This window comes from Nocardioides sp. zg-1308 (assembly GCF_013155375.1).
Lineage (GTDB): Bacteria > Actinomycetota > Actinomycetes > Propionibacteriales > Nocardioidaceae > Nocardioides > Nocardioides renjunii.
The window spans coordinates 2586752-2642161 of the sequence record NZ_JABJQY010000002.1 but is presented as its reverse complement, the minus strand read 5'-3'; the positions used below and the strand labels follow the sequence as shown (position 1 = coordinate 2642161).

56 protein-coding genes and 1 tRNA gene (1 of these 57 running past the window's edge) are annotated in these 55410 nt (G+C 72.9%); 22 read left to right on the top strand and 35 right to left on the bottom strand.

Annotation, left to right across the window (positions count from 1 at the left end; translation table 11 throughout):
• The first annotated feature begins 39 nt into the window (after positions 1-39).
• Positions 40-1026, top strand: coding sequence for a Gmad2 immunoglobulin-like domain-containing protein (locus HN031_RS14515; RefSeq protein WP_172270992.1), 987 nt, complete (start codon positions 40-42; stop codon positions 1024-1026).
• A gap of 161 nt (positions 1027-1187) precedes the next feature.
• Here the strand turns inward: HN031_RS14515 and HN031_RS14510 are convergent, their stop codons facing one another.
• The 3 genes from HN031_RS14510 to hrcA are packed head-to-tail and all read right to left on the bottom strand — an operon-like array spanning position 1188 to position 4129.
• On the bottom strand, positions 1188-1928 hold the full coding sequence (locus HN031_RS14510; RefSeq protein WP_172270990.1) for a 16S rRNA (uracil(1498)-N(3))-methyltransferase: 741 nt from the start codon (positions 1926-1928) through the stop codon (positions 1188-1190).
• A gap of 15 nt (positions 1929-1943) precedes the next feature.
• The gene (gene dnaJ / locus HN031_RS14505) at positions 1944-3110 is read right to left on the bottom strand and encodes a molecular chaperone DnaJ (RefSeq protein WP_172270988.1); all 1167 of its coding nucleotides are present in this window, start codon (positions 3108-3110) and stop codon (positions 1944-1946) included.
• Positions 3107-4129: a heat-inducible transcriptional repressor HrcA gene (hrcA, locus tag HN031_RS14500; RefSeq protein WP_172270986.1), complete on the bottom strand. Its 1023-nt coding sequence runs from the start codon at positions 4127-4129 to the stop codon at positions 3107-3109. The genes dnaJ and hrcA overlap by 4 nt, the downstream gene beginning before the upstream one ends.
• Positions 4130-4236: 107 nt before the next feature.
• Between hrcA and HN031_RS14495 the strand changes: the two genes are divergently transcribed.
• From HN031_RS14495 to HN031_RS14485, 3 genes are read left to right on the top strand one after another with little or no spacing between them, the layout of a single operon-like run.
• The gene (locus HN031_RS14495; protein ID WP_172270984.1) at positions 4237-5100 is read left to right on the top strand and encodes an MBL fold metallo-hydrolase; all 864 of its coding nucleotides are present in this window, start codon (positions 4237-4239) and stop codon (positions 5098-5100) included.
• Between the two features lie 48 nt (positions 5101-5148).
• The gene (locus tag HN031_RS14490) at positions 5149-5832 is read left to right on the top strand and encodes a DUF2470 domain-containing protein (protein WP_172270983.1); all 684 of its coding nucleotides are present in this window, start codon (positions 5149-5151) and stop codon (positions 5830-5832) included.
• 56 nt (positions 5833-5888) lie between these two features.
• Complete coding sequence (locus HN031_RS14485) at positions 5889-6305, top strand: hypothetical protein (protein WP_172270982.1); 417 nt, start codon at positions 5889-5891, stop codon at positions 6303-6305.
• 22 nt (positions 6306-6327) lie between these two features.
• Here the strand turns inward: HN031_RS14485 and HN031_RS14480 are convergent, their stop codons facing one another.
• Positions 6328-6636, bottom strand: a complete 309-nt coding sequence (locus HN031_RS14480) for a hypothetical protein (RefSeq protein ID WP_172270981.1) — start codon at positions 6634-6636, stop codon at positions 6328-6330.
• Positions 6637-6682: 46 nt separating this feature from the next.
• Between HN031_RS14480 and HN031_RS14475 the strand changes: the two genes are divergently transcribed.
• Positions 6683-7531, top strand: coding sequence for a DUF3097 domain-containing protein (locus HN031_RS14475; RefSeq protein ID WP_172270980.1), 849 nt, complete (start codon positions 6683-6685; stop codon positions 7529-7531).
• Between the two features lie 154 nt (positions 7532-7685).
• Here HN031_RS14475 and hemW read toward each other — a convergent pair whose 3' ends face one another.
• The 3 genes from hemW to HN031_RS14460 all read right to left on the bottom strand — a co-directional run bounded on the left by hemW (position 7686) and on the right by HN031_RS14460 (position 11849).
• Positions 7686-8903 carry a radical SAM family heme chaperone HemW gene (gene hemW / locus HN031_RS14470; protein ID WP_172270979.1) on the bottom strand — a complete coding sequence of 406 codons (1218 nt, stop codon included), beginning with the start codon at positions 8901-8903 and terminating at the stop codon, positions 7686-7688.
• A 47-nt stretch (positions 8904-8950) separates the two neighbouring features.
• The gene (locus HN031_RS14465; RefSeq protein WP_172270978.1) at positions 8951-10771 is read right to left on the bottom strand and encodes a long-chain fatty acid--CoA ligase; all 1821 of its coding nucleotides are present in this window, start codon (positions 10769-10771) and stop codon (positions 8951-8953) included.
• A gap of 145 nt (positions 10772-10916) precedes the next feature.
• Positions 10917-11849 (bottom strand): aminoglycoside phosphotransferase family protein, encoded by a 933-nt coding sequence (locus HN031_RS14460; protein ID WP_172270977.1) that lies wholly within the window; start codon positions 11847-11849, stop codon positions 10917-10919.
• A gap of 23 nt (positions 11850-11872) precedes the next feature.
• On the opposite strand from HN031_RS14460, the gene HN031_RS14455 reads away from it, so the two are divergent.
• The gene (locus HN031_RS14455) at positions 11873-12325 is read left to right on the top strand and encodes an XdhC family protein (protein WP_172270976.1); all 453 of its coding nucleotides are present in this window, start codon (positions 11873-11875) and stop codon (positions 12323-12325) included.
• A gap of 3 nt (positions 12326-12328) precedes the next feature.
• Entirely contained in the window at positions 12329-13444 is a 1116-nt protein-coding gene (locus HN031_RS14450) for a winged helix DNA-binding domain-containing protein (RefSeq protein ID WP_172270975.1), read from the top strand.
• 67 nt (positions 13445-13511) lie between these two features.
• Here HN031_RS14450 and HN031_RS14445 read toward each other — a convergent pair whose 3' ends face one another.
• Genes HN031_RS14445 through HN031_RS14435 form a run of 3 tightly spaced genes read right to left on the bottom strand, consistent with a single transcriptional unit; the run spans position 13512 to position 15307 of the window.
• Entirely contained in the window at positions 13512-14087 is a 576-nt protein-coding gene (locus tag HN031_RS14445) for a hypothetical protein (protein WP_172270973.1), read from the bottom strand.
• Entirely contained in the window at positions 14080-14424 is a 345-nt protein-coding gene (locus HN031_RS14440) for a hypothetical protein (RefSeq protein WP_172270971.1), read from the bottom strand. Before HN031_RS14440 ends, HN031_RS14445 begins: the two co-directional genes overlap by 8 nt.
• A 37-nt stretch (positions 14425-14461) precedes the next feature.
• Positions 14462-15307 carry an AraC family transcriptional regulator gene (locus tag HN031_RS14435; RefSeq protein ID WP_172270969.1) on the bottom strand — a complete coding sequence of 282 codons (846 nt, stop codon included), beginning with the start codon at positions 15305-15307 and terminating at the stop codon, positions 14462-14464.
• Between the two features lie 51 nt (positions 15308-15358).
• On the opposite strand from HN031_RS14435, the gene HN031_RS14430 reads away from it, so the two are divergent.
• Positions 15359-15925 carry a TIGR03086 family metal-binding protein gene (locus HN031_RS14430; protein ID WP_172270967.1) on the top strand — a complete coding sequence of 189 codons (567 nt, stop codon included), beginning with the start codon at positions 15359-15361 and terminating at the stop codon, positions 15923-15925.
• On the opposite strand, the gene HN031_RS14425 is transcribed toward HN031_RS14430, so the two are convergent.
• Together HN031_RS14425 and lepA are read right to left on the bottom strand one after the other, a co-directional pair.
• Positions 15918-16424, bottom strand: a complete 507-nt coding sequence (locus tag HN031_RS14425) for a HutD family protein (protein WP_172270965.1) — start codon at positions 16422-16424, stop codon at positions 15918-15920. The two genes, HN031_RS14430 and HN031_RS14425, sit on opposite strands and share 8 nt — an antisense overlap.
• A 2-nt stretch (positions 16425-16426) precedes the next feature.
• Positions 16427-18301 (bottom strand): translation elongation factor 4, encoded by a 1875-nt coding sequence (gene lepA, locus HN031_RS14420; protein WP_172270963.1) that lies wholly within the window; start codon positions 18299-18301, stop codon positions 16427-16429.
• Positions 18302-18450: 149 nt separating this feature from the next.
• Here lepA and HN031_RS14415 point away from each other — a divergent pair, with 149 nt between their 5' ends.
• Positions 18451-19353 (top strand): DMT family transporter, encoded by a 903-nt coding sequence (locus tag HN031_RS14415; RefSeq protein WP_172270961.1) that lies wholly within the window; start codon positions 18451-18453, stop codon positions 19351-19353.
• Positions 19354-19407: 54 nt separating this feature from the next.
• On the opposite strand, the gene HN031_RS14410 is transcribed toward HN031_RS14415, so the two are convergent.
• The gene (locus HN031_RS14410; protein WP_172270959.1) at positions 19408-19935 is read right to left on the bottom strand and encodes a GNAT family N-acetyltransferase; all 528 of its coding nucleotides are present in this window, start codon (positions 19933-19935) and stop codon (positions 19408-19410) included.
• Positions 19936-20019: 84 nt separating this feature from the next.
• On the opposite strand from HN031_RS14410, the gene HN031_RS14405 reads away from it, so the two are divergent.
• The 3 genes from HN031_RS14405 to rpsT all read left to right on the top strand — a co-directional run bounded on the left by HN031_RS14405 (position 20020) and on the right by rpsT (position 22326).
• Positions 20020-20970, top strand: coding sequence for a phosphotransferase (locus HN031_RS14405; protein ID WP_172270957.1), 951 nt, complete (start codon positions 20020-20022; stop codon positions 20968-20970).
• A complete protein-coding gene (locus tag HN031_RS14400) occupies positions 20967-21911 on the top strand; it encodes a hypothetical protein (RefSeq protein ID WP_172270955.1) in 945 nt (314 codons plus the stop codon). Before HN031_RS14405 ends, HN031_RS14400 begins: the two co-directional genes overlap by 4 nt.
• Positions 21912-22065: 154 nt before the next feature.
• Positions 22066-22326: a 30S ribosomal protein S20 gene (gene rpsT, locus HN031_RS14395; RefSeq protein WP_172270953.1), complete on the top strand. Its 261-nt coding sequence runs from the start codon at positions 22066-22068 to the stop codon at positions 22324-22326.
• Positions 22327-22386: 60 nt separating this feature from the next.
• On the opposite strand, the gene holA is transcribed toward rpsT, so the two are convergent.
• The 6 genes from holA to leuS all read right to left on the bottom strand — a co-directional run bounded on the left by holA (position 22387) and on the right by leuS (position 31883).
• Positions 22387-23373, bottom strand: a complete 987-nt coding sequence (gene holA, locus HN031_RS14390; RefSeq protein WP_172270951.1) for a DNA polymerase III subunit delta — start codon at positions 23371-23373, stop codon at positions 22387-22389.
• A 12-nt stretch (positions 23374-23385) separates the two neighbouring features.
• Positions 23386-25653 carry a ComEC/Rec2 family competence protein gene (locus HN031_RS14385; protein ID WP_172270949.1) on the bottom strand — a complete coding sequence of 756 codons (2268 nt, stop codon included), beginning with the start codon at positions 25651-25653 and terminating at the stop codon, positions 23386-23388.
• Positions 25654-25656: 3 nt separating this feature from the next.
• The gene (locus tag HN031_RS14380) at positions 25657-26517 is read right to left on the bottom strand and encodes a ComEA family DNA-binding protein (protein WP_172270947.1); all 861 of its coding nucleotides are present in this window, start codon (positions 26515-26517) and stop codon (positions 25657-25659) included.
• 144 nt (positions 26518-26661) lie between these two features.
• Positions 26662-28278, bottom strand: a complete 1617-nt coding sequence (locus HN031_RS14375; protein ID WP_172270945.1) for an RDD family protein — start codon at positions 28276-28278, stop codon at positions 26662-26664.
• 177 nt (positions 28279-28455) lie between these two features.
• Positions 28456-29355, bottom strand: a complete 900-nt coding sequence (locus tag HN031_RS14370; protein ID WP_172270943.1) for a DegV family protein — start codon at positions 29353-29355, stop codon at positions 28456-28458.
• Positions 29356-29384: 29 nt separating this feature from the next.
• Entirely contained in the window at positions 29385-31883 is a 2499-nt protein-coding gene (gene leuS / locus HN031_RS14365; protein WP_172270941.1) for a leucine--tRNA ligase, read from the bottom strand.
• A gap of 154 nt (positions 31884-32037) precedes the next feature.
• On the opposite strand from leuS, the gene HN031_RS14360 reads away from it, so the two are divergent.
• On the top strand, positions 32038-32802 hold the full coding sequence (locus HN031_RS14360) for a hypothetical protein (RefSeq protein ID WP_172270939.1): 765 nt from the start codon (positions 32038-32040) through the stop codon (positions 32800-32802).
• On the opposite strand, the gene HN031_RS14355 is transcribed toward HN031_RS14360, so the two are convergent.
• On the bottom strand, positions 32795-33313 hold the full coding sequence (locus HN031_RS14355) for a DUF4870 domain-containing protein (RefSeq protein WP_216652141.1): 519 nt from the start codon (positions 33311-33313) through the stop codon (positions 32795-32797). The genes HN031_RS14360 and HN031_RS14355 overlap by 8 nt on opposite strands.
• 228 nt (positions 33314-33541) lie before the next feature.
• Here HN031_RS14355 and HN031_RS14350 point away from each other — a divergent pair, with 228 nt between their 5' ends.
• The 4 genes from HN031_RS14350 to HN031_RS14335 are packed head-to-tail and all read left to right on the top strand — an operon-like array spanning position 33542 to position 36497.
• Complete coding sequence (locus HN031_RS14350; protein WP_172270937.1) at positions 33542-34120, top strand: transcriptional regulator; 579 nt, start codon at positions 33542-33544, stop codon at positions 34118-34120.
• Positions 34117-35367 (top strand): MFS transporter, encoded by a 1251-nt coding sequence (locus HN031_RS14345; protein WP_172270935.1) that lies wholly within the window; start codon positions 34117-34119, stop codon positions 35365-35367. The genes HN031_RS14350 and HN031_RS14345 overlap by 4 nt, the downstream gene beginning before the upstream one ends.
• 9 nt (positions 35368-35376) lie before the next feature.
• Complete coding sequence (locus HN031_RS14340; protein WP_172270933.1) at positions 35377-36138, top strand: SDR family NAD(P)-dependent oxidoreductase; 762 nt, start codon at positions 35377-35379, stop codon at positions 36136-36138.
• Positions 36139-36143: 5 nt separating this feature from the next.
• Positions 36144-36497 (top strand): hypothetical protein, encoded by a 354-nt coding sequence (locus tag HN031_RS14335; RefSeq protein ID WP_172270931.1) that lies wholly within the window; start codon positions 36144-36146, stop codon positions 36495-36497.
• Between the two features lie 25 nt (positions 36498-36522).
• Here HN031_RS14335 and rocD read toward each other — a convergent pair whose 3' ends face one another.
• The 8 genes from rocD to HN031_RS14295 form a co-directional block, all read right to left on the bottom strand.
• Positions 36523-37758, bottom strand: coding sequence for an ornithine--oxo-acid transaminase (gene rocD, locus HN031_RS14330; RefSeq protein WP_172270929.1), 1236 nt, complete (start codon positions 37756-37758; stop codon positions 36523-36525).
• 12 nt (positions 37759-37770) lie between these two features.
• Entirely contained in the window at positions 37771-38409 is a 639-nt protein-coding gene (locus HN031_RS14325; RefSeq protein WP_216652140.1) for a maleylpyruvate isomerase family mycothiol-dependent enzyme, read from the bottom strand.
• A gap of 81 nt (positions 38410-38490) precedes the next feature.
• Positions 38491-38563, bottom strand: a tRNA-Ala gene (locus HN031_RS14320).
• A 91-nt stretch (positions 38564-38654) separates the two neighbouring features.
• Positions 38655-39284 carry a histidine phosphatase family protein gene (locus HN031_RS14315; protein ID WP_172270927.1) on the bottom strand — a complete coding sequence of 210 codons (630 nt, stop codon included), beginning with the start codon at positions 39282-39284 and terminating at the stop codon, positions 38655-38657.
• On the bottom strand, positions 39281-39640 hold the full coding sequence (gene rsfS / locus HN031_RS14310) for a ribosome silencing factor (RefSeq protein ID WP_172270925.1): 360 nt from the start codon (positions 39638-39640) through the stop codon (positions 39281-39283). Before rsfS ends, HN031_RS14315 begins: the two co-directional genes overlap by 4 nt.
• Complete coding sequence (nadD, locus tag HN031_RS14305; RefSeq protein WP_322424530.1) at positions 39637-40293, bottom strand: nicotinate-nucleotide adenylyltransferase; 657 nt, start codon at positions 40291-40293, stop codon at positions 39637-39639. Before nadD ends, rsfS begins: the two co-directional genes overlap by 4 nt.
• Positions 40294-40307: 14 nt before the next feature.
• Complete coding sequence (locus HN031_RS14300) at positions 40308-40460, bottom strand: hypothetical protein (protein ID WP_172265519.1); 153 nt, start codon at positions 40458-40460, stop codon at positions 40308-40310.
• A gap of 19 nt (positions 40461-40479) precedes the next feature.
• Positions 40480-41730 (bottom strand): glutamate-5-semialdehyde dehydrogenase, encoded by a 1251-nt coding sequence (locus HN031_RS14295; RefSeq protein WP_172270923.1) that lies wholly within the window; start codon positions 41728-41730, stop codon positions 40480-40482.
• A gap of 38 nt (positions 41731-41768) precedes the next feature.
• Between HN031_RS14295 and HN031_RS14290 the strand changes: the two genes are divergently transcribed.
• Complete coding sequence (locus tag HN031_RS14290; RefSeq protein ID WP_172270921.1) at positions 41769-43322, top strand: hypothetical protein; 1554 nt, start codon at positions 41769-41771, stop codon at positions 43320-43322.
• 61 nt (positions 43323-43383) lie between these two features.
• Here HN031_RS14290 and HN031_RS14285 read toward each other — a convergent pair whose 3' ends face one another.
• The 4 genes from HN031_RS14285 to HN031_RS14270 form a co-directional block, all read right to left on the bottom strand.
• Positions 43384-44361, bottom strand: a complete 978-nt coding sequence (locus HN031_RS14285) for an electron transfer flavoprotein subunit alpha/FixB family protein (protein WP_172270919.1) — start codon at positions 44359-44361, stop codon at positions 43384-43386.
• A 33-nt stretch (positions 44362-44394) separates the two neighbouring features.
• Positions 44395-45198, bottom strand: a complete 804-nt coding sequence (locus HN031_RS14280) for an electron transfer flavoprotein subunit beta/FixA family protein (protein WP_172270917.1) — start codon at positions 45196-45198, stop codon at positions 44395-44397.
• Positions 45199-45366: 168 nt separating this feature from the next.
• On the bottom strand, positions 45367-45669 hold the full coding sequence (locus tag HN031_RS14275; protein ID WP_172270915.1) for a hypothetical protein: 303 nt from the start codon (positions 45667-45669) through the stop codon (positions 45367-45369).
• A gap of 69 nt (positions 45670-45738) precedes the next feature.
• Positions 45739-46515: an enoyl-CoA hydratase/isomerase family protein gene (locus HN031_RS14270; RefSeq protein WP_172270913.1), complete on the bottom strand. Its 777-nt coding sequence runs from the start codon at positions 46513-46515 to the stop codon at positions 45739-45741.
• Positions 46516-46608: 93 nt separating this feature from the next.
• Here HN031_RS14270 and glgX point away from each other — a divergent pair, with 93 nt between their 5' ends.
• A complete protein-coding gene (glgX, locus tag HN031_RS14265) occupies positions 46609-48783 on the top strand; it encodes a glycogen debranching protein GlgX (RefSeq protein ID WP_367650768.1) in 2175 nt (724 codons plus the stop codon).
• Between the two features lie 6 nt (positions 48784-48789).
• On the opposite strand, the gene HN031_RS14260 is transcribed toward glgX, so the two are convergent.
• Entirely contained in the window at positions 48790-49698 is a 909-nt protein-coding gene (locus HN031_RS14260) for a helix-turn-helix transcriptional regulator (protein WP_172270909.1), read from the bottom strand.
• A 98-nt stretch (positions 49699-49796) separates the two neighbouring features.
• Here HN031_RS14260 and HN031_RS14255 point away from each other — a divergent pair, with 98 nt between their 5' ends.
• Complete coding sequence (locus HN031_RS14255; RefSeq protein WP_172270907.1) at positions 49797-50165, top strand: hypothetical protein; 369 nt, start codon at positions 49797-49799, stop codon at positions 50163-50165.
• Positions 50166-50185: 20 nt separating this feature from the next.
• Here HN031_RS14255 and HN031_RS14250 read toward each other — a convergent pair whose 3' ends face one another.
• The gene (locus HN031_RS14250; RefSeq protein ID WP_172270905.1) at positions 50186-50530 is read right to left on the bottom strand and encodes a hypothetical protein; all 345 of its coding nucleotides are present in this window, start codon (positions 50528-50530) and stop codon (positions 50186-50188) included.
• A 56-nt stretch (positions 50531-50586) separates the two neighbouring features.
• The gene (gene glgP / locus HN031_RS14245; RefSeq protein ID WP_172270903.1) at positions 50587-53178 is read right to left on the bottom strand and encodes an alpha-glucan family phosphorylase; all 2592 of its coding nucleotides are present in this window, start codon (positions 53176-53178) and stop codon (positions 50587-50589) included.
• Positions 53179-53300: 122 nt separating this feature from the next.
• Between glgP and HN031_RS14240 the strand changes: the two genes are divergently transcribed.
• Positions 53301-55295: an alpha-1,4-glucan--maltose-1-phosphate maltosyltransferase gene (locus tag HN031_RS14240; protein WP_172270901.1), complete on the top strand. Its 1995-nt coding sequence runs from the start codon at positions 53301-53303 to the stop codon at positions 55293-55295.
• 23 nt (positions 55296-55318) lie between these two features.
• Positions 55319-55410 carry the 5' portion of a maltose alpha-D-glucosyltransferase gene (treS, locus tag HN031_RS14235; protein WP_172271730.1) on the top strand. 1639 nt of this gene lie beyond the right edge of the window, so 92 of the gene's 1731 nt are visible here — the first part of the coding sequence; its start codon is at positions 55319-55321; its stop codon lies off the right edge, out of view.

The window sequence follows — 55410 nt, the reverse complement described above, 5'->3', positions numbered from 1 at the left end:
GCGGATCGGCGGGCGCCGAGGCGCCGTACCGTGACGACCATGACCCCCACCACGTCCCGAGCGGTTCTCGCCCGCGCCGTACGACGCCGCGCGGGCGCCGCGGTCGTCGTCGTGGCGACCAGCCTGGTCCTCGTCGCCTGCGGCGAGGACCCGAGGCCCGTCTCCGACTCGACCAGCGAGCCGACGGCGAGCGACGGGGCGCAGCAGTCGGAGTCCCCCTCGCCCTCGCCGGTCGAGTCCTCCACCGGGACGCCGACCGAGTCGCCCACCGAGTCCACCTCGGAGGCACCGTCCGAGTCCGGCACCGCCGTCCCGGTCTACTTCGCCGGCGACGGCCCGGGCGGCAGGACCGCCCTGTTCCGCGAGTTCCACCGGGTGCAGGGCGACCCGCTGACCGAGGCGGCCCGCCTCGTCGCGGGCGGCGGCCAGCCCGACGACCCGGACTACCGCACGCTGTGGCCGCAGATGGAGGTCGCCTCGGTCACCGCCACCGACGGCGTCCTCCTCGTGCAGCTCCCCTCCGACGCCTTCACCGAGGCGCCCGACGGGATGAGCAGGCGCGACGCCCGCCTCGCCCTGCAGCAGCTCGTGCTCACCCTCCAGGGCGTCCAGCAGGAGCGGGTGCCGGTGGTCGTCCAGCGCGACGCCCCGGGCCTCGACCTCTTCGGTCGACCCACCGGCACGCCGGTCTCGGCGGCCAGCGCGCTGCGTACCCTCAACCTGGTCAACATCACCTCGCCCGCCGAGGGCGACACGGTCTCCGGCGACACGGTCACGGTCACCGGCGTGGCGAACTCCTTCGAGGCGTCGGGCCCCTGCCGGCTCCTGCAGGGCGGCCAGGAGGTCGCGCTCGAGGGCTACCAGTCCGACGGGTGGATGGAGGACCGGCTCTTCCCGTTCGAGGTCGAGCTGCCGCTCGGCGGCGTCACCGGCGAGGTGGTCGTCCAGTGCGAGACCGACGACCCCAGCGGTGGGGCCGAGGGCAACGGGCCGTCGGTCGACACGAAGACGATCACCGTCCGGTAGGCGCGTCGCGGCGTGTCGTACGCCGTCGGCCGTCGGCCGAGACCGCGGAAGATCCGAGTCATCCGGTGACTCGGATCTTCCGCGTTGTCGCGGGAGTCCCCGGATATCCGGTGACCGCCGAGCCGGAGCCAGCCGACCGACCAGCCCGCCCCCTCGCGCCGTCAGCCCCAGCGAGCGGTGCGGGCCAGCAGCGCCGCGACCGCGACGACGCCCGCGGTCGAGGTGCGGAGCACCTCGTCGCCGAGCCGGACGGCCTGGGCGCCGGCCTCGGCGAAGGCGGTGAGCTCCTCGGGGGCGATGCCGCCCTCGGGCCCGACGATCACCACGATCCGCCCGGAGGCGGGTACGTCGACCGCGCTGAGCGGAGCGGCGGCGTCCTCGTGCAGCACGACGGCGAGGTCGGCCGCCGCGACGATGCGCCCGACCTCCGCGGTCGAGGCGAGCGGGGCCACGGTGGGCAGCCACGAGCGGCGGGACTGCTTGGCGGCCTCGCGGGCGGTGGCCTGCCACCTGGCGTGCGACTTCGCGGCCCGCTCGCCCTTCCACACCGCGACGGATCGCGACGCGGCCCACGGGACGACGGTGTCGACCCCGACCTCGGTCAGCACCTCGACGGCGAGCTCGCCGCGGTCGCCCTTGGGCAGTGCCTGGACCACGGTGACGGCCGGGTCGGGGCGGGTGGTGCGCTCGAGCGAGCCCACCGTCACGGTGAACAGCCGCTTGCCGGTGGCGGCCACCTCGCCGGTGACCGACGTGCCGCGGCCGTCGGTCAGCACGACCTGCTCGCCCTCGCGCAGCCGGCGTACGGCGACGGCGTGGTGCGCCTCGTCACCGGTCACCTCGACCAGGGACCCGACCGTCGCGTCGGCCAGCGACTCGACGAGGTGGACCGGCAGCGACACGGCGCGGCGCCCGACTCAGCCCTGGAAGGCGTCGCGCAGGCGGCCGAACATCGACTTGTGCGGGGCCTCGACCTGCCCGTCGGGCGTCTCCTCGCCGCGGATCGCCGCCAGCTCGCGCAGCAGCTCCTCCTGGCGCGGGTCGAGCCGCGTGGGGGTGTCGACGACGACGCTGACGACCAGGTCGCCACGACCGCCGCGCAGGCTCGGCACGCCGAAGCCACGGATGACCTGCTCGCTGCCGGACTGGGTGCCCGGGCTGATCTCGAGCTCGAAGGTCGTCTCCGTCCCGGACTCCGAGTCGGCGCTCGCCACGTCGGCCTCGAGCAGCGGCAGGGTGAGGTGCGTGCCGAGGGCGGCCGCCGTCATCGGCAGCGACACCGTGGTGTGCAGGTCGTTGCCGTTGCGATTGAAGGTCGGGTGCGGCTCGACGTGGATCTCGACGTAGAGGTCGCCGGACGGTCCGCCGCCGGGGCCGACCTCGCCCTGCCCGGTGAGCTGGACGCGGGTGCCGTGGTCGACGCCGGCGGGGATCTTCACGGTCAGCGTGCGGCGCGAGCGGACCCGGCCGTCGCCGGAGCACTCCCGGCAGGGGTCGGGGATGATCGAGCCGTAGCCGCGGCACGCCGCGCACGGGCGCAGGGTGCGGATCTCGCCGAGGAACGAGCGCTGCACGACGGCGACCTCGCCCTGGCCGTGGCACGTCTCGCAGGTCGTCGGCGAGGTGCCGGGCGCCGTGCCCTGCCCCTCGCACGCCTCGCAGCGCAGGGCGGTGTCGACCTTGAGCTCGCGGGTCACGCCGAAGGCGGCCTCCGCCAGCGTCACGTCGAGGCGGATCAGCGCGTCCTGGCCACGGCGGGCCCGCGAGCGCGGGCCGCGGGTCTGGCCGCCGCCGGGAGCCCCGCCGCCGAAGAACGCGTCCATGATGTCGGTGAACGAGAAGCCCTGGCCGGCACCGCCGAAGCCCTGACTGAAGGCGTCACCGCCGCGGTCGTACGCCGCCCGCTTGCCGGGGTCGCTCAGCACCTCGTAGGCGCGGGTGACGTCCTTGAACCGGTCCTGGGTCTCCGGGTCCGGGTTCACGTCGGGGTGCAGCTGCCGGGCGAGCTTGCGGTAGGCCTTCTTGATCTCGTCGGCACCGGCGTCTCGGGAGACGCCGAGGATCTCGTAGGGGTCCTGGGTCACTGGTTTCCTTCATCGAGGATCCGGGAGACGTAGCGCGCGACCGCGCGCACGGCTGCCATGGACCCGGGGTAGTCCATGCGGGTCGGACCGACCACGCCGAGGGAGCCGAGGTGGAACTCCTGCGGGCCGTAGCCGGTGGCCACCACGCTGGTGGCCGCGAGCTCGGAGTAGGGGCCTTCGTGCCCGATGCGGACGGTGAGCGCATCGACGCCCGACTCGCCGAGCAGCTTGAGCAGCACGACGTGCTCCTCGAGCGCCTCGAGCAGGGGCCGCACGGCCGTCTCGAAATCGCCGTAGCGGGCCAGGTTGGACGTGCCGCTCACCGCGACGCGCTCGTCGCTGCGGTGGTCGGACATCGCCTCGGCGAGCACGCTGACGATCGCGCGCGTCGACTCGGCCTGCTCCGGGCGGACCGCGTCGGGCAGCTCGCCCAGGGCGGCGGCCGCGGCAGCGATCTGCACCCCCGCGCTCGCCTGGTTGACCGCGACCCGCACCTCCGCGAGGTCGGTGTCGACGACGGCCTCGTCGAGCTCGACGAGGCGCTGCTCGACCCGGCCGGTGCTGAGGATGAGGATCACCATGATCCGGGTCGGGGTGAGCGAGACGAGCTCGATGTGGCGCACCGTCGAGCGGGACAGGGTGGGGTACTGCACGATCGCGACCTGGCGGGTGAGCTGGCTCAGCAGCCGCACCGACTTCTGCACGACGTCGTCGAGATCGACGGCGCCGTCCAGCAGCGTCGAGATGGCCCGGCGCTCCGCCGCGCTCATCGGCTTGAGGGTGGCGAGCTTGTCGACGAATAGCCGGTAGCCCTTGTCGGTCGGCACCCGGCCGGCGCTGGTGTGCGGCTGGTGGATGTAGCCCTCGTCCTCGAGGGCGGCCATGTCGTTGCGCACCGTCGCCGGTGACACGCCTAGGCCGTGGCGCTCGACGAGGGCCTTCGAGCCCACCGGCTCCTCGGTGGCGACGTAGTCCTCCACGATCGCGCGCAGCACGTCCAGCTTGCGGTCGTCGACCATGGGATCCCTCCTCGCTCGCGGGGCGGCGCACCCGGTGCCATCCGGCACGGGCTGGCACTCGTTCGTCCTGAGTGCCAAGACTACTAGCCAACCGTAGGCTCGCGAGCATGGCCGACCACACCCCCCGCTTCACCGAGGTCGCCCCGCGGGTCTGGGTGGCGCACTACGACTGGATGCACGTCAACATCACGCTCGTCGGCGGGTCCGACGGCCTGCTGATGGTCGACACGCACGGCTCGGCCGCCCAGGCGCGCGCCGTTGCCGACGACGTACGACGCCTCGGCGCGGGGCCGCTGACCGGGATCGTCAACACCCACGAGCACTGGGACCACCACTTCGGCAACGCCACCGTGGTCGAGCAGCTCGGCGAGGTGCCCATCCACGCGACCGACTGGGCGGCCGAGCACATGGTCGAGTCCGCGGAGCGCACCTTCGCGAAGTACGAGGACGCGGCGGGCGACCCGCACCGCGACGAGATCCTCGCCACGGCGCTCCGACCGCCCACCCACACGTTCTCGTCGGTGGTCCAGCTCGACCTGGGCGACCGGGCGGTCGAGCTCGTGCACCCCGGCCGCGGCCACACCGCCGGCGACCTCGTGGTCCGCGTCCCCGACGCCGACGTGCTGCTCGGGGGCGACCTGGTCGAGGAGTCCGACCCGCCATTCATCGGCGACGACTCCTGGCCGCTCGAGTGGCCGCTGACGCTCGACCTCGTCCTCGAGCTGATGACCGACGCGACCGTGGTCGTCCCCGGCCACGGCCGGGTGGTCGACAAGGCGTTCGTCCAGGACCAGCGCGTCGATCTCGGCGTGGTCGCCGAGACGATCCGCGACCTGGCGTCGCGCGGCGTGCCGCAGTCCGAGGCCCTGGCCCAGGGCGAATGGCCGTGGGACCCGGCACTCCTCGTCAGCGCCGTGCGCCTGGGCTACGAGCACCTGCCCCGCAGCCAGAAGCGGCTCCCTCTGGTGTGATCACCCTCCAGCCAGTTAGGCTTGCCTTACCTAATTGCCGGAGGACCGATGACACCGACCGAAGCAGCAGTGCTGGCCCGCAGCGTGCTGTCGTGCCCCGACGCGATCACCCTCCGGGTGAGCGAGGACCGCGAGACCAGCCTCGACGAGGACTACGACGTCACCTGCGACGTGCACGGCGCGCCGGTCTTCAGCGCCTGCGAGGACTCCGCGCTGGTCACTGCCGCCCGTGGCGGCGCGGGCGGCGTGGTCGAGGTGTCCAGCGGGTTGAGCCACCCGGCGACGGGCGGTCGTCGGATCGACCTGTTCCTCCTGGGCCGACTCGCCGAGCGCGGCTCCGGCTGCGCGTGCTGCGGTGGGTCACGCTCCCTCGTGGCGCTCGACCCCACGCGGGTGACGCTGTTCTGCGACGACCGGCCGGTGCCGGTGGACCTCGACCGGTTCCGCGACCGCCGCCACGTCCTCAACCCCGGCTACCTCCAGCGCACCGCCGAGCACGCCAACGAGGCGCACGAGAGCGAGCTGCGCACGGCGATGGCCTCGACCTTCGGGATCCCGGCGCGGACCCTCCTCGCGGCCAGCCTGCTGCGGGTCGACCCGTCGGGCGTCGACGTGTCGTGGCTCGACTCGGCCGGGGCCCACACCGAGCGCCTCAACTTCCTGCGCACGGTGTCCTCGCCGCAGGAGCTCGGCGAGGCGCTGCGCTCACAGCTGCACGCCGGCCTCTGCTGAGACGCCACACCCCCATGGGGCTGGACGCGACCGGCTCGAGTCGGTTGCATGAGGACATGACCGAGAACACCGAGTCCCAGCCCGACCACACCGAGACCCCGCGGTCCTCCAGCGGCACCAGCCCGGCGGACTCGGACCACTCGGGAGGTACGACGTCGCCCGACTCCGCGACCCTCGGCGGCATCTCCGACGACCAGCTCCCCGAGGACCTCCAGCCGGGCGAGGACAACCCGCTCGCGGAGCCGCTCGACCCCGACGCCGAGGAGACCAAGAGCCGCGAGGAGCTCGAGATGGACGCCACGCAGGAGGACCTCGGCAACGACGACGGTGCCAGCACCGCGCCGAGCCAGAGCGGCGGCCCGGGCGAGGGTGCGGGCCAGGCGAGCCGCGAGCCCGACGCCTCGACCACCGACACGAGCGTCGACGCCAACAGTGGCGAGGGCGCCCAGGGCGACGGCATCGCCGAGGGCTGACCTCTCGCCGCGGCGCCGGGGCTCAGCGCGTGAGCGCCAGGTAGGCGATCAGCGCGGCGAACCCCCCGACGAAGACGAGCACGCACGCGACGGCGACCAGCAGCTCGGCCGACGGCACCAGCCGGAACAGCGGGACGTGGTCGTCGTCCGCGTGGTCCTCGTAGTGGTTGCCGGACTCGTCCCACGTGAGCCGGGCCGCGGCCCACTCCCAGCGGCTCATCGGCGCGACACGCCGACCGCGGGCGTCGAGCTCCTCGGAGGCGAACCCGCTGCGGCCCCCGAAGGAGCGCGCGATGTCGCTCTGCTGGGTCGGCCTGGAGCGCTTGGCCACGGCGTGCCACCCCCGTTTCGCGGCGTCGGCCGCCTAACGTGACCCGGTGCCCAGCGATCGCTACGGAACCGACGTCCTCTCCGATGACTGGAAGGCGCCCCGCAACGGCCGTGCCGTCGAGGTGCCCACCGAGCTCGGGATGGTCGTCGAGGAGGTCACGACCGACTGGTGCGGCGAGGTGGTCGCGGTCGACCGCGACATCGACACGCTGACCCTCGAGGACCGGCGCGGCAAGCGGCGGACGTTCCCGCTCGGTCCCGGCTTCCTGCTCGAGGGCAAGCCGGTGATCCTCACCCGCCCGGTCCGCGGCGGCGCCCCCGCCGCGCCCACGCGTACGGCGTCCGGCTCCGTCGCCGTGCCCAACGCCCGCGCCCGCGTCGCCCGCGCCAGCCGGATCTTCGTCGAGGGCCGCCACGACGCCGAGCTCGTCGAGAAGGTGTGGGGCGACGACCTGCGCATCGAGGGCGTCGTCGTGGAGTACCTCGGCGGCGTCGACGACCTCGCCGACCACCTCCGCGACTTCAGGCCCGGACCCGAGCGTCGCGTCGGCGTCCTCGTCGACCACCTGGTCCCCGGGTCCAAGGAGGCCCGCATCGCGCAGGGCATCGCCCGCTCCCCCGTCGGCAAGCACGTCCTCGTCGTCGGCCACCCGTTCATCGACGTCTGGCAGGCGGTCAAGCCCGACCGGCTCGGGATCCCCCGCTGGCCCTCGGTGCCCAAGGGCATCGACTGGAAGACCGGCACCTGCCAGCAGCTCGGCTGGCCGCACCGCGACCAGGCCGACATCGCCCGCGCCTGGAAGCACATCCTCGGCCGGGTCACGTCGTACGCCGACCTCGAGCCGGCCCTGCTCGGCCGGGTCGAGGAGCTCATCGACTTCACGACGCTTCCCTGAGCTTGCTCAGGGAAGATCACGTCGGGAGATCGAGTAGGGCTCGGCCGGACCCGAGCGCAGCGAGGGACCGGCGACCCGTATCGAGATCCGCGATGACTGATGGGTCTCGATACGCCCGCTCGTCCCTCGCGGGCTACTCGACCAGCGAGCGGGTTCAGTCGACCAGGTCGCGCACCACGGCGTCGGCGAGGAGCCGGCCGCGCTGGGTGAGCACGAGCCGCTCGGCCACGAGCTCGACGAGGCCGTCGGCGACGAGCCGTGCCACGTGCGAGCGGCCCGCGGCCTCGAGCGCGGTGACCGGCAGGCCCTCGACGAGGCGGATCTCGAGCAGGACCCGCTCGACGCGCTGGTCGCGGTAGCCGAGCACCTCGCGGGCGAGGGCGGGCGAGACGCCGGTGGCGAGCCGCTGGGCGTACGCGGCGGGGTGCTTGACGTTCCACCAGCGGACGCCGCCGACGTGCGAGTGCGCGCCGGGGCCGACGCCCCACCAGTGGCCGCCGGTCCAGTAGAGGAGGTTGTGGCGGCACCAGTGGTCGGGCGAGGTGGCCCAGTTGGACACCTCGTACCAGCCGAGCCCGGCGGCGGTGAACCGCTCGTCGGCGAGGTGGTACTTGTCGGCGAGGTCGTCCTCGTCGGGCATGGGGAGCTCGCCGCGCGCCACCTGGCGCGCCATCGCGGTGCCGTCCTCGACGATGAGCGAGTAGGCCGAGACGTGGTCGGGCTCGCAGGCCAGGGCGGCGTCGACGGAGGTCTCCCAGTCGGCGAGCGACTCCCCCGGCGTGCCGTAGATCAGGTCGAGGCTGACGTCCTCGAAGCCGGCCCGGCGTGCCCAGTCGACCACCGCCGGCACCCGCAGCGGGTCGTGGGTGCGGTCGAGGGTGCGCAGGACGTGGTCGACCGCGGACTGCATGCCGAAGCTGATCCGGTTGAACCCCGCGGTGCGCAGCTCCTCGAGGTCCCAGGCCGCGACACTGTCGGGGTTGGCCTCGGTGGTGATCTCGACGTCGTCGGCGAGGCCGAACTCCGCGGCCGCGCTCGCCACGATCGCCCCGAGGTCGGCGGCCTTCAGCAGCGTGGGCGTGCCTCCGCCGAAGAAGATCGTCTCGATCGGCACGTCGCGGTGGCCGAGGACGTTGCGGGCGAAGCGGATCTCGCGGATGGCCGCCTCGGCGTACGTCGACCGGCTGGCGCCGACCTCGTCACCGAGCTCGTGGGCGGTGTAGGTGTTGAAGTCGCAGTAGCCGCAGCGCACCGTGCAGAACGGCACGTGGACGTAGAGGCCGAAGGGCCGGCTGCCGAACTGCGCCCATGCCTCGTCGGGCAAGAGGCCGTCCTCGGGGGCGAGGTCGCCGTCGGGTTGAGCGGGGGGCACGCGGGTATCCAACCACGCGTGCACCCCCGCTCACGCAACCGTGACGGTCAGGCGTACATCTCCTCGATGAGCGCCTGGTTGTTCTGCTGCACCACGTTGCGCTTGACCTTCATCGACGGGGTGAGCTCGCCCGACTCGACCGTCAGGTCGTGGTCGAGGAGCTTCCACTTCTTGATCGTCTCCCAACGGTTGAGGTGGCTGTTGAGGTCCTCGATGTAGTCGGCGACCATCTGGCGCACCGCGTCCGAGCGCACGATGTCTGTGTAGGACGCACCGCTCATGCCGTTCTCCTCGGCCCAGCCGGCCATCGCGTCCGGGTCGAGGGTGACGAGGGCGACGCAGTAGTTGCGCTCGTCGCCGAAGACCATGAACTGGCTGGCGTAGGGGCACACGGCCTTGAACTTCGACTCGATCGCGGGCGGGGCGATGTACTTGCCGCCCGAGGTCTTGAACAGCTCCTTGATGCGACCGGTGATGACCAGGTGGCCGTCCTCGTCGAGGGCGCCCTTGTCACCGGTGTGCAGCCAGCCGTCGGAGGTCAGCGTCTTCGCCGTCTCCTCGGGCAGGTTGTGGTAGCCGTCCATGACGCCGGGACCCTTGATCATGATCTCGTCGTTCTCGCCGAGCTTGACCTCGCTGCCCGGGAAGACCGGACCGACCGTGCCGAACTTGTTCTGCTGGGGGTGGTTGACGAACGAGCCGGCCGAGGTCTCCGTCAGGCCGTAGCCCTCGAGGATCGTGATGCCGGCCGCGCCGAACCACTCGGCGATGTCGCGGTTGAGCGCCGCGGCGCCCGAGATGAAGAAGCGGACGTTGCCGCCGAAGCGGTCGCGGATCTTGGAGAAGACCAGCCGGTCGAACAGGCCGTGCTGGACCTTGAGCCCCAGCGGGACGGACTTGCCCTCGCGCTTGAGCCGCTCGACCTCGAGGCCCACCTTGAAGGCGCTCTTGAAGATCTTCTCCTTGGCGCCGCCCTCGGCGGCCTGCATGGTGACGATGCGGCCGTGCGCCTTCTCGAAGATGCGCGGGGCCGCGCCCATGAAGGTCGGCTTCACGACGCCGAGGTTGTCGACGATCTTCTCGACGCGGCCGTCGATCGCGGCGGCGAAGCCGCACGCCATCTGCGTCGACATGAGCACCTTGCCGAACGAGTGGGCCATCGGCAGCCAGCGGAACTCGAGGTCGTCCGGGCCGAGGATGCCCTGCGCGCGGATCGCCTCGCCCTCGTAGACCCACGAGGAGTGCCGCAGCCGCACGCCCTTGGGGCGACCGGTGGTCCCGGAGGTGTAGATCAAGGTGGCGAGCTGGTCGGGGGCGATCGCCTGCGACGTCGTACGCACGACGTCGGGCTGCTCGGCCAGCCTGGCCGCGCCGAGCGCGGCGAGGTCGTCGAGGGAGATCACCCAGTCGCCGTCGCCCTGGCCGTCGAGGACGACCACCTTGCTGACGTGGGGCAGCTCCGCGCGGTGCGCGGTGAGCTTGGCGAGCTGCTCGGCGTCCTCGGCGAAGACGACCCGGCTCTCGGAGTCACCCAGGATGTAGACGGTGTCCTCGGCGTTGGTGCTCGGGTAGACCGTCGTGGTGGCGCCGGCGGCGCACATGATCGCGAGGTCGGCCAGGATCCACTCGTAGCGGGTGCCCGACGCGATCCCCACGCGCTGCTCGGGCTCGACCCCCAGGGCGATCAGGCCCGCGGCGAGTGCCTCCACCTTGTCACCGGCCTGCTTCCACGTGACGGACTCCCAGGCCTCGCCGCGCGGGAAGCGGAACGCCTCGCTGTCGGGCGACGCCGCGACGCGGTCGAAGAACTGGACGGCCACGTTGGGTGGCATGGTGTCGAGGAACGCCGTGTCGATGGTGATCGGCATCTGTTACCTACTCATTCGTCGGAGCGTGACGCGGCGCGTCACACAGCGGGGCTTGCTGCTGACTGGGCTGTAACCTAGATCACTTGGTTTACCGAGTGGTAGCAAACACGGCGAATTGACCGGACCAGTGAGCCGCGGCGGACGACTAGTCCTGCACGGCCTTGGTGATCGCGACGCAGCGGGTGATCCAGTCCTGCTCCTCGGCCGTGAGCCGACGACGGTCAGCGCGGGCGTCCTGCACCGTCCACCCGGCGTTGACGACCATCCGGACCACGACCCAGTCGCGCGCCCGCGCCTCGTCGAGCCCACCGGCGTCGACGAGGGCGTGGAAGCGGCGCCGCAGCCCGTCGCGCACCGAGCCGACGGCGCCGGGGCCGCTCAGCTCCTCCATCCTGTTCCACAGCATGGGCGCGGGCTCGTAGTGCGGGTCGCCGGCCATCGGCTTGGGATCGATGGCCAGCCACGCCCCTGCGTCGTCGGCCATCACGTTGGCGTAGTGCAGGTCGCCGTGCACCACGACCGGGCCGGCCGCATCGGCGAGGAGGTCGCGGCCGAGCGCCAACGCCTGCTCGACGTAGCGCCGCGGGATCGGCACGTCACGGCCCAGCTCGTCGAGGTCGCGCAGCCACCGCTCGACGTACGACGCCACGGTGGCCAGCTGCGGCATGGCGGGGACGTGCAGCCGGTCGTAGAGCCCGCCGACGACCTCGCACGCCTCCACGTCCCACACGTCGCCCATGTCGGGGCCGGGCAGCCACCCGAGCAGGAGCGCGCGCCGCCGCGGGTCGGCCCGGAGCAGGCGTACGGCGCCGCGCCCGCCCCAGTGCTGCAGGGCCAGTCCCTCGTGCAGCGACTCCTCGTCGCCGTCGAAGGTGATCTTGAGGGCCGCGCCCGTGCCGTCGGCGTCGGTGACCGGCAGCACGAGGGAGCAGAACCCGTGCAGCGGCAGCGCGACCGGCGTGAGCCGCCACTCCTCGAGGAGGTCGGCGGCCAGGCGCGGCAACCGGTCCAGCCACCCGGACCAGTCCTCGCCGAGCGCCCGCTGCGCGAGCAGTCCCGGAGGGATGGTGACGGGCATGCCGCGACTCTAGGCTGGCCGCCATGAGCGATCGCCAGCGGCCGTGGTCCGACGACGGCGTCGAGCACGGGCGGATCCTCGTCCTCAGCGACAACCCGATCGCCCGGGCGGTGGCCGCCATCGCGTCGACGGTGGGCCGCACCGTGGTCGTCGAGCCGGCCGACGACGGCGGTCCGGGGCTCGACCCCCGCCCCGGGGACGCGGTCGTCCTCTGCGACCACGACGCCCCGGACGCCCCGGCGGTCCTGCGGGCTGCGCTCGCCTCCGAGGCGGCCTACGTCGCCATGATGGCGAGCCGGCGACGCGCCGCGGGGCTGGTCGAGGAGCTTCTCGCCGAGGGCGTCGACGTGTCCACTCTCCACGTGCCTGCGGGCCACGACCTCGGTGGCAGGGCCCCGGGCGAGATCGCGCTGTCAGTGGTCGCGGAGATCGTCGCCGAGTCCCACGGCCGCCCCGGCGGCCCGATGCGCGGCTGAGACGTGGCGCGCACCTGGGCCGAGCTGGGCGCGGCGTCGCTGGCCCGGCAGCTCCCCGACCGTCCCGTCCCCGGCAGCGGCGCCGAGGTCGCGGCCGCGGTGCACGCGATCGGCGACATGCAGACGCAGACCGCCCGCTCCGCCTTCATCGGGCTCGGCGCCCGCTTCCCCGGCACCACCCACGCGGCGATCACCGAGGCGTACGACGCGGGCGCGATCGTGCGGGGCAGCACGATCCGCGGCACGGTGCACACGGCCAGCTCGGCGGCCTACACGGTGCTCGCCGAGGCGACCCGGGTCGGCCAGCACCGCCGCTGGGCCCGGATGCTGGGCGTCACCGACGACCAGCTCGCGGCCCTGTGGCTCTCCATCGAGGACTTCGCCCGCGAGTGGCGCACCCCCGACGAGCTCCGCGACCACCTCGTCGACTGGCTCGGCCGGCACGCACCGCACGCGGAGGGGGCCACGGAGACCGTCCCGGGGCGCTACCTGTCCTTCGCCCACGGCGGGCTCGTCCGCCGGCCGGCCTCCGGCGACCGGTGGGAGGGTCAGGGCAGGCCCGTCTACCGGACCTTCGACCGCACGGGGCCGGCCACCACGACCGACGTCGTCCGCCTGCACCTCGCGGCCCACGGTCCCTCGTCCCGCCAGGACCTGGCGTGGTGGTCGGGGGTGTCCCTGGGCGCGGTCGAGGAGGGCCTCGCGGGCCTCGGCGGCACGGACGTCGTCGAGGACGAGGGTCCGGACGGGCGCGGCTACCTCGACCTGGCGGACGCGCCGCCGCCGCGGGACCTGCCCGGCGTACGGCTGCTCCCGGAGTTCGACGCGCTGCTGTGCGGCTACGACTCCAAGGCGCGCGACCGCTTCGTGAGCCCCGAGCACAACCGCCGCCTGTGGAACGAGTCCAACGGGATGCTGCTCCCGCCGCTGCTGGTCGACGGGAGGATCACCGGTTTCTGGCGGGCCGGCGGCAGCTCGCGGCGACGTCCGCTCGAGGTCACGTGGTTCGCCCGCACCCGCAAGCCGACGAGGACGGAGCTGGAGGAGCCGGTCGCGGCCCTCGAGGCGGCCCTGGGCATCGAGGTGACGGACGTGTCGCTCACCCGCGAGGCCGTCTGAGGCGCCTCGCGGTCTCGGCGAAAGGGCCCAGAACGGCCCAGAACGGCCCAAGACGGGTCAGAACGGCTCAGAACGGCAGCCCGTCCGCACCGACCGGCACCACCAGCAGGCCGAGCAGGCCCCCGTCCTGGCCCAGCGCGACCCGGCCCTGCCACTCGCCGGCCTCGCAGACCAGCGTGGTGGCGCCCACCACGGTGCCGAGCACCTCGGCGGACGGCGCGTCCTCACCTCCGGGCAGCTGCACGACCGTGTCGCGGCACGCGACCAGGTTGCCGGTGTCGGCGACCGCGCGCGCCCAGGCGCCGAGGACGACGTCGCGGGTGAGCACCCGGGCGACGTCGTCGGGCATCATCGCGCGGAGCTCGTCGTAGCGGCCTGCGTCGAGGGCCGCGAAGACGCCCTCGGTGGTCGCCACCACGCCGGCTGTGTCGGCGGGGGCCATCGGCCGGCCCGTACGCGGGTCGCGCGGCGTCCCGAACCGCTTGAAGGCCGCCTGCCGCGAGGTGCCGAGGACCGCGCCCACCGCGGCCCAGCTGTGGCCGGCCGCCTGCGCGCGCCGCACGGCGTCGGCGAGGGCGCGCTCGGCGAGGTGCACCGCGGTGGCGGCCGCCCTCACCCGGTCGAGCGGGTCGTCCTCAGGCACCGTCGCCGGCTCGCGACCGGCTGGCCACCAGGCCGGCCGGCACCAGCACGCCGGCGAGGATCACGCCGGTGGCCCACCACGAGGCGCCGTCGCCCACGACGTACATGGCGTAGCCGAGCACGAGCGCGACCGCTGCCGCGACGGCGTAGTGCGAGGCGGAGGTGCGCCCGTGGGTCTCCCGCTCGGGACCGGCCCAGGAGCCGGCGAAGAGCATCACCCACAGCGAGAGCGCCAGCCCGGCGCCCATGACGAAGTAGGGCCAGGTGCCGCCGGAGACCAGGCCGACGACGACCGTGAACGCGAGGGCGACGAGGAGGTGGGCCGGGATCGGGGACATGCCACCACCGTGCCGCGCGGGCCACCGTCTGTCAACCTCAGGTTGACGTCCCAGCGGACGGCTGGTCGCGGAGGTACTCCCCCGGTGTCATGCCCGTCACCGTGCGGAAGTCGTGGGTGAAGTGGGCCTGGTCGGTGTAGCCGAGGTCGGCCGCCATGTCGGCGAGGGCGCCGTCGCCCGTCTTGAGCGCCAGCACGGCGTCGTGCAGCCGTCGCCGCTGGACCAGCCACTTGGGGGCGAGGCCGAGGCGCTGCTCCACCAGCCGCTGGAGGCTCCGCTCCGACAACCCGGCCTCCCGCGCCAGGTCGCCCACCCGGGTCGCCTCCGGGTGCTCGCGCAGCCAGGCGACCAGCCGGTTGACCTGCAGGCCCTGCGCGTCGACCGGGAGGAGGGTGGTCAGCCAGTCCTCGGTGGCCGCGATGGCGGCCGCGTGGGCGACGGGGCTGCCGGGCTCGTCGGCCATCGCGGCCCGGACCCGGTCGACCAGCCCGGCGTGGTCGTCGGGCAGCACCTCGGACAGGTCGATCCACGTGTCGGTCACCTCGGCGACCGACCGCCCGAGGACCAGACGCCCGGCCGCGGGCGCGAGCATCGTGCCGACGGCCCAGCCGTCGCCCTCGAGGGTGACGCTGGACCGGCCGCGCGCCACGCCGTAGAAGCGGGCGTAGGTGTTGCTGACCACGACGAGGCACACCGGGTGCTGCAGCGTGCTCTGCGTGGAGGGCTCGGCCAGGGACCAGACCGGGATCCAGTAGCGCTCGACCAGGTGGGCGAGGTGCGCGGACGGCGCGTAGCGGTGGATGGGCGGCGAGGGCCTGCTCAGGCCGGTGAGGTGCGCGCGGTCGACCGGGTCGACCGGCTGGAGGGGCACCTGTCCGGTCATGTGTCGGATTATCACAAGAGGCACCGACACGAGCGGTGCGAGCGTGGACCCATGACCACCACCGCACAGCACTTCACCCAGCGCGCCGCCACCTTCGCCGACATCCTCGACCGCGCCGACGCGCAGTGGGACGCCCCCACGCCCTGCGAGGGCTGGTCCGTCCGCGACGTCGTCGCGCACGTCGTCGACACCGAGCGCGACTTCCTCGAGCGCCACGACCTCGCCCCGGGCCCCCGGCCCGACCTCACCGACCCGGCCGCGGGATGGCGCCGGCACGCGGCCGAGGTGGCCGCGGTGCTGGACCGCGACGGCGTCGCCGACCGGGAGTACGACGGCTTCTTCGGCCGCACCACGATCGCCGCCACGATGGCCGACTTCTACGGCTGGGACCTCGTCGTCCACGGCTCCGACGTCGCCCGGGCGACCCGCCAGCCGTGGTCGATCGACGAGGCGGAGGCCGCCGAGCTCCACGCCACCGCCGACGGCTGGGGCGACGCCCTCTACTCCGACGGCGTGTGCACCGGGCCCGTCGACGTCGACCCCGACGCGAGCGCGACGGACCGGCTGCTCGCCCGGCTGGGCCGCGACCCCCGCTGGGAGCCGGCCACCGTCAGCTGACGGCCTCGAGCGTCACGACCGCCACGGTGCACCGACCCGACACCCCACCCGGACCGGTGAGCAGGCAGCCGACCTCGGCGCCGTCCGGCCGGCCGGCGAGGACGTACGCCGCCTGGTCCTCGGCCAGCGGCAGCGTCGAGGTGCGGCCGAGCTCCAGCACGGTGACGTACGGCGTCACGCTGGGCCCGGCGATCACGTTGAGCACCCGCACCGGCCCCTCGGGCACCGTGGCCACGACGGCGGCTCCACCGTCGAAGGCGAACGGGCGGCGCGGCTCGACGACGTGGGCCGTGCCGTCGACCTCGAGCCCGAGCACGGCGCCGTCCACGAGCGTCAGCAGCCGCTGCCGGTCCGGGAACGTCGAGAAGGGCCCGTCGCGGTCGACGTCGGCGAGGCTGATCCGCCACGAGCCGTCCGCGGCCGTCGCGAGCTCGCGCGTGACGCCGCCACCGTTGGCCCAGGGCCGCGCGGTGACGTCGTCGGCGCGGACGACCGGCACGGCTACTTCTTGCCGGACTTCTCGGTCGGCTGCGTGGTCGAGAGCGCGGCGACGAAGGCCTCGGGCGGGACCTCGACGGTGCCGATGTTCTTCATCCGCTTCTTGCCGGCCTTCTGCTTCTCGAGCAGCTTGCGCTTGCGGCTGATGTCACCGCCGTAGCACTTGGCCAGCACGTCCTTGCGGATGGCGCGGATGTTCTCGCGGGCGATCACGCGCGCGCCGATGGCGGCCTGGATCGGCACCTCGAACTGCTGGCGCGGGATGAGCTCCTTGAGCTTGCCGGCCATCATCACGCCGTAGCCGTAGGCCGCGTCCTTGTGCACGATCGCGGAGAACGCGTCGACCGGCTCGCCCTGCAGCAGGATGTCGACCTTCACCAGGTCCGCCGCCTGCTCGCCGGAGCGCTCGTAGTCGAGGGAGGCGTAGCCCTTGGTGCGCGACTTCAGCTGGTCGAAGAAGTCGAAGACGATCTCGCCCATCGGCAGCGTGTAGCGCATCTCGACGCGGTCCTCGGAGAGGTAGTCCATCCCCTCCAGGCTGCCGCGCTTGGTCTGGCAGAGCTCCATGATCGTGCCGATGTAGTCGCTCGGGCTGAGGATCGTCGCCTTGACCACCGGCTCGCGGACCTCGCTGATCTTGCCCTCGGGGTACTCGCTCGGGTTGGTCACCGTGACCTCGGTGCCGTCCTCCATGACCACCTCGTAGACCACGTTGGGCGCGGTCGAGATGAGGTCGAGGTTGAACTCGCGCTCGAGCCGGTCGCGGGTGATCTCCATGTGCAGCAGGCCGAGGAAGCCGATGCGGAAGCCGAAGCCCAGGGCACCGGAGGTCTCCGGCTCGAAGGTCAGCGCCGCGTCGTTGAGCTGCAGCCGCTCCAGGGCGTCGCGCAGCGTCGGGTAGTCGTCGCCGTCGATCGGGTAGAGCCCGGAGTAGACCATGGGGTTGGGGTGCTTGTAGCCGCCCAGCGCGTCGGTGGCCCCGTGGTGCTGGCTGGTGACGGTGTCGCCGACGCGCGACTGGCGCACGTCCTTCACGCCGGTGATCAGGTAGCCCACCTCGCCGACCCCGAGGTCCGCGGCCTTCACCGGCTCGGGGCTGATCACGCCCACCTCGAGCATCTCGTGCACCGCGCCGGTCGACATCATCTTGATCCGGTCGCGGTGGGTGAGCTTGCCGTCGACGACCCGGACGTAGGTGACGACGCCGCGGTAGGTGTCGTAGACCGAGTCGAAGATGAGGGCGCGCGCCGGCGCGTCGGCGTCGCCGACGGGCGCGGGTGTCTGCAGGACGATCTCGTTGAGGAGGCCGGCCACGCCCACGCCGGTCTTGGCGCTGACGCGCAGCACGTCCTCGGGCTCGCAGCCGACCAGGCCGGCGAGCTCGGCGGCGTACTTGTCGACCATCGCCCCGGGCAGGTCGATCTTGTTGAGCACCGGGATGATGTGGAGGTCGGCGCCCATCGCGAGGTAGAGGTTGGCCAGCGTCTGCGCCTCGATGCCCTGCGCGGCGTCGACGAGCAGGACGGCGGCCTCGCAGGCCTCGAGCGAGCGCGACACCTCGTAGGTGAAGTCGACGTGGCCGGGCGTGTCGATCATGTTGAGCACATAGGTGCCGGGGTCGGCACCCTCGTCGTTGTCGGCCGGCACCGTCCAGGGCATCCGCACGGCCTGGCTCTTGATCGTGATGCCGCGCTCGCGCTCGATGTCCATCCGGTCGAGGTACTGCGCGCGCGCCGCCCGCTCGTCGACCACCCCGGTGAGCTGCAGCATCCGGTCGGCCAGCGTCGACTTGCCGTGGTCGATGTGCGCGATGATGCAGAAGTTGCGGATGATCGACGGGTCGGTCGAGCCAGGCTGCGGCGCGTTCTTGAGGCTCACGGACTGCTTTCAGTGGTACGACGGCGGGATCGCGTCATTCTTCCACGCGGGTCCTGCCCGACCGAACCGGCGACGGGCCGCCGGAGCGGGCCGTCTCGGCGGCCGCGCCTCCCACCGGCCCCCAGGTGCCGGGACGCTAGCGTGCGGCGGTGCCCCCACGGACCGGTTCGACGCTGCCGCTCGTCCCGGCCGCGGCCTTCGTGCTGGTCTGGTCGTCGGGCTACATCTCCGGGCCCGCCGCCGTGCACGCCGCCGCCCCGTTCTCGGTGCTGGGCTGGCGCTTCGTGGTGGCAGCGCTGCTCGCCGCCGGGCTCGCCCTCGTCCTGCGGCGACCCACCCGGATGGACCGGGCGACGCTCCGCCGGGTGGCCGTCGTCGGGCTCGTCATGAACGCCCTGCAGTTCGGGCTGATGTACGTCGCGTTCGACCTGGGGCTCGGTGCGACCCTGGCCTCGCTGTTCCACGCGCTCAGCCCGGTGCTCACCGCCCTGCTCGCGGCCGCGCTCCTCGGCGAGCGGGTCTCGAAGGTGCAGGTCGCCGGGTTCGGCGTCGGGGTGGCGGGCGTGCTGCTGGTGCTGGGCGCGGACCTCGGCCACGCCGGCGGTCCGGTCGCGGTCCTCATCGGCTGCCTCAGCATGCTGACGCTGAGCCTCGGGACGCTCGGCCAGCGGTGGATCGGCGCGCAGCCCGACCTGCTGTGGTCGGCGGCCGTGCAGTTCGCGATGTCGGCGCCTCCGTTGCTGGTCCTCGGGTGGACCACGGAGGGCGCCTGGCCGGTGACCGACGCCCGCCAGGCCCTCGTGGCCGTCCTCTTCCTGGCGGTGGTGAACTCGATCGTGGGCCTCGTGCTGCTGTCGCTGCTCGTGCTGCGTGGCGGGTCGGGTGCCGCGGCCAGCCTGTTCTTCGTGAGCCCGCCGGTCACCGCGGTGCTGGCGTGGGTGGTCCTCGACGAGACCCTGTCGCCGACGCAGCTGGTGGGGCTGGTCGTCGCCGTCGTGGGCGTGGCGGCGGCCACCCGGACGCGGAGCGCACCCGTCCCGGCCGGCGTCTAGGTCCCGTCGGCGTCCACGTCTGGCCGGGCGCCTCGGTCGCGACCGGGCCGGACGTCAGGCGGTGGGCACCCAGTAGCGGCGCTTCACGCCCCGCACGTCCTCCAGCTCCCCGCCGGCGGCCTCGATCACCCGGATGGAGCCGTGGTTGTCGACGTCGCAGGTGACGAGGGCCGGGTCGATGCCGAGCCGCCGCGCCCACGGCAGCGCGGCCCGCAGCATCGCGGTCGCGTGCCCCTCGCGGCGGCGGGAGGGACGTACGTCGTAGCCGATGTGGCCGCCCACGTCGAGCAGGAAGTCGTTGAGCCGGTGGCGGATCGCCAGCCGGCCGAGGTAGGAGTCGCCGTCGATCCACCACAGGGTCGTGCAGGGCACGTGCCACTCGGGTCGGGGGCTGTCCTCCTCGGCGTCGGCCCGCACGGCCCGCACGAAGGTCTCGAACGTGTCCGGTTGCGACCACCTCGGCGCGTGGGTGTCGATCCAGGCGGCGGTCTGGCTGCGCTCGACGCCCTCGGCGACGAACTCATCCATCGCCTCGAGGAAGGACTCACGGACGGCAGTGGTGGGCAGCACGAGCTCGGGCATGGCGCCAGTCTCGCCGCTCCCGGCCACGCGGCTCCAGCGGATATCGGGTCGTCCGTCCGGCGGGCGTGGGGAAGGATGCGCGGCATGCCCGTCGCTCCCTACCCCGTCCCGCACACCGCCACCGCGCGCCGGCTCGAGTGGGCGTTCCTGCCCACCAACCTGCGGGCGTGGATCGAGCGCAAGTGCGGCTCGCCGGTCGTGCGGGCGATCTCCCAGACCAGCGGCTTCACCCCCGGGTTCGCCTCGGTCCTGGTCTGCGAGGACGGCTCGCGGCACTTCGTGAAGGCGGCGTCGGTCAAGGCCCAGCGGATGTTCGCCGACAGCTACCGCGAGGAGGCGCGCAAGCTCGCCGCCCTGCCGCCGGCCGTGCCGGCGCCCCGCCTGCTGTGGCACCTCGACGACGACTGGGTGGTGCTGGGCATCGAGTACGTCGCCGCCCGGCTGCCGCAGCGACCCTGGCAGGCCGACGACCTGGACGCGCTGCTCGACTCGCTCGAGGAGGCGGCCGACGCGCTGACCCCGCCTCCGGCCGAGCTCCGCCTTGACACCGCCGAGGCCGACTTCGCCCCGCTGCTCGAGGGCTGGGCGACCCTGCGGGCCACCCGCACCGACCTCGACCCGGACCGCCTGGCCGAGGCCGAGGCGCTGGCTCGGCGCTACGCCGAGGTGGTCGGCGGCGACACGCTCGTGCACACCGACATCCGCTCCGACAACGTCTTGATCGACCCGGACGGCCGCGCGCTCGTGTGCGACTGGAACTGGCCGGTGCGCGGCGCCGCCTGGTTCGACTCCTTCGCCGCCCTCATCGGGCCGCGCGGCGAGGGCCTCGACGTGGAGGCCGTCATCGCCGGGCGCCGGCTGCTGCGCGACGTCGACCCCGAGGCCCTCGACGTCAACCTCGCGCTCTACGTCGGCTACTTCTTCACGCAGTGCGAGCTGCCGGTCCCCTCGACCTCCCCCCACATCCGCGCCCACCAGCGCTGGCAGGGCGAGGTGTGCTGGGACTGGCTCGCGGAGCGGCAGGGCTGGTCGTGACGGCACCGCGTGCGGTCGGCGTACGCCTGCTGTACGCCGAGGTGCCGGCCGGCGTCCGCGACTGGGTCGAGCGCGAGCTCGGCTCGCCGGTGGTGGCGGTCGCCGAGCAGGTGGGCGGCATGTCGCCCGGCTGCGCCACCAGGCTCACGTGCGCCGACGGCACGCGTGCGTTCGTCAAGGCCGTCGGTGCCGGGCTCAACCCCGACACCCCGCGCCTGTTCCGCCGCGAGGTGGGCGTCCTGGGCCACCTCGGCGAGCACGAGCTGTGGGCGGGCCTGCGGGCGTCGTACGACGACGGCGACTGGGTGGCTCTGCTGATCGAGGACGTGGAAGGCCGGCACCCCGACTTCGCCGACGCGGGCGAGCTGGAGGCGGTGCTCGTGGGCGCCGACCGGCTCTCCGCCGTCCTGCAGCAGCGCACCGTCCCCGCGTCGCTCGACCTCGTGGACGTCGCGCTCGTCCTCCGCAAGTGGGCCGACTGCCTCGCGACGCTCGCGGACGCACCCGCCGCGGCCCCGGTGCCCGACTGGCTGCGCGGCGATCCCCACGGCTGGGCAGAGGTGCTCCGCGACCACGCGGCCCGACCGATGTCGCACCTGGCGCACTGGGACATCCGGGTGGACAACCTGCTGCGTCGCCCCGGCGGCGAGGTGGTGTTCCTCGACTGGGGCCTCGCAGCGCGGGGACCGGCGTGGGTGGACCCCCTGCTCGCCCGGATGGAGCGCGTCGACGAGCCGTGGTTCGACGACTCGGCCGGGTCCTCCCCCGCCCTCGCTGCGGCCGGCGACGACGCCGTGACGGCCTTCCTCGCCGGCTTCGCCGCCCACATGGCGGTGCGCTCGGTCGTCGCGGTCGACGTCAACCTGCCGACGCTCAACGATTTCCGGATCCGCGAGTCGCGGCGCATGCTGGAGGCCGTCGCACGCCGCACCGGCCGCTGACCTCGAACGATTTGGGCGGGCGGCACGCGTGGCGGTAGTGTTTCTCCCTGCATGTCCGGCACCCGACCCTCTCCTGCATCTGGGGGGTTGCCAGGCAGCCGACAAGCACGAGACTTCCTTTTCCTGACCAGTTCGAGCATCCGAGGATCCACACGTGGCGAACATCAAGTCCCAGATCAAGCGCAACAAGCAGAACGAGGTGCGCCGTCAGCGCAACCAGGCCGTGAAGTCGCGCCTGAAGACCGCGGTCCGCAAGTTCCGCGAGCTGTCGGAGACCGGTGACAAGGACGCCGCTGCGGCTGCCGGCCGCGACGCGATGCGCGCGCTCGACAAGGCCGCGTCGAAGGGTGTCATCCACTCCAACCAGGCGGCCAACCGCAAGTCGTCGATCGCCAAGAAGGCCGCGTCGCTCTGACCCGGGCCTGCTGAGCAAGACACCCGCCCACGTGGCGGGTGTTTTCGCATTTCGGGGACCTCAACGGGAGTCGCGCAGCCCGGCCACGGTGAGCACCAGGCGCTCCAGCGTGTAGGACGCGTCGTGGGCCTGGCCCTTGATGTCCGCATCGGCCACCGCGACCGCCCGGACCGCCGCGGCGATGCCCTCGGGGCTCCACGACCGCGACTGGTCGCGCACGGTGCGGACCTTCCACGGCGGGACGCCCAGGTCGCGGGCGAGGTCGGCGTCGCGGGCGCCGCGCGAGGAGCCGAGGTAGCGCGCGAGGCTGCGGGCCGAGGCCGCCATGGCCGAGGTGACCAGGACCGCGGCGGTGCCGGTGTCGAGCGCCCAGCGCAGCTCCTCGAGCGCCAGGGCGCGCTTGCCGGAGAAGGCGGCGTCGGCGACGGTGAAGGACTTGGCCTCCGCGCGTCCACCGAAGTAGCGCTGGACCTTCTCGACGGTGAGCTGCTCGCCGGGGTAGTCGTTGGTGAGCTGGTCGGCGGCCGCGGCGAGCGAGCGGAGGTCGTTGCCCACCGCCTGCACGAGGAACGTCGCGGCGTCGGAGGTGATCTTGGCACCGCGCGAGGCCACCTCGGAGGTCACGAAGCCGGGCATCTCGTTGGCCCGGACCTCCTCGGACTTCACCTCGGTCACGGCCGACAGCTTGCGCAGCTTGGTCAGCACGCCGCTGCCCTTCGCCCCGCCGGAGTGCACGAGCACCAGCGCGACGTCGTCGGCCGGGGCGGCGCAGTAGGACAGCAGGCCGTCGACCGACTCGTCGGGGAGGTCCTCCAGGCCCCGCACGACCACGCACCGCACGGTCGAGAACAGCGACGGCGCGGACATCTCCCCGAGGGAGGCCAGCGTCAGGTCGGACGCCGCGGACTCGGCCAGCTCGGCCTCGGCGTCGTGGGCCCGCACGGCCTCGCGGACCGAGGCGACGGTGCGCGCGGAGAGGTATTCCTCCTTGCCCGTCACGAGGACGACGTGGCCGAGGACCTGCGCGGCGGAGGGGGTGCGTGCCATGGTGCGGCAACTCTATCCGCGGGCGACGACACCGACCCCGCCCTCCCGCTCCACCACCACGAGGTCGCCGGACAGGTCCGTGCGCCAGGTGCGCGCGCCGGCTGCCGTGAGCGCGGCGAGGAGGTCGGGGGCCGGGTGGCCGTAGTCGTTGCCCTCGCCCACCGACACCAGCGCCAGCCGGGCGCCGAGCGACGCGAGCCAGTCGAGGTCCTGGTGCCGGCTGCCGTGGTGGGGCACCTTCAGGACGTCGACGCGGAGCCCCGGCAGCTCGCGCGCCAGGGCCGCCTGGGCGGACGGCTCCACGTCCCCGGTCAGCAGGATGCGCACTCCCGACACCTCGGCCACGAGCACCACGCTGGCGTTGTTGGGCGCGCTCTCGCTCGGGTCGGTCCCGCTCCCGTCGGGCCGCGGCCACACCACCTGGAGGGTGACGTCGCCGACCACCCGCGTCGCGCCGTACGCCGACAGCGCCGGGTCGCGGCCCACGGCGTCCTCGACCGACAGCACGCCCGCGGCGGGGTCGAGGAGGCCGGTCGCCTCGATCGTGCCCACCCGGCGCCCGTCCACGACCCCGGCCACCCCGCCGACGTGGTCGGCGTGGAAGTGGGTCAGCACGAGCAGCGGCACCGAGGTCACCTCCAGCCGGTCGAGGCAGGCGTCCATGGGCGCCGGCTCGGGCCCGGCGTCCACCACCACGGCGTCGTGGTCGCCGGCGCGCAGCACGAGGCCGTCACCCTGCCCCACGTCGCACACCGCCAGCACCCACCCGCGTGGCGGCCAGCCCGGGGTCGGTGGCCGCACCAGCATCACCACCACGAGCAGCCCCGTGCACGCCATCGCGGAGGCCGGCCTGCCCAGCAGCCGCGGTGCCACGAGCACGGCCGCCACGCACAGGGCCGTGAGGGCCGCGAGCGGCACGGGACCGGTGCCCCAGTCCACGGCCGCCGTCGGCACGTCCGCCCCGCGCCGTGCCACCGCGATGATCCACGCGGCCGACCAGGCGGCCGGAGCGGCCACGAGGACGCCCAGCGGCGCCCACAGGAGTCCGAGCAGGCCGCCCGCCAGGCCGAGGACCGTGGCGGGCGCGACGGCCGGTGCGGCCAGCAGGTTGGCGCCGACCGCCACCAGGCTCACCTGTCCCGACAGCGCCGCCACCACGGGGGTGCAGGCGACCTGGGCGGCCAACGGCACGGACACCGCCTCGGCCACCCACCGCGGCGTCCACCGCATCAGCGCGTCCCGCCACGGCGGCGCGAGCAGCAGGATGCCGGCGGTCGCCAGCACCGACAGCGCGAACCCCGGTGTCACGGCGAGCCGCGGCCAGACCAGCAGGAGACCGAGGACGGCGACGCCCAGGGCGCGGGCGCCGCGCGAGCGCCCGTTGGCGCCCATGCCGACGAGCGCGACCGCGCCCATCGCCGCGGCGCGTACGACGCTGGGCTCGGCGCGGGCCGTCATCACGAAGCCGACGATGCCGACGGCCGCCAGCGCGTGCAGCCACCGCCCGCGCACGCCGAGCCACCGGCCGAGGACGAGCACGGAGCCGACGACGAGCGTCAGGTTGGTGCCGCTCACGGCGAGCAGGTGCGTGAGGCCGGTGGTGCGGAAGTCGTCGGCGAGCGCCGGGTCGAGACCGCCGTCGTCGCCCACGACGAGCGCCGGCACGAGCTCGCGGGCGTCGGCGTCGCGGCGCTCGACCGCGGCCCGCACCGACCGGCGTACGGCTGCGGCGGCGTCCCACCAGACGTCCGGCTCGGCGACCACCCGCGGCTCACCGGTGGGACGCACCAGTGCCGCCACGTCGCCGTCGGCGGGCACCAGCCGCGCCGCGGTCTCCAGCGACGTGCCGAGCGGCGGGCGCGGCCAGTCCGCGTCGGCCATCACCACGACCGGCGCGTCGAGCGACCACGCGCTCCCCCGCCCCTCGACCCGGGAGACGCTGGCCTGCGCGACCTGCAGGTCGCCGAAGCGGCCGGCGACGACGCGTACGTCCGAGGTGACCTCGAGACGCAGCGAGACGACGGCCCCCTCCTCGGCCAGGGCCGCCAGCGGCGAGGTGGCGACCAGGGTCTGCTGCAGGGTCGCCACGCCCGCCACCGCCACCAGCGCCGCGGTCGGTCCCAGCCAGCCGGGAGCGACCAGCCGACGCGCGACCCCGAGCACCGCCGCCGACGCGACCAGCACCACCACCGCGAGGGCCACCCACCCGGGCAGCAGCAGCACGAGCAGGGCTCCGACCCAGGCACCCGCACCCAGGGTGAGCGCGCGGAGGTCAGGCACGGCTCAGAGGGTGACGAGCGGCGCGAGGTCGGCGAGGGTGGCCTCGCCGATGCCGTCGACCTCGAGGAGCTCGTCGACGGAGGTGAAGCCCCCGTGGGCGTCGCGCCAGGCCAGGATGGCGTCCGCGGTCACCGGGCCCACCCCGGGCAGCGTGTCGAGGGCCGCCCGGTCGGCGGTGTTGAGGTTGACCAGGGTCCCGCCCGGCGGGGTCGGCGTACCGAGGGTGCCGGCCACACCGGCCGCCGGTGCCACGCCGACGAGGATCTGCTCGCCGTCGACGAGCGGACGGGCGAGGTTGAGGCCGGTGAGGTCGACCCCGCGGTTCGCGCCGCCGGCCGCCTCGAGGGCGTCGACGACCCGGGAGCCGGGTGGCAGCACCGCGATGCCGGGTCGGCGCACCTTGCCCGCCACGTCGACCACCAACTCGGTGGTCGCGCCGGGGTCACCGGTCCCCGTGGAGCCGGGCGCGTCGGCGCCGCCGTCCGAGGCGAGCGGGGTCAGCGGTGAGGGCGCCGACGACACCGGGGCGACCGGGACCACCTCCGCCTGGTCCCGGACCGACCACCACGCCGCCAGCCCGACCGCCGCCGCGGCCACGACCGCAACCACGGCGAGGTGCACCGGACCCAGCTGCAGCCCGCCGATGCGCAGCCGTCGCGAGGCGTGACGCCCCGGCACCGGCAGCACCACCGGCGCCGGGGCGGGGGCCGCCGCCTCGGGACGTTCGCGGACGCGCGTGTGCGCCGACGAGTAGTCGCCGGGGTCGCCGGGGTCGCCGCGCACGGCGGCGAGCTCGGCGCTGAGCGTCGCCAGTCGCCTCGACACCGCCTCGGCGTGCTCGGAGGAGGACTGGGATCGGCGCATGCCTCCACGCTAGGAACGCCGGCACCCCCTCCGACAGGGGCGTTCGCCGATCTGTGGAGAGAGACCCGGCGTCCCACACTCCACCTGAGCGTTCATCCCGATCCGTGCGCATGCGTGCGGGTTCGTATGACGCAGCCCGAGGCGTCAGACCGCGGTGCGGAGCAGGACATCCCCGTCGGGTACGACGACCGTCCCGGCCGCGAGGTCGTGCAGGGCGCGGTGATCCCGTCCGACGAGGATGCCCACCAGGCCGAGCCCCGCCAGCAGGCAGCTCACGGGGAAGACCAGGGTGCGCACCACGGCTTGCCGCGCCGACACCGGCGTCCGGTCGGTCCGTACGACGCGGGTGCCGGCCAGCCACTTCCCAGCCGTCTGACCGGCGACGGCGACGCACCCGGTCGTGTAGACGAACCACCAGACGGCGAAGGCGACGCCCGCGACGAGGCCGTCCTGGCTGCCGAGCTGGCGGCGGGTGAAGGCGTCCACCAGCACGGCCGTCGCGGCCCACCCCAGGGCGAAGGTGCCGCTGACGGTGAGGACGTCGACCAGGGCGCCGAGGGCCCTCGCCACCGGTCCGCTGGTGGTCGACCGGTCAGCGTCAGCGCCGGGCCGTACCCGCTCCACGCCCCGGTCCACACCGGTGTCGAGCGACGCGGCCGTGACGCGGACCCGGTCGAGCACGGACACGGCCACCTGGCCCGTGCTCGCCCTGACCATCGCGGCGACGTCGACCCGTTCCACCAGCTGGGCGACGTCGACGTGTGCGAGGACCCGGTCGAGGTCGACCCGGTCGAGCACCGCGTTGACGTCGACGCGTCGCAGCACGGCGTCGAGGTCCACCCCGGCCACGACCCGGTCCAGGTCCACCTTGTCGAGCACCCGGTCCAGGTCCACCTTGCCAATCACCCGGTCCAGGTCCACCTTGTCGAGCACCGAGTCGAGGTCGACCCGGTCCAGCACCGCGTTGACGTCGACCCGGCGCAGCACGGCGTCGAGGTCCACCCCGGCCACGACCCGGTCGAGGTCCACCTTGTCGAGCACCGAGTCGAGGTCGACCCGGTCCAGCACCGCGTTGACGTCGACCCGGCGCAGCACGGCGTCGAGGTCCACCTCGGCCACGACCCGGTCCACGTCCACCTTGCCGAGCACCCGGTCCAGGTCCACCCGGTCCAGCACCGCGTTGACGTCGACGCGGTCCAGCACCCCGTCGAGGTCCACCCCGGCCACGACCCGGTCGAGGTCCACCCTGCCGAGCACGCGGTCGAGGTCCACCTTGTCGAGCACGAGGTCGAGGTCGACGTTCGTCAGCAGCGCGGTCAGGTCCACGCGGGCGAGGAGCCGGTCGAGGACGACACCCTCCAGCAGCCGGTTGACGTCGATGCGGTCCAGCACGGGGTCCAGCTCCACGCGCGCCAGCAGCGCGTCGAGGTCCACTCCCGCCAGGACGCGGTCGAGGTCGACCGTTTGGAGGATCGTGTCGAGGTCCACGCGGGTCACCAGCGCGGTCACGTCGACCCGGCCCAGCACGGGGTCGAGCTCGACGCGCGCGAGGACGGCGTCGACGTCCACCCGGGCGATCACCGAGTTCGGGTCGACCCGGTCCAGCAGCCGGTGCACGTCGATCCGGTCCAGCAGGGTGTCGATCTCCACCCGGGCCAGCAGCGCGTTGATGTCCACGGCGCTCAGCACGATGTCCGGGTCGACTGTCTGGACGACCCGATCGGTGACCTGCCCCGCGAGCCGGCCGAGCCTTGACGCCATCGGCACCTCCAGAGCTCGACGGGCGCACGTCCGGTGCGTCCGGCGCGAGGGTCGCGCCGCCGGCACGCCCGCGTGGTCCCCGAGGGTGGCACGCAACTCAGGCTCCGGGGTCACCCGTTCCGGGTGTCCTGCGGAGGGTGTCCTGCGGAGGGTGTCCTGCGGACGTCAGGTCGCGGGTCAGGCGTCCGGACGGGGCGAGACGCAGACGGCGACCATGCCCGGTCCCACGTGCGCGCCGAGCACGGCACCGAGCTCGCCGCACATCACCTCGCGGCCCTCGAGGCCGTCGGCCAGCCGCTCCGACAGGATCGCGGTCAGCTCCTCGGCGCGATCCGCGTTGGACAGGTGCGCGACGCAGACGTCGACGGCCTGGTCGCCCGCGGCCTCGACGGCGAGCTCGCCGAGCCGGGCGAGCGCTCGCGACGCCGTACGCACGCGCTCGCGGGGCGCCACCTTGCCGTCGACGATCTCGAGCAGCGGCTTGACCGACAGGGCGCTGCCGAGGATGGCAGCGGCCGCGCCGATCCGCCCGCCGCGACGGAGGTACTCCAGCGTGTCGACGTAGAACAACGACGTCGCCGCCCGCCCGCGCGACCGCGCCGCCTCGGCGGCCTCCTGCGCGCTGCCGCCGGCCTCGAGCACGTCGAGGGCGGTCAGCGCGGCGAACCCGGTGGCGATGCCGACCTGGCCGGTGTCGACGACGTGCACCGGGAGGTCCACCTCTCCAGCGGCGAGCTGGGCGGACTCGAAGGTGCCGCTCATCTCGCGGGACAGGTGCACCGAGACGACCTCCTCCACCCCGGCGGCCGCGAGCTCGCGGTAGAGCTGCACGAACAGCGCGGGCGCCGGCCGGGAGGTGCTGACCGGCACGAACTCGCGCAGCGCCGAGGCGACGACCTCCGGGGTCGCGCCGTCCGGCCCCTCGTCGAGCACCCTCGCGCCGATCACGACCTGCAGCGGCACGACCCGGATGCCGCGGTCCGCCGCCAGGTCGGCGGGCAGGCTCGCGGTCGAGTCGGTGACCACCGCGACGCTGGGCACGGCTCGCGGATCGACCGGGGGCTCGACCTGGGACATGGGGGCGACCCTAGCGGCCGTCACGCTCCTCAGACGACGATGTTCACGAGCTTGGGCGCCCGCACGACCACCTTGCGCACGGTCTCGCCGTCGAGGGCCCGCTGCACGCCGGCGTCGGCCAGGGCCGCGGCCTCCAGGTCGGCCTCGGTGATGTCCGGGGACACCTCGAGGCGCGCCTTGACCTTGCCCCTGAGCTGCACGACGGCGGTGACGGTGTCCTCGACCAGCAGCGCCTCGTCGACGGCCGGCCAGCCGGCGCGGACGACGGTGGGCTGGTGGCCCAGCCGCTCCCACATCTCCTCCGCGGTGTAGGGCGCGACCAGGGACAGCAGCACGGCGACCGCCTCGGTCGCCTCGCGCACGGCCGGGTCGTCCGGACCGCAGCCGGAGTCGATCGCCTTGCGGGTGGCGTTGACCAGCTCCATCACCCGGGCCACCATCACGTTGAAGCGGTAGTTCTCGACCAGCTCGGCCGCGTCGTGCACGGTCCGCGCGGTCGTACGCCGCAGCGCGACGTCACCGGTCGACACGTCGACGCCCGGGGCGGAGGTGACGTCGCCGGACAGCCGCCAGGCCCGCTGCAGGAAGCGCAGCGACCCGTCGGGCGACATGTTGGCCCAGTCGATGTCGTCCTCCGGCGGACCCGCGAAGACCAGGGTCAGCCGCACGGCGTCCACGCCGAAGGCCGCGAGCTGGTCCCCCAGGTTGACGCCGTTGCCCAGCGACTTGCTCATCTTCTTGCCCTGGTTGATCACGAAGCCCTGGTTGAGCTGGGCCGACCACGGCTCGCGGAAGTCGACCAGGCCCATGTCGTTGAGCACCTTGGTGAAGAAGCGTCCGTAGAGCAGGTGCAGCACGGCGTGCTCCACCCCGCCGACGTAGAGGTTGGCCGGCATCCAGGCGTTGACCACCTCGGTGTCGAACGGCCGGTCGTCCTCGTGGGGCGAGCAGTAGCGGAACATGTACCAGGACGAGTCGACGAACGTGTCCATGGTGTCGGTGTCGCGCGTGGCCGGGCCCCCGCACGTGGGGCATTCCACGTTGACCCACTCGGTGGCGCCACCGAGCGGCGAGGTGCCCTTCGGCTTCAGGTCGCTGCCCTTGAGCATCGGCAGCGTCACGGGCAGCTGGTCCTCGGGGACGGGGACCTCGCCGTCGACCGGGCAGTGGATGATCGGGATCGGCGGACCCCAGTAGCGCTGACGGCTGATCAGCCAGTCGCGCAGGCGGTAGTTGACCGCACCGGAGCCGCGCCCGTCGGCCTCCAGCCGCTCGATGATGGCGCGGATCCCCGAGACCTTGTCGCTCAGGCCGTCCAGCTCCCCCGAGTTCACGTAGGCGCCGCCGCCCGAGGTGGCGACCCCGGTCTCCTCCGGGTCGTCCTCCCCCGTGTCGATGACGCGGCGCACCGGCAGGTCCATGGCGCGGGCGAAGTCGAGGTCGCGCTGGTCGTGCGCGGGCACGGCCATGATCGCACCGGTGCCGTAGTCGGCCAGGACGTAGTCGCTCGCCCACACCGGGATCTCCTCGCCCGAGACCGGGTTGGTCGCGGTGATCCCCAGGTCGACGCCGGTCTTCGGGCGGTCGGTGGCCAGCCGGTCGATGTCGGAGGCCTTGCGGACCTCGACCAGGTAGTCGGCCAGTGCCTGCGCGCGGTCCGGGTGCACGATCTCCCCGGCCAGCGCGGCGTCGGCCGCGACGACCATGAACGTCGCGCCGTACAGCGTGTCGGGTCGGGTGGTGTAGACCTCGATCTCGCGCTCACCGTCGGCGGCGTGCAGCGCGAAGGTGACGTGCGCGCCCTCGGAGCGGCCGATCCAGTTGCGCTGCGCGGTGACCACGCGGTCCGGCCAGGTGGGCTCGAGCTCGTCCAGACCGTCCAGCAGCTCCTGGGCGTAGTCGGTGATCTTGAAGTACCACTGCGTCAGCTCCTTCTTGGTCACCTCCGCCCCGCACCGCTCGCAGAAGCCGCCGACGACCTGCTCGTTGGCCAGCACGGTCTGGTCCTGCGGGCACCAGTTGACGGGGCTGTTCTTGCGGTAGGCCAGGCCGCGCTCGTAGAACTTCAGGAACAGCCACTGCGTCCAGCGGTAGTACTCCGGGTCGGAGGTGTTGAAGGTGCGCGACCAGTCGAACGAGGCGGCGTACCTCTGGCACGACTCGATCGAGCGCGCGATGTTGGCGCGCGTGTAGGTGTCGGGGTGCTCGTCGTTGCGGATCGCGGCGTTCTCCGCCGGCAGGCCGAACGAGTCGAACCCCATCGGGTTCAGCACCTCGTAGCCACGCTGCCACCAGTAGCGCGCGACCACGTCGTGCAGCGCGAAGACCTCGGCGTGGCCCATGTGCAGGTCACCGCTGGGGTAGGGGAACATCGTCAGCGCGTAGCGCTTCTCGCGCGGGCTGTGGTCGTCGGCGCGGAACGGCTCGAGCTCGCCCCAGACGCGCTGCCACTTCGTCTCGGTGGCCTCGATGTCGTACGACGCGCGCTCGGTGGCGCTCGGGTCGTGGGCTCCGGTGTCGGTCGTCATGGCTGGTCCTCTGGGGCAGTTGCGGGCGAAGCGGGGTCGGACATGAAAAAACCCCTCACATGGAGGGGTAGCCGCGTGCCGGTCCGGTGGGACTGGTCAGCGCGGCTGAGGAAGGAGCAGGTCCTGGTGCACGAGAGCCAGCATACTCGTATCCATGGCTGCCGACCTGAGCAGGTACGACGACGTGCTCGCGTTCCTCGGCCGGCTCCCCGAGGAGGTGCCCGCGCTGCAGGTCGTCGTCGTCAACGGATCGGCCGTCACCGGCGGCTGGGACGAGCACTCCGACCTCGACGTGGAGGCCTGGTGCAGCGGCGACGCGGCCGCGACGTACGACGCCGTGCTGGCGCTCGCGCGGCACGAGCTCCAGGTCGACCACGTGTGGGAGCTGCCCGAGGCGACGTGGCCCGACGGCCGGCAGTGCTTCGTGCACCTCCAGCCCGACGCGGCCGACCTCAGCCGGCCCACGCGGCTCGTCGACCTGGTCGTGCAGACGATGCCCGAACGGCTCACGATGGACACCCGTCGCCACGGCGTCCCCGTCGTGCTGCACGACCCGGAGGGTCGGCTCGTCCTCGAGGACGACGACGAGGCCGAGCTGGAGGCGCAGCGCCGGTACGCGGTCCAGCAGACGGCGGCACGCCGCCAGACCGCCGCCTGGCTGGTCGAGCGGGCGCTCGCGCGCGGCGACCTCGCCGAGGCGACGACCCTGCACCTGCGCCTGGCGGTCGAGCCGCTGGTGCGGCTGCTGCGTATCGAGCACTGCCCGGCACGGCACGACTACGGGCTGCGCTACCTGCGCACCGACCTGCCGGCCGGCTACGCCGAGCGGGTGGAGGCGCTGCTGCCCGGCCCGGACCTCGCGGTCCGGGCCCGGGCGGCGTTCGCGTGGCAGGACGGGGTGCTGGCCCGCCTCACTTGACGAGCTGGGGGGTGAACGGCGGGTTCCACCACTCGCCGTTGTAGGCCTTGACGGCCCCGATCACGTGCAGGACGCCGGCGACGACCAGCGGCACGGCGAAGACCGGCAGGAACACCACGAACCCGATGCCGAGGGTGACGATGCCGAGGACCACGTAGATCACCGCGGCGACGACCAGCCAGATGAACATCGAGATCTGCACGTTGATCGAGTTGGCGGCGTGCGCCCGCACGAAGGGGCCGCGGTCCTTCTGGATGACGTAGACGGCGATCGAGGCCAGGAAGCCGAGGAAGCCGGCCGAGCAGATCATCGCGACGACGGCGCCGGCGTGGCTGATCGCGCCCCACGTCCGCTCGTCCTCGGGCGACATGGTGGCCGGCGCCTGCCGGTAGGTGCCCTGTGGCTGGGAGGAAGGCTGCTGGTAGGGCTGCTGGCCGAAGGTCGGCTGGCCGTACGACGGCTGGCCCTGCGCGGCGGGGTCCTGCGGGTGCTGCGGGTACTGGTCGGACATCTCACTCACTCCTCGGTGGGCCGGGTGCCCTGCGATGCGACAAGCCTCCCACGCCGAGGCGCGCGGATCACGCGCTCCAAGGGGGTGATCAGGGTCGGGTCAGGGTGCGGTCCGGGGTCCTCGGTACGCCGACGGCGTCCCCGTCCTGCGCACAGGTCCCCAACAAGTGTTTGACAGTCGAGCGTCTCCGCGTCCAGACTCACTCCCCAACGACTCTTGGAGGGTGACATGGCGGACCAGACGGGCGAGGTCACGGCGGGCGCCGTGGCGCGGCTGCGGGCGACCGCACACCCCCTGCGCCTGCGGATCCTCTCGCTGCTCACCGCGGAGGCGATGAGCGCAGCGGACGTGGCCCGCGCCCTCGGCGTGACGCACGCCAACGCGTCGTACCACCTGCGGGTCCTGCACGCCATCGGCGAGCTGGTCGTCGAGAGCGAGGAGAAGATCCGCGGCGGGGTGGCGAAGCGCTATCGCTACGACGCGACGCGGGACCTGCCCGCCCAGGGGGCGGAGGTCGGCGACCGGATCGCGTACGCCCGCGCGACGGCCGTGGAGGTGGAGCGGCGGCTGCTCGACGTCGCACCCGGACACTCCTCGTCGAGCGACCTGGAGGCCTGGGTGCCGGTGGAGGCGTGGCACCGCGCGGTCCAGCTGCTGCACGAGGCGTCCCACGTCCTGCACGCGGCGGCGCGTCCCGCCGGCACGCCGGACACGGTGCACGTCAGCGCCACGTCCACCGCCTTCACGATGACGGGCGGCCTCACCGGCGACGCCGTCCGCTGGACGCCCTCCGAGGAGCCCCGATGAACTGGTCCGACTCGCTCGCGCCGCTGCGCAACCGCAACTTCGCGTGGTACTTCGCCTCGCGCCTCGTCAACACGTTCGGCAACATGATGGCGACCGTCGCGCTGGCGTTCGCCGTCCTCGACATCACCGACTCCCCCACCGCCCTGGGCCAGGTGCTCGCGGCGCACACCATCCCGATGGTCGCGCTGCTGCTGTACGGAGGGGTGATCGCGGACCGGATCCCGCGCACCCTCGTGCTGCAGTTCTCCAACGTCGCCTCGGCGATCAGCCAGGGCGCGATCGCCGTGCTGGTCCTCGCCGGGCACGCGGAGATCTGGATGCTCGTGTGCCTGAGCATCGTGCACGGCGCCGTGTCGGGCGTCGGCTTCCCGGCGATGGCCAGCGCGCTCCCGCAGCTGGTCCCCCGGTCCGACCTGCAGCCGGCCAACGCGCTCGTCTCGCTCACCCGCAACGGGATGATGGTGATCGGCCCCACCCTCGGCGCCCTCCTGGTCGTCACCGTCGGGTCGGGGTGGGCGCTCGCGGTCGACGCGCTCACGTGGGCGCTCGCCGCCCTCCTGCTGGTGCCGGTGACGATCCCGCCCAGGGAGTCCGCGGGCGAGCCTGCCGACACCGTCCGTGAGCTGCGCGAGGGGTGGAGCTTCTTCTGGGCGACGCCCTGGCTCTGGATCGTCGTCGTCGGCTTCGGCGTGCTCAACCTCATCCACGCCGGCGCCTGGACCACGCTCGGTCCCGCGATCGCCGACGACACCATCGGCCGCCAGGGCTGGGGCTTCGTGCTGTCCGCGGAGGCGGCCGGGTTCCTCGTCACGACCGTCGTCCTGCTCCGGGTCCGCCTCGAGCGGCCACTCCTGCTCGGCATGCTCGGCGTGCTGCTGATGGCACCGCCCATGCTCATCCTCGGGGTCTCGCCGCACCTGGTCGGCCTGGTGGTCGCGGCCTTCGCGGCCGGCGCCGGCACGGAGGTGTTCGGCATGGGATGGAACCTGGCGATGCAGGAGAACATCGAGGACCGGATGCTGTCGCGCGCCTACTCCTACGACGCACTGGGCTCCTTCGTCGCCATCCCGATCGGCCAGATCGCGTTCGGTCCCCTCGCAGCGGTGTTCGGCTATCGGCCGGTCCTCATCGCCTCGGCCGTCGCGTACGCCGCCATCGTCGCGCTGGTCCTCTGCTCGGGGTCGGTGCGCAACCTGCCGCGCGCGCCGGCGACCCCTGCGGCGACGGTGACCACCACCACGCCGTAGATTCTCGCCATGGGAGTCCTCGATCACTTTCGCCTCGACGACAAGGTCGTCATCGTCACCGGCGCCTCGAGCGGCCTGGGGGTCGCCTTCGCCCACTGCTTCGCCGAGGCCGGGGCCGACGTGGTCCTCGGGGCGCGGCGGGCCGACAAGCTCGAGCGCGTCGCCGGCTCGGTGCGCTCGACCGGGCGCCGGGTCCACACGGTCGTGACCGACGTCGCCGACCCGGAGCAGTGCCAGCGCCTCGTCGACGAGGCGATGGCGAAGTTCGGCCGGGTCGACGTCCTGGTCAACAACGCCGGCGTCGGCACGGCGGTCCCCGCCACCCGGGAGACGCCCGAGCAGTTCCGCTCGGTCATCGACGTCAACCTCAACGGGTGCTACTGGATGGCGCAGGCGTGCGGCCGCGTGATGCAGCCCGGCTCGAGCATCGTCAACATCTCCTCGATCCTCGGCATCACGACCGGCGGCCTGCCCCAGGCGGCGTACTCCGCGTCCAAGGCGGGCCTCGGGGGCCTCACCCGCGACCTCGCCCAGCAGTGGACGGGCCGCAAGGGCATCCGGGTCAACGCCCTGGCGCCCGGGTTCTTCGCCTCGGAGATGACCGAGACCTACCCCGAGGGCTACATCGACCTCGCGCTCCAGCGCGTCCCGGCCGGCCGCAAGGGCGACCCGCGCGAGCTCGCCGCGACCGCGGTCTGGCTGGCCTCCGACGCTGCCGGCTACGTCACCGGCCAGATGATCCCGGTCGACGGCGGCCTGACGATCGCCTGACCGAGATGGCGCAGGTCGAACGATCCCGCGCGGGCCTGCTGGCCGTGGCGGGCGTGGCCGTGGTCGGGCTGCTCAAGCTGACCTACCCCTACTGGCAGCTCGACCTGCCCGGCGAGCGACCCGTGCGCGCCCAGTGGGACCCCGACCTGGCGGTCCGCAACGCCTTCAACAAGCACCAGGTGGCCCTCGGGACATCGGTCCGGATGACGACGGCGGACTGCGAGGAGATGGGCAGGGCCAAGGGCTCCACCAGCCACTGCGTCGTGCGCTACGACGACGGCGGGACCGACGAGCTGACGTTGACGATGCTCGAGGACGGCGGGGACTTCGACATCGAGGTGACGCAGGAGGACCGCTGAGGCGACGGCAGCCCGGACGTGGCGCTCAGCCGGCGGTGAGGATCTCGGCGACCGCGTCGACCAGGCCGGCGATGTCCTCGTCGCTGGCCACCAGCGGCGGGGCGAAGCGGACCGTCGAGCCGTGGGTGTCCTTGGCGAGGATGCCGCGCGCCATGAGCGCCTCGGACATCTGGCGACCGGTCATCAGCGCCGGGTCGATGTCGATGCCGGCCCACGCGCCGCGGACGCGCACCGCCATGAGGCCCTTGCCGACGAGCGGGCGGAACCCGGCCTCGATCTGCGCGCCGATCTCGGCCGCGCGGGCCTGGAAGGTGCCCTCCTCCAGCATCGCCACGACCTCGGTGCCGATCGCCGCGGCGAGCGGGTTGCCACCGAAGGTGGACCCGTGCGACCCCGGGGTGATGACGTCCATGATGGCGTGGTCGGCCGCGATGGCGGAGACGGGGTAGATGCCGCCGCCGAGCGCCTTGCCCATGATGTAGACGTCGGGGACGACGTCCTCGTGGTCGCACGCGAAGGTCTTGCCCGAGCGGGCCAGGCCCGACTGGATCTCGTCGGCGATCATCAGCACGTTGCGCTCGGTGCACAGCGCGCGGAGGTCGCGCAGGAAGCCCTCGGGCGGCATGACGACGCCGCCCTCGCCCTGGATCGGCTCGAAGAGGACGGCCACCGTGGTGTCGTCGATGGCCGCGGCGACCGCGTCGACGTCGCCGTAGGTGACGCTGCGGAAGCCCGTGGTGAAGGGGGCGTAGCCGGCCGTGGCGACCTCGTCGTCGGAGAAGCTGACGATCGTCGTCGTGCGGCCGTGGAAGTTGCCCTGCATCGTGATGATCGAGGCCTGGCCCGCTGGGACGCCCTTGACCTCGTAGCCCCACTTGCGGCTCACCTTGATCGCGGTCTCGACGGCCTCGGCGCCGGAGTTCATCGGCAGGATCATGTCCTTGCCGGTCAGTCGCGCGAGCGCCTCGGCGAAGCCGCTGAGCTGGTCGTTGAAGAACGCGCGGCTGGTCAGCGTGAGCTTGCCCAGCTGCTCGCGCGCGACCGCCACCAGGCGCTCGTTGCTGTGGCCGAAGTTGAGCGCGGAGTAGCCCGCGAGGCAGTCGAGGTAGCGGTTGCCGTCGACGTCGACGACCCAGGCGCCCTCGCCCTGCGCCAGCACCACCGGCAGGGGGTGGTAGTTGTGCGCGGCGTAGCGCTCGGTGGTCTCGATGTGCGCTGCCGTGGCGCTGCTGGTGCGGGTGGAGAGGTCAGTCGCGGTCATGTCCGCATGGTGTCACCCGGCGGCCGTTCCGCCAACACGCCGACGCAGGGTCGCGAGCCCCTCCCCACGCAGCTCGTCGAGCGCGACGGCCCGGCCCGCAGCGGCCATCAGCAGGGCTTCGCCCGGGCCCACCACCTCCGGTCCGTGGCCGGCGGTCCAGCCGATGTCCTCGGCGACCAGGCGGAGCCCCGTCACGTTGCTCCTCGACGGCAGGGTCGGAGCGCGCAGGGAGAAGTCGAGCACCGGCACGAGGCGCTCCCGAGGGATGACCCGCGGCATGCCCAGCGCCCGCCGGACGTCCTGGTGGTGGATCGTGCCGTCGGTCAGCGCGACGCCTCCGCCCATGGCGGACGGGAGCCCCCGTGGGCGCCGGCAGGCCGCGACAAGCCGGACCACGTCGGCGGGCTCGAGCTCGGCGTACCGGCGCAGCGCGACCTCGTTGACCGTCGCGGGTCGCAGGCCGCCGCGCAGGAACGTCGTCACCGTCTGCGGCACCGACAGCTCGTCATAGCTGACCACGTGGGTCACGACGTCACGCACCGACCAGTCCTCGCACAGCGACGGGGCGGCCCACTGCTCCGGAGTCAGGGACTCGGCGAGCCCGAGGAGGTCACTCCGCTCCTGCTCCGCGAAGGGCATCAGCTCGGCCATCCGCCGATCATGCACCGGCCGAGGACTGCTGCGGAAGACGCCGAAATGCAGCGAAGGCGCCCGGAGGCGCCTTCGTGTCGGTGGAGCTGAGGGGACTCGAACCCCTGACCCTCTGCATGCCATGCAGATGCGCTACCAGCTGCGCCACAGCCCCAACATCGTCTTCCGGTGGTGCTGGAGGACAACGCGGAGAACATTAGCCGACGGCGACGGCGAGGTGAAATCGGGGTCCCGCGCCCGGTCGCTCACGGCGTCACGACACGGTTCCAGGCGATGAGGCGCCACCTCTCGATGCCGCCGGTCCACGTCGAGGCCGCGTGCTCGAGCTCGACCCACCCGCAGTTGTCGAGGACGCCCAGCGTCTCCGCCGGCTCCGTGCCCCAGCCGAGGAAGGCCGGCACGACGGCGCGCAGGGCGGCACCATGGGAGACCAGGAGACCGGTCTCGCCCTCCCCCAGCCCGTCGGCGTACGACGTCAGCGCGGGCAGGAAGCGGCCGAGCACGTCGTCGACGGTCTCGCGCCCCGGGATGCGCTCGATCTCGCCGGCGAGGAGGGCGGCGTGCTCCTCGGGGTGCCGGGCGGCGTACTGCTCGTTGGTCAGGCCCATCCGGTGGGGCCCGACGTCGAACTCGCGCAGCCGCGGGTCGAGGACCGGAGCGAGTCCCGCCTCGGCGGCCACCGCGGCGGCGGTGCCGGCCGCGCGGGCGAGGTCGGAGGACCACACCGCGACCGGCCGGCACGCGGCGAGGACCGGCGCGACGGCCTTGGCCTGCGCCTCCCCCAGCTCGTCGAGCGGCACGTCGGCGTGCCCCTGCGCGCGCCCGGCGTCGTTCCAGGCGGTGCGGCCGTGGCGCAGGAGGACGAGCCGCCTCACGTCAGGGTCAGCGGGATGAGCGGGCAGTCGCTCCAGAGTCGCTCGAGGGCGTAGAAGGAGCGCTCCTCCTCGTGCTGGACGTGCACGACGATCTCGCCGTAGTCGAGCAGCACCCAGCGGCCCTCCTTGTGGCCCTCGCGGCGGATCGGCTTGGCGCCGTGCTCGCGGAGCTTGTCCTCGACCTCGTCGACGATGGCGCCGACCGCGCGCTCGTTGTTGGCGCTCGCCAGCACGAAGGCGTCGGTGATCGCGAGCTGGTCGCTCACGTCGAAGGCCAGCACCTGGTCGGCCTTCTTGTCGTAGGCGGCCTGGGCGGCGACGGCGACGAGCTCGAGGGCGTGGTCGGTGGCAGTCATGCGGTTTCCTTGCTGGTTGAGCGGGACGAGCCGGACGAGCCGGACGTGGAGGCGTAGAGGTCGTGCTTGGCGATGTACTGCACCACACCGTCGGGCACGAGGTACCACACGGGTTCGCCGCGACGCTTGCGCTCGCGGCAGTCGGTCGAGGAGATCGCGAGAGCCGGGATCTCCACCATGGTGACCCGGTCGGACGGGATCTTGGCCAGCGTCGCGGGGTCCATGGCGTAGCCGGGACGCGTGCAGCCCACGAAGTTGGCGAGGGCGAACAGCTCCTCGGCGTCGCGCCAGGTGAAGATGTCGGCCAGGGCGTCGGCACCGGTGATGAAGAACAGCTCCGCGTCGGGCATCTGGCCCTTGAGGTCGCGCAGGGTGTCGATCGTGTAGGTCGGTCCGTCGCGGTCGATGTCGACGCGGGAGACGGTGAAGCGCGGGTTGGCCGCGGTGGCGACCACCGTCATCAGGTAGCGGTGCTCGGCACCGGTGACCACGCGGTCGCTCTTCTGCCACGGGTCCCCGGTCGGCACGAACACGACGGCATCGAGGTCGAACCAGGCCTGCACCTCGGAGGCGGCGACGAGGTGGCCGTGGTGGATGGGGTCGAACGTGCCACCCATCACCCCGACCCGGCGGCCCGCGGAAGGCTCACTCACGCCGTCGACCCGGCTCAGCTGTGCTCGCGCCCGCCACCGAAGGAGACCACGGCCAGCAGGAGGACGAGGAGCAGGCCGAGCGCCACGGCGCCGATGACGTAGGGACTGACGGCAGGCGCGTCGTGCTCGGCGGTCTCGGCGGCCAGCGTGATGGCGGTGCTCAGCATGGGCGCCACCCTACCGGCATCAGCGGACGTGGCCGTCGCCGACCACGACGTACTTGCTCGACGTCATCTCCGGCAGCCCCATCGGGCCACGGGCGTGCAGCTTCTGCGTGGAGATGCCGATCTCGGCGCCGAAGCCGAGCTCCCCGCCGTCGGTGAACCGGGTGGACGCGTTGACCATGACCGCGGCCGAGTCCACGGCCGCGACGAAGCGCCGGATGGTGGCCTGGTCGCGCGCCACGATCGCCTCGGTGTGGCCCGAGGACCAGCGGCGGATGTGCTCGATCGCCCCCTCGACGTCCTTGACCACCGCGGCGGAGATCTCGAGCGCCAGGAACTCCGCGGCGTGGTCCTCGTCGGTCACCGGCACCACGTCGTCGTACTCCGCGAACGCCTCGTCGCCGTGGACCAGGACGCCGGCCGCCTGCAGGGCCTCGACGACGAGGGGCAGGAACTCGTCGGCGACGTCCTCGTGCACGAGCAGGGACTCGGCGGCGTTGCAGACGCTGGTGCGCTGCGTCTTGGAGTTGAGCACGATCGCGAGCGCCTGCTCGAGGTCGGCGGTCGCGTCGACGTAGACGTGGCAGTTGCCCACCCCGGTCTCGATGACCGGCACCGTCGAGCCCTCGACGACGCTGCGGATCAGGCCTGCCCCGCCCCGTGGGATGAGGACGTCGACGAGCCCGCGGGCGCGCATCAGCGCGGTCACGGAGTCGCGGGTCTCCCCCGGCACGAGCTGTACGACGTCCTCCGGCAGGCCGCTGCCCGGCAACGCGCCGCGCAGGGCGGCGACGACGGCGGCGTTGCTCGAGCGGGCGCTCGACGAGCCGCGGAGCAGGACGGCGTTGCCCGCCTTCACGCAGATGCCGGCCGCGTCGGCCGTGACGTTGGGTCGCGCCTCGTGGATCACCCCGACGACGCCGAAGGGCACCCGCACCTGGCGCAGCTCCAGGCCGTTGGCGAGGGTGCTGCCGCGCAGCACCTCCCCCACCGGGTCGGGCAGCCCCGCGACGTCGCGCAGCCCCTGGGCCATCGCCGCGAGCCGGCTGTCGTCGAGGCGCAGGCGGTCCACGATGTTGGCGGGCGTGCCCGCCTCCTCGGCCCGCCCCACGTCCTCCGCGTTGGCGGCGAGCACCTGGGGCGCCGCGGCGAGGAGCGCCTCGGCCATGGCGTGGAGGGCTGCGTCCTTGGTGGCGCGCGTGGCCGTGGCCAGCTCGTGGCTCGCGGCACGGGCGCGAGCGGCCACCTCGCGCACGGCGTCCTCGCTGCTCATGGCGCCGAGCCTAGTCCGCCAAGGCCTACCCTCGATCCATGTCTCGCATCACGGGGGCGGTCGTCGCGCTCGCGGTGGCAGCGGCTGTCCTGGGCCCCATGCGCACCGACTCGACCACGGCAGGGGCTTCGCAGGGGGCGACGGCTGCGGCGAGATCGACGCCGGACCTGCCGCGGAAGGTCCCCGGTGGCGTGGAGCTGTCCGTGGCCGACGGTGACCTGCTGCGGATCTGGGCTGCGGACGACCACCGCGCGGTCTGGGCGAAGCGACGCGACGCCACCACCGGCACGTGGGGCGAGCGGCGGGAGGTGCTGCGCACGAGGAACCTCTTCTGCGGCGACGTGGACGCCCGCACCGCCAACGGCGCCGTCGCCGCGATCGCCAGGTGCGACGACGGCGCCTACATCGAGGAGGACGTGCCGACCGCCTCCCGCGCGCTCTGGTCACCCGACGGTGCCACCTGGTCGTCGTACGCCCTCGAGGGCGAGGCCTACGACGAGCCCGGCATCTCCCCCGACGGACAGAACGCCGTGTGGCCGCAGCACGGCCGCTACGTCACCCGGTCGACCGCGGGGTTCGACGAGCACCTCGTCGACAGCGAGGGCCAGGAGATGCCGGTCACGGCGACCATCACCGACGCCGCGCAGGTCTCGTTCCTCTACTCCGTCTCCCTCCCGCACGGTTGCCGTCTCGTGGTCCTGACCCGCACCGGCGATGCCGTGCCGGCGCGGCAGGACCTCGAGACCGCCAGCGGGTGCGGCTACACCCCCCTCGACAACCTCGACAGCGACACGGTCTGGTCCGACGGCCGGAGCTCGCTCGCCCGTCGCACCCTCATCTCCCGCGCCGACCCGGCCTCGCCGTGGACCATCGCGGCGATCGCGCCCGTCGACGCCCCGCGCCTCGAGCAGACCTGGAACATGCTCGACCAGCGGTACTTCACCGCCCCCGGACTGCCCCTGCTCGCCCTGGGCTCCCCCGACCGCCGCTTCCTGCTCGCGCAGACCTATGACCCGGTCGCGCAGTCCTGGAGCCGGCCGGTCACGGTGTACGACGCCGGCCGCTGGTGCCACTGGGGCGACACCTCGACCTCGGAGTCGATCGAGGTGCTGGTGGCCGAGCTGAGGTGCGGCCAGGGGCGCCGGGTCGCCCTCACCACCGGTGACGGCACCAGCTGGCGGGCGGTGCAGGGCAGTCGGACCCCGCGCGGCATCTCCGCCGACGGGCGGTACGTCGTCGTCCCCGCGCGCTCCCGCACCCACGTCATCTCGCGAGAGCGAGGCGTCGTGTCGCTCCCGGGCGGGGTGACCGGCCGGTGCGACGTCGCGGTCCCCGACGGTCCGGACGGAGCGGTGCTCCTCACGTCGGCCGGGCGCAACCAGGGCTGGCCGACCGTCCTCCAGCACTCGACGCCGCAGGGATGGTCCCGCCTGTCGAGGACGACGCTGCCGACCCCGTCACGCGTCTGTCGCTCGCTCCAGGCCTCGGGGCCGACGTTCGACTCCTTCGACATCGGCTGGCGCGTCCGGGGCTACACCGTGCGGATCCGCGAACGCGACGGCCGGTGGTCGGCGCGCCGCGACCGCGGCTGACCCGGACACACGAACGCCCCCGACCTGCTGGTCGGGGGCGTTCGCCGTGCGGTGCCGGGTCTCAGCCCTTGCGAGCGGTGATCTGCTCGGCGGCCGCGGGAAGCACCTGGTGGAGGTCGCCCACCACGCCGAAGTCCACGAGCTCGAAGATCGGCGCCTCGGGGTCCTTGTTGACCGCCACGATGGTCTTGGAGGTCTGCATGCCGGCCCGGTGCTGGATCGCACCGGAGATGCCGTTGGCGACGTAGAGCTGCGGCGAGACCGTCTTGCCGGTCTGGCCGACCTGGAACGCGTGCGGCATCCAACCGGAGTCGACCGCGGCGCGCGAGGCGCCCACGGCCGCACCGAGGCTGTCGGCGAAGCCCTCGACCGGCTCGAAGTTGCCGCCGGTGCCGCGACCGCCCGAGACCACGATGGCGGCCTCGGTCAGCTCCGGGCGTCCGGTGGACTGGCGCGGCTGGGTGGCCACGACCTGCGCGCCCTTGGCGGCGTCGGACACGGTCGCGGTGAAGGCCTCGACCGCTCCGGCGCCCTCGGCCTGCTCGGGCGCCGCGGAGTTCGGCTTGACGGTGATGATCGGCGTGCCCTGGGTGACCCGGGCCTGCACGGTGTAACTGCCGGCGAACACGCTCTGCGTGGTGACGGCACCGCCGTCGGAGCCGGCCTCGACGTCGACGGCGTCGGTGATGAGGCCCGAGCCGATCTTGATGGCGAGGCGGGCGCCGACCTCCTTGTACTCGAAGGTCGAGGGCAGCAGGATCGCCGCCAGTCCCCCGGCTGCGCTGCTCTGCTCGGCCAGCTGCTGCAGCGCCTCGGCCTTGGGGGCCACGAGGAACCCCTTGATCGCGGCGTCGTCGACGACGTAGACCTTCGCCGCGCCGTACTGCTTGACCTTCTCGGCCACGGCGTCGCCCTTATCGGGCGAGCCGAAGAACACGGCCGCCGGCTCGCCGAGGCGGCGCGCGATCGTGAGCAGCTCGTAGGTGGGCTTCTTGACCTCGCCGTCGGCGTGGTCGACCACCACCAGGACTTCAGACATGTTCGGCTCTCTCCAGTTCCTGTGTCGGCCGGCTCAGATGAACTTCTTGGACGCGAGGAAGTCGACCAGCGCGCCGGCGCCCGAGCCGTCCTCGTCGGTGACGATCTCGCCGGCGGTGCGCGGCGGGCGCTGCGTGGTGTCCTCGACGTGCGTCCAGGCGACCGAGAGGCCGACCTGGCCGGCGTCGACGCCGAGGTCGGCCAGCGACCACGTCTCGAGCGGCTTCTTCTTCGCGGCCATGATCCCCTTGAACGAGGGGTAGCGCGCCTCACCGGACTGGTCGGTCACGCTCAGCACGATGGGGAGCGTCGCGCCGATGACCTCGGTCGAGCCCTCGTTGTCGCGCTTGATGCGCACCTGGTCGCCCTGCGACTCCACCACGGAGGCCAGCGTGACCTGCGGGAGCCCGAGGCGCTCGGCGAGCATCGCCGGGACCACGGAGCCGGCGGCGTCGGTCGAGGCCATGCCGCACACGACGAGGTCGGCGCCGCCCTGCTCGGCCTTGATCTTCTCCACGGCCTTGGCCAGCACCAGCGAGGTCGCGACGTAGTCGGAGCCCGCGATCGCCTCGTCGGAGACGTGGACGGCGGAGTCGGCACCCATCTGCAGCGCCTTGCGGACCGCGTCGACGGCCTTCTCCGGGCCCATGGTGAGCGCGGTGACGGTGATGTCCTCGCCCTCTCGCTTCTCACGGAACTGCAGGGCCTGCTCCACGGCGTACTCGTCGAGCTCGGACAGCAGTCCGTCGACCCCGACGCGGTCGACCGTGAAGTCGTCCTCGAACTTGCGGTCGGCCGTCGCGTCCGGCACGTACTTCACACAGACAACAATGTTCATGGTGGTGTGGCCTTGCGGCCCCTCCTGTGCAATCGGGTGTGCTTGCGAGGTTACAAGTCGTTCACCCGGACCGGAATGGCAGACCGGGTGGGGTCGCTCACAGTGACACTGTCACTGTGAGCGTCCGGTAGCGGCAGTCGTGCGTGCGCGACGCCCCCGGCGTCGGGCTCAGGGCCTGATGATGCGGTCGAGCACGCGGCCCAGGACGAGCCAGGCCACGGCGCCGAGACCCCAGTTGAGGAGCGCGTTCTTCACCTCGGCGCCCTGCCCGCGGAACTCCTTGATGCCGTCGGAGCGCGAGAAGACCCCGAGGTCCACGAACGCGGCGGCGTCCAGGACGAGGGCGACCAGCTCGTTGGAGGTGTTGGCGTCCAGGGCGATGAGCAGCGCGCCCAGGGCCAGCACCAGCGCCGCGAGCGCGCAGGCGAGCCACACGAGCTGGGCCAGCGTCGCCCGGATCTTCGATGCCACTGGTCGGTCTCCCTTCGGTGGGGTGTCGGGTCGTCGGCCCGTCGGGGTCGTCGGTCGTGACGCCGCGGGTCAGCGACCCACGAACGTGGCCTTGCCCGGTCCGTTCTCGACGAACGAGGTGATGCCGCGGGTGCGGTCCTCGGTGGCGAACACCCCGGCGAACTGCTGGCGCTCGATCTCCAGGCCGGTGTCGAGGTCGACCTCGCTCCCCCGGTCGATGCACTCCTTCGCGGCCCGGAGGGCCAGCGCGGCGGCGCCGCTGAACTGCGAGGCGTAGGCGACCGACTCCTCCAGCACGCGCTCGGGGGGCAGCACCCGGTCGATCAGGCCGATGCGGAGCGCCTCGTCGGCCTTGACGAAGCGGCCGGTGAACACGATGTCCTTCGCCCGCGACGCACCGACCAGGCGCGAGAGGCGCTGGGTGCCGCCGGCGCCGGGGATGATCCCGAGCAGCACCTCGGGCTGGCCGAGGACGGCGTCCTCCGCGGCGAAGCGCAGGTCCGCGGCGAGCGCGAGCTCGCAGCCCCCGCCGAGGGCGTACCCGTTGACCGCGGCGACCACCGGCTTGGGGATCCGGGCGATGGCGGTGGTGGCGGAGCTGACGGACGCGGAGGCCTTGACCATGTCGGCGTAGGACAGGTCGGCCATCTCCTTGACGTCGTTTCCGGCCGCGAAGACGCGCTCGCCGCCCCAGATCACCACGGCTCGTACGTCGTCGCGCTCGCCGAGCTCGGCGGCGGCCTCGCGGAGGTCGGCCTGCACCTGCACGCTGATCGCGTTCATCTTGGGGCGGTCCAGACGCAGGACGGCGACCCCGTCGGTCACGTCGATCGAGACGAACTCCATGGCTGCTCCTCATCGTGTATGCGATGTGCGCGAGGCGGCACCTGTGCGAGCCGCATTGTGCCGTGCGGCACCGTCTCCACCACAATGACCCGCGTGACCCCGCCCGAGACGACCACTGTGTGGAAGCACGACGGCGAGACCATGTCGGTCTGGCCGGGGCGCCACTACCCCCTGGGGGCGACGTGGTCGCACGAGTCGACCAACTTCGCGGTCTACGCGCCCGAGGCGGAGAGCGTCTGGGTGTGCGTCTTCGACGACGACGGCGCCGAGCGGCGCCACCTGCTGACCGAGCACTCCCTCGGCGTCTGGCACGGCGCCCTGCCCGGGATCGCCCCCGGCACGCTCTACGGCTACCGGGCGCACGGTCCGTGGAAGCCTGACGCGGGCCTGCGGTTCAACGCCGCCAAGCTGTTGCTCGACCCCTACGCCAAGGCGGTCGCGGGCGACCTGGTCGCCGACGACGCGATCTTCGGCTACGTCGTGGGCGACCCGGAGACCCGCAGCGACCTGGACTCCGCGCCGTTCGTGCCCCGCAGCGTGGTGGTCCACGACGACTTCCAGTGGGGCACCGACACCTCGCCGCGGCGGCGCTGGCGCGACACGGTCATCTACGAGATGCACGTCAAGGGCATGACCCAGCTGCACGACCGGGTGCCCGAGGAGCTGCGCGGCACCTACGCCGGCCTGGCGACCCCCGCGGTCACCGACTACCTCCGCGACCTCGGCGTGACCGCGGTCGAGCTGCTCCCGGTGCACCAGTTCTTCTCGGAGCCGGCGCTCGCCCGACGGGGGCTGGTCAACTACTGGGGCTACAACTCGCTCGGCTTCTTCGCCCCGCACAACGCGTACTCCCACGCCGGCGACCGGGGCCAGCAGGTCACCGAGTTCAAGCAGATGGTGAAGGCGTTCCACGAGGCGGGCCTCGAGGTGATCCTCGACGTGGTCTACAACCACACCGCCGAGGCCGGCCCGCTCGGGCCGACGCTGAGCTTCCGCGGCCTCGACGACCTCGGCTACTACCAGCGCGTCGTGCCGCCGGCCCCGCAGCCGGGGCAGGCGCCCGCGCCCGTGACGTACTGGGACGTGACCGGCTGCGGCAACACCGTCGACAGCACGCACACGCAGAGCCTGCGGATGATCCTCGACTCGCTGCGCTACTGGGTCAACGAGATGCACGTCGACGGCTTCCGGTTCGACCTGATGAGCGCGATCACCCGCACCAACCAGGTCGTCGACATGGGCAGCCACCTGCTGACCGCGATCGGCCAGGACCCGGTGCTGCGGCACGTGAAGCTGGTCGCCGAGCCCTGGGACGCGTCGATGGACGGCTACCGCGTCGGGGAGTTCCCCCCGCCGTGGATCGAGTGGAACGACCAGTTCCGCGACACCATGCGCGACTTCTGGCGCGGTCGCTCCGACGGCGTGCGCACCGTGGCCACCCGGCTGGCCGGGTCGAGCGACCTCTACGCCGACGACGGCCGCTCGCCCTACGCCTCGGTCAACTTCATCACCGCCCACGACGGCTTCACGCTGCGCGACCTCGTGTCCTACGACGACAAGCACAACGAGGCCAACGGCGAGGACAACCGCGACGGCACCGACAACAACCGGTCGTGGAACTGCGGCGTCGAGGGCGAGACCGACGACAAGTCGATCATCGCGGTGCGCCGCCGCCAGGCCGCCAACCTCATGGCCACGCTCTGCTTCTCCAGCGGCGTGCCGATGCTGACGGCCGGCGACGAGCGCGGCCGCACCCAGCGGGGCAACAACAACGCCTACGGCCAGGACAACGAGACCTCGTGGATCGACTGGCGCCCCGACGACGCCTGGCTCGACGTCTACGAGATCACCAAGACCGCCCTGCGGCTGCGTCGCGAGCACCCGGCCCTGCGCCAGCGGCACTGGTTCGAGGGCCGACCGACCATCCGGGGCGGCATCAAGGACCTGGTGTGGGTGCACCCCAGCGGCCGGGAGATGTCGACCGACGACTGGAACGACGACTCGTGCCGCACGGTCGGGATGTTCCTCAACGGCGCGCCGCTGCGCTCCCCCGGCCCGCGGGGCGAGCAGGTCCACGACAAGTCCTTCATGATCTGGCTCAACGCCGGCGGGTCGGACGTCGAGCTGGTCCTGCCCGACAACCAGTGGGTCCACCACGGCGAGGTGGTGCTGTCGACCAACGCCGAGGTGGCGCCGGGCACCCCCGTGGTCGCCGGGGGCACCCTGCTCCTGCAGGCCCACTCGGTGCTGGTGCTCCGGCAGACCTGAGCCTCCTCAGGCGGGCTGCGCCACCCACTGCGCCGGGTCGCCGGCGTCGAGGTCGGTGACGCCGAGGCTCTCCAGTGCTCCCAGCACGACCAGCCGGCGCACGGCGGCGAACGTCAGCACGTGGGCGATCATCCCGCCGTAGGTGAAGACCCGCGGTGGCTCGCAGGTCACGTCGACGAAGGTGTCGTCGAGCCGGCCCTCGGCGACCGTCGTGCGGACCTGCTCGAGGAACGCCGGCCCCTCCTCGGCGAGCCGGCGCTGCAGCGTCGTGACCGACACGCCGCGCTCCTGGCCCCAGTCGTACGAGCGCTGCGACACGGCGGCGTTCCACTGGGCGAGCTGGCCGACCAGCCGGCCCAGCACCGAGCGGATGGACATGTCGTCGTCGATGGTGCCGATGGGCACCTCGATCGGGGCGTCGAGCTGCTCGTCGTCCAGGCGCGCGGCCCGGTCGAGCATCTCGCCGGTCAGCCACACGTGGTGCTCGATCATGCGCGTCATCAGGTCCATCGGTGTCACCTCTCGAGATGTCGGCAGCCGGAGGCCGCCGGGTGGGTGGAAGTGCACCCCGCTCGGACCCTCGATCCGGGTCCGGGTGGGGTGCCGACGCCAGCGGCTCGGAGAAGCGCCGTACTCCCGGGCGAACGCCCGGGTGAACGCCTCGTGGGAGCCGTAGCCCGCCTCGAACGCCACGTCGACCACCTGCTGGTCGCTGGTCACGAGGCGGTACGCCGCCCGCTCCAGCAGCAGGCGGCGCCGCATCCGCTCCGGCGGCTCGCCGCCCGTCGCCGACACCACCCGGTCGAGGTGGAAGCGCGAGAGGTGGAGCCGCCGCGCCCGCTCCTCGCTGCCGAGGTCGAGGGTCTCGGCCAGGGCGTCGAGGAACGCGGCGAAGGTGTCGGCCGCTGTCGTCATGCCCACCACCCTCGTGAACCGCGGTGCGTCGCGCTTGATCGCACTTGCGCAGTCTGCCCGAGGCGGGCTTCTCGCGGTCGACCTGAGACACTGGAGGCATGGCCAGCAGCGTCCCCGCACGACGGCGGGAGAAGGGTCGAGGACACCTCCTCGACCTCAACGCCCCCCGCCGGGTCGTCAAGGACCCGGAGCAGGACGCGCGCGACCTCGCGCGCGTGCAGCGCTGGGTGATGTCGACGCTCGCCGTCACCACGATCCTGCACCTCGTCGTCGGCCTCGTCGTCGCCGCCGTGATGCTGGACGAGTCCCCTGTGACCTCGCGGGCCGGGCTCAACGTCATCGCCGGCATCTTCGGCGCGTTCGCCGTCGCGGCCGGCCGGGCCATCCACGGCAAGTCGATCGTGTCGCCGTGGCTGCTGCTCGGGGTCGTCCCCACCGCGGTCGGCCTCTGGCTCACCTTCGGCTGACGGGCGCCACGCCCCCGGGCTCAGAGCTGCAGCACCGACAGCACGACGAGGTACGTCCCGCTCGCCCGCTCCGGGTCGTGGAGGGTCGGGTCGCCGCCGGCGAGCGCCGTCTCCCGTGCGCGCACCGCCGCCCCGGGGTCCTCCGAGGCGAGGTCCTCGGCCAGGGCCTGCACGACGACGTCGCGGTCGCGCGGGTCCAGGTCGTCGAGGGCCAGGCTGTCGTGCAGCATCGACGCCGCCTCGGCCATGACCTCGCGAGCCAGGTCGACCTCGACGTCCGGACGCGCCCGGGCCGCCGCTTCCGCGGCCGCGAGGAAGGGGTCGAGGACGTCGGCGGGGGCTGAGGGGGACGAGGCGGAGGACATGGCGTGATCGTCCTCGCCACGACCCCCGACCGCAACGGGGTTCGGCCGGGGGCGGGTCAGGCCGGCTCGGCCGGTGCCGCCACCAGGCCGAGCTCCGCGACGGAGGCCAGGGCCTCGTTGCGGGGCACGACGCGCACCGTGTATCCGAAGGCTCCGGAGTGCGCGAGCGACACCGTGGCGTCGAAGCGGTGCCGGTTGCCGTCGTAGGACTCCTGCACCTCCATCGGGGCGACGAGGGTGGAGGTCAGCACGTCGTCGGAGCCGATCCGGCCGTGGACGACCTGCACCTCGACGTCGTCGGCCGTCAGGGAGCCGAGCGCGACCCAGGCGCGGACGGTGAGCGTGGCGCCCACCTCGGCCTGGTCCCCCACGCCCTCGGAGTCGACGTGCTCGACCCGGACGCCGGGCCACGCCGCGCGGACCGTCTGCTTCCAGCCGGACAGCGTGCGCGCACCGGCGTAGTCGGAGTTGAGCGAGCGCGCGGTGTGCGCCGCCGGGGCGTACAGCTCGCGGACGTAGTCGCGCACCTGGCGGGTGGCCAGCACCTTGGGCCCGAGCGACTTGAGGGTGTGGCGGACCATCTCGAGCCAGCGGGGCGGGACGCCCTCGTCGTTGGTCTCGTAGAAGCGCGGCACGACCTCGCTCTCGAGCAGGTCGTAGAGCGCGTTGGCCTCGAGGTCGTCACGGCGGTCGGGGTCGTCGATCCCGTCGGCCGACGGGATCGCCCAGCCGTTGTTGCCGTCGCACCACTCGTCCCACCAGCCGTCGAGGATGGAGAGGTTGAGGCCGCCGTTGAGCGCGGCCTTCATGCCCGACGTGCCGCACGCCTCGTAGGGCCGGAGCGGGTTGTTGAGCCAGACGTCGCAGCCGGGGTAGAGCGGCTGCGCCATCGCGATGTCGTAGTTGGGCAGGAACGCGATGCGGTGGCGGATCTCCGGGTCGTCGGCGAAGCGCACCATCTCCTGGATGAGCCGCTTGCCGGTCTCGTCGGCCGGGTGGGCCTTGCCGGCGATCACCAGCTGGATCGGCCGCTCGGGGTCGAGCAGCAGCTTCTTCAGGCGGGCCGGGTCGCGCAGCATGAGCGTGAGGCGCTTGTAGGTCGGCACCCGACGGGCGAAGCCGATGGTGAGCACGTCGGGGTCGAGCGCGGTGTCGACCCACGTCGTCTCGGCGGGCGCGAAGCCCCGCTTCGCCGCCGAGCGCCGCATCCGGTCGCGGGCGTCGTCGATGAAGTGGGTGCGCAGCGTGCGCTTGAGGTCCCAGATCTCGCGGTCGCCGATCTGGTCCACGAGCGGCCACAGGGCGTCGGTGTCGTCGCCGTCGACGTCGCCGCCGCGGTCGGCGGCCAGCTCGATGACCTCGCGGGCGATCCAGGTGGGCCCGTGCACGCCGTTGGTGATCGAAGTGATCGGCACCTCGGCCTCGTCGAAGGCGGGCCAGAGCCCGTTGAACATCCCGCGCGACACGTGGCCGTGGAGCTGCGAGACGCCGTTGGCGCGCTGCGCGAGGCGGAAGCCCATCACCGCCATGTTGAAGACGCCGGCGTCGCCGCCGTCGTAGTCCTCGGCACCCAGCGCGAGCACGCGATCGACGGGTACGCCCGGGGTGGGCGAGTTGCCCCCGAAGTACTGCGAGACCAGCTCGCGCGGGAAGCGGTCGATGCCGGCCGGCACCGGCGTGTGGGTGGTGAAGACCGTGCCGGCGCGCGACACCTCGAGCGCCGTGTCGAAGTCGAGGTGCGGGCCCTGGTCATCGACGGTGAGCTCGCGGATCCGCTCGATGCCGAGGAAGCCGGCGTGGCCCTCGTTGGTGTGGAAGACCTCCGGAGCGGGTGCCCCGGTGATGCGCGACCACACACGGAGCGCGCGCACGCCGCCCACGCCGAGCAGGAGCTCCTGGCGCAGCCGGTGCTCGGAGTTGCCGCCGTAGAGCCGGTCGGTCACGTCGCGGTAGTGGGCGCTGTTGTCCTCGATGTCGGTGTCGAGCAGCAGCAGCGGGACGCGGCCGACCTGCGCGACGAGGATGCGGGCCACCAGGTCCGGGCCGTCGGGCAGCGCGATCGAGACGGTCGCCCGGGTCCCGTCGGCCTCGCGGAGCTGCGTCAGCGGCAGCTCGTCGGGGTCGAGGACGGGGTAGCTCTCCTGCTGCCAGCCGTCGCGGTCGAGGGCCTGCTTGAAGTAGCCGTGGCGGTAGAACAGCCCGACCCCGATCAGCGGGATGCCGAGGTCCGAGGACGCCTTGAGGTGGTCTCCGGCGAGGATGCCGAGGCCGCCGGAGTACTGGGGCAGCACGGACGTGATGCCGTACTCCGGGGAGAAGTACGCGATCGAGCGCGGCGCGCCCTCGCCGGCCTTGCGGGCATACCAGCGGTCCTCGCTGAGGTAGCGCTGGAGGTCGGCGTGAGCCGCGTCGAGACGGGCGCGGAAGTCGCCGTCGTCGACCAGCTCGTCGAGCCGCTCACGGCCCACGGCCGCGAGGAACCGGACCGGGTCGCCGGCCATCTCGCGCCACAGGCGTGCGTCGATCGAGGCGAAGACGTCCTGCGTGGGTGGGTGCCACGACCAGCGCAGGTTGGCCGCCAGGACGGACAGCGCCCCCAGCGGCTCGGGGAGGACGGGACGGACCGTGAATCGTCTGAACGCTCGCACGATCCAGCACGCTAGGGCATTTCTTGGATCGATCCAACCCGTTGGGAGGTGGGTCGCCCCACAGGGTGAGACCGCACCCCCCTCGGCTTGCGTCGCCGACCCACCTTCGCCAGTGTGGGGGCATGGTTGGACGCATACCCGTGATGGATGTTTCCCCCGTCGTCGACCTCAGTCGGCTCTCGGCCAAGGCCACCGTGGGCGAACCGATGCCGGTGCGGGCGGCGGTGTTCCGCGAGGGCCACGACCAGCTCGGCGCGGAGGTCGTCGCCATCGACCCGGCAGGCCGGCGCCGGGCCCCCGTACGTATGTGGCCCTACGGCGAGGAGCCCAACCAGTACGTCGCCCACGTCACCCCCGACGTCGAGGGCGAGTGGACCTTCGAGGTCCAGTCGTGGTCCGACCCGATCGCCACCTGGCAGCACGACGCCGGCATCAAGATCCCCGCGGGTGTCGACGTGGAGCTCATGTTCACCGAGGCGCGGCTGCTCCTCGAGCGGGTCGCGGCCGGCACCGGCCCCGACAAGCTCGACAAGGCCGACAAGGCGCTGGTGGCCAGCGGCATCGCCGCCGCCAGCGACCAGGAGCGCCCCGTCGCCGCCCGCCTCGCGGCGCTGCAGGACCCCGCGCTCGACGCCGTGCTGCTCGCGCACCCGCTGCGTGAGCTGCTGTCGGTGAGCGGTCCCTTCCGGTTCCGCGCCGACCGGGTGCGCGCCCTCTTCGGCAGCTGGTACGAGTTCTTCCCGCGCTCCGAGGGCGCCACCCGTGACGAGAAGACCGGCAAGGTCACCTCCGGCACGTTCCGCACGGCGACCGAGCGGCTGGAGCGCGTCGCGGAGATGGGCTTCGACGTGCTCTACCTGCCGCCGATCCACCCGATCGGCGAGGTCAACCGCAAGGGCCCCAACAACACCCTCACCCCCGGTCCGGACGACCCCGGCTCACCGTGGGCCATCGGCAGCAAGGACGGCGGCCACGACGCCATCCACCCCGACCTCGGCACGTTCGAGGACTTCGACGCCTTCGTGGCCCGCGCGGGCGAGCTCGGCCTCGAGGTGGCCCTCGACCTGGCGCTGCAGGCGGCGCCGGACCACCCGTGGGTGACCACCCACCCGCAGTTCTTCACCACGCGCGCCGACGGCACCATCGCCTTCGCCGAGAACCCGCCGAAGAAGTACCAGGACATCTACCCGATCAACTTCGACAACGACCCGGCCGGCATCTGCCGCGAGGTGCTGCGGATCGTCAAGCTGTGGATCTCCCACGGCGTGCGGATCTTCCGCGTCGACAACCCCCACACCAAGCCGCTCGCGTTCTGGGAGTGGCTGCTGGCCGAGGTGCGGCGCACGGACCCGGACGTCCTGTTCCTGTCGGAGGCGTTCACCAAGCCAGCGATGATGCACGGCCTCGGCGCCGTCGGCTACCACCAGAGCTACACCTACTTCACGTGGCGCACGGGCAAGCGGGAGATCGAGGACTACCTCGTCGAGGTCTCCCACGAGTCCGACCACCTGATGCGGCCCAACTTCTTCGTCAACACCCCCGACATCCTCCACGCCTACCTGCAGTACGGCGGTCCCGCCGCGTTCAAGGTCCGCGCGGCCCTGGCGGCCACCGGGTCGCCGAGCTGGGGCGTCTACGCCGGCTACGAGCTGTTCGAGCACGTGGCGGTGAAGCCCGGGTCGGAGGAGTACCTCGACTCCGAGAAGTACCAGGTCCGGATCCGCGACTGGGCCCGGCACGACGCGGAGGGCACGACGCTGGCGCCCTACCTCACCCGGCTCAACGAGATCCGCCGCCAGCACCCCGCGCTGCAGCTGCTGCGCAACGTCAGCATCCACTCCAGCGAGGACGACCAAGTGCTCGTCTTCAGCAAGCGCCACACGCTGCCCGACGGCAGCGAGGACGTGGTCATCAGCGTCATCAACCTCGACCCCCACGGGACCCGCGAGACGATCATCCACCTCGACATGGGCGCGCTCGGCCTGGGCTGGCACGACTCGTTCGTCGCCCACGACGAGATCACCGGCGAGGACTGGAGCTGGAGCCAGCACAACTACGTCCGGCTCGACCCCGGTTACGAACCTGCCCACGTCATCACCGTCAGGAGGACCAGTTGACCGACCACCCCACCTCAGCCCAGATGCCGACGGACGCCGGAGCGGCGACCGCCGTGCTCAACGCGGAGCCGGAGTGGTTCAGGACGGCTGTCTTCTACGAGGTCCTGGTCCGGTC

Bases quoted from the DNA above. Each gene is read 5' to 3' on its own strand.
- HN031_RS14515 (WP_172270992.1), top strand. From the start codon at position 40: ATGACCCCCACCACGTCCCGAGCGGTTCTCGCCCGCGCCGTACGACGC.
- hrcA (WP_172270986.1), bottom strand. From the start codon at position 4,129: ATGGTCGACGACCGCAAGCTGGACGTGCTGCGCGCGATCGTGGAGGAC.
- HN031_RS14495 (WP_172270984.1), top strand. From the start codon at position 4,237: ATGGCCGACCACACCCCCCGCTTCACCGAGGTCGCCCCGCGGGTCTGG.
- HN031_RS14490 (WP_172270983.1), top strand. From the start codon at position 5,149: ATGACACCGACCGAAGCAGCAGTGCTGGCCCGCAGCGTGCTGTCGTGC.
- HN031_RS14485 (WP_172270982.1), top strand. From the start codon at position 5,889: ATGACCGAGAACACCGAGTCCCAGCCCGACCACACCGAGACCCCGCGG.
- HN031_RS14465 (WP_172270978.1), bottom strand. From the start codon at position 10,771: ATGCCGATCACCATCGACACGGCGTTCCTCGACACCATGCCACCCAAC.
- HN031_RS14460 (WP_172270977.1), bottom strand. From the start codon at position 11,849: ATGCCCGTCACCATCCCTCCGGGACTGCTCGCGCAGCGGGCGCTCGGC.
- HN031_RS14455 (WP_172270976.1), top strand. From the start codon at position 11,873: ATGAGCGATCGCCAGCGGCCGTGGTCCGACGACGGCGTCGAGCACGGG.
- HN031_RS14440 (WP_172270971.1), bottom strand. From the start codon at position 14,424: ATGTCCCCGATCCCGGCCCACCTCCTCGTCGCCCTCGCGTTCACGGTC.
- HN031_RS14435 (WP_172270969.1), bottom strand. From the start codon at position 15,307: ATGACCGGACAGGTGCCCCTCCAGCCGGTCGACCCGGTCGACCGCGCG.
- HN031_RS14430 (WP_172270967.1), top strand. From the start codon at position 15,359: ATGACCACCACCGCACAGCACTTCACCCAGCGCGCCGCCACCTTCGCC.
- HN031_RS14410 (WP_172270959.1), bottom strand. From the start codon at position 19,935: ATGCCCGAGCTCGTGCTGCCCACCACTGCCGTCCGTGAGTCCTTCCTC.
- HN031_RS14405 (WP_172270957.1), top strand. From the start codon at position 20,020: ATGCCCGTCGCTCCCTACCCCGTCCCGCACACCGCCACCGCGCGCCGG.
- holA (WP_172270951.1), bottom strand. From the start codon at position 23,373: ATGGCACGCACCCCCTCCGCCGCGCAGGTCCTCGGCCACGTCGTCCTC.
- HN031_RS14380 (WP_172270947.1), bottom strand. From the start codon at position 26,517: ATGCGCCGATCCCAGTCCTCCTCCGAGCACGCCGAGGCGGTGTCGAGG.
- HN031_RS14375 (WP_172270945.1), bottom strand. From the start codon at position 28,278: ATGGCGTCAAGGCTCGGCCGGCTCGCGGGGCAGGTCACCGATCGGGTC.
- HN031_RS14370 (WP_172270943.1), bottom strand. From the start codon at position 29,355: ATGTCCCAGGTCGAGCCCCCGGTCGATCCGCGAGCCGTGCCCAGCGTC.
- leuS (WP_172270941.1), bottom strand. From the start codon at position 31,883: ATGACGACCGACACCGGAGCCCACGACCCGAGCGCCACCGAGCGCGCG.
- HN031_RS14360 (WP_172270939.1), top strand. From the start codon at position 32,038: ATGGCTGCCGACCTGAGCAGGTACGACGACGTGCTCGCGTTCCTCGGC.
- HN031_RS14355 (WP_216652141.1), bottom strand. From the start codon at position 33,313: ATGTCCGACCAGTACCCGCAGCACCCGCAGGACCCCGCCGCGCAGGGC.
- HN031_RS14350 (WP_172270937.1), top strand. From the start codon at position 33,542: ATGGCGGACCAGACGGGCGAGGTCACGGCGGGCGCCGTGGCGCGGCTG.
- HN031_RS14345 (WP_172270935.1), top strand. From the start codon at position 34,117: ATGAACTGGTCCGACTCGCTCGCGCCGCTGCGCAACCGCAACTTCGCG.
- HN031_RS14340 (WP_172270933.1), top strand. From the start codon at position 35,377: ATGGGAGTCCTCGATCACTTTCGCCTCGACGACAAGGTCGTCATCGTC.
- HN031_RS14335 (WP_172270931.1), top strand. From the start codon at position 36,144: ATGGCGCAGGTCGAACGATCCCGCGCGGGCCTGCTGGCCGTGGCGGGC.
- rocD (WP_172270929.1), bottom strand. From the start codon at position 37,758: ATGACCGCGACTGACCTCTCCACCCGCACCAGCAGCGCCACGGCAGCG.
- HN031_RS14325 (WP_216652140.1), bottom strand. From the start codon at position 38,409: ATGGCCGAGCTGATGCCCTTCGCGGAGCAGGAGCGGAGTGACCTCCTC.
- rsfS (WP_172270925.1), bottom strand. From the start codon at position 39,640: ATGACTGCCACCGACCACGCCCTCGAGCTCGTCGCCGTCGCCGCCCAG.
- HN031_RS14300 (WP_172265519.1), bottom strand. From the start codon at position 40,460: ATGCTGAGCACCGCCATCACGCTGGCCGCCGAGACCGCCGAGCACGAC.
- HN031_RS14295 (WP_172270923.1), bottom strand. From the start codon at position 41,730: ATGAGCAGCGAGGACGCCGTGCGCGAGGTGGCCGCTCGCGCCCGTGCC.
- HN031_RS14290 (WP_172270921.1), top strand. From the start codon at position 41,769: ATGTCTCGCATCACGGGGGCGGTCGTCGCGCTCGCGGTGGCAGCGGCT.
- HN031_RS14285 (WP_172270919.1), bottom strand. From the start codon at position 44,361: ATGTCTGAAGTCCTGGTGGTGGTCGACCACGCCGACGGCGAGGTCAAG.
- HN031_RS14280 (WP_172270917.1), bottom strand. From the start codon at position 45,198: ATGAACATTGTTGTCTGTGTGAAGTACGTGCCGGACGCGACGGCCGAC.
- HN031_RS14270 (WP_172270913.1), bottom strand. From the start codon at position 46,515: ATGGAGTTCGTCTCGATCGACGTGACCGACGGGGTCGCCGTCCTGCGT.
- HN031_RS14260 (WP_172270909.1), bottom strand. From the start codon at position 49,698: ATGACGACAGCGGCCGACACCTTCGCCGCGTTCCTCGACGCCCTGGCC.
- HN031_RS14255 (WP_172270907.1), top strand. From the start codon at position 49,797: ATGGCCAGCAGCGTCCCCGCACGACGGCGGGAGAAGGGTCGAGGACAC.
- HN031_RS14250 (WP_172270905.1), bottom strand. From the start codon at position 50,530: ATGTCCTCCGCCTCGTCCCCCTCAGCCCCCGCCGACGTCCTCGACCCC.
- HN031_RS14240 (WP_172270901.1), top strand. From the start codon at position 53,301: ATGGTTGGACGCATACCCGTGATGGATGTTTCCCCCGTCGTCGACCTC.